The organism is Sporomusa malonica, from assembly GCF_900176355.1.
Taxonomy (GTDB): domain Bacteria; phylum Bacillota; class Negativicutes; order Sporomusales; family Sporomusaceae; genus Sporomusa; species Sporomusa malonica.
In genome coordinates this window covers 1-56,946 of record NZ_FWXI01000024.1, presented here as the reverse complement: position 1 = coordinate 56,946, position 56,946 = coordinate 1, and the positions used below count along the sequence as shown (strand labels likewise).

The following is a 56,946-nucleotide window of genomic DNA, read 5'->3' as shown; positions in this document are numbered from 1 at the left end:
AAGGTATATTTAGGGTTTGCATTCATTTGGACAGGCTCGTCCCCTAGCCCAACCTTTTCCTTAGCCGCTTTAACCCAGGATTTGTCCACATTAATTTGGATGTTACTGATAACAGGCTCCCAGATATCCTGGACGACTGGCGCAATAAGTTCATAGAGGATAATCCCTGCATTAGCTGCCATGTCCTTAATATCTTTCTGGTATACCGGCTGGGTCACAATCACCCCCATAACCTGCCCTGGTATATCTCTGACAGTTCTAAGAAAGGTAAACAGTTCACCCAAACCCACCTGTTCTTTGGCCTGAATGACTGCTTTATATGTTATATCACCATCGGTAAACTCCCAGTATAGATCGGCTTCATGGGTAGATGTCTTGCCTTCAATTATGGCATTGTACTGGGCTTTAATCGTTTTAACGGCAGCCTCGCCGGCAATGGCCTCATAAATGTCGCGCACAGCCTGCTGATAGATATTTGGGCTTGTCAATGTAACACCACCATACTTATTAATTGCGTACTATATATTTTACCGCTATTTAAGCGTAAATACAAACCTTTCTCATATACAATCACTACTTGGCCTATATACATCACGCCGCAGGGTATAGCTCCTAGTAAAACCACCAGGCTCTGCCCGGTCTTCTTCCCGGATGAACTGTTCGGTTTTCGCACTTAGGTTGTCCAAATAATGCAGCAGTTCGGCTTCCAGGATCATAGGTTCAACCGGACTTCCCCACTCTGCCTGCCCATGATGTGAATAGATGCAGTGTTTAAGTATTAAGCTTAGTTCGTGCTCTGCTGCAACTTCCCGGCAAGCCTGCTCAACCAGTTCCATGCCCAAATAGATATGCCGCAAGAGTTTCCCTTCTTTTGTAAAACCAACTGGCATGCCAAAAGCATCTACGTCAATTTCTCTCACCTTGCCTATATCGTGCACTAAAGCTGCTGCTAATAATAAATCCTTATTTATCCTGCCATTGCGCGCGCAATAATCTAAAGCGGTTTTCACAACCTCCAGCGTGTGTTGAAGCAGACCGCCGATACAGGCATGGTGATTTTTTACAGCTCCGGGGTGACGCTTGAACTTTTCAGCAAACGATTTGTTAGCAACAAAGATATATTCAAGCATTTCTCTTAATGATTTATTGTTAACGCCAGCGATGCTTGCCATTAGCTCCTGAACCATCTCATCAATATCTTGTGAAGCCATCATACCCAAGCTTTTCAGAGCTTCATCAATCTCGTTGCGGGAGGGTACGGAAACACCCTCGATAATTAGCTGTGGTGCCTCTTTAAAATAATCAAGAATAGCTTCAACACGGACTACAACGTTTTGCTGTAAAAGCATGACTAGCTCACCTGATATATCCCAATACTTTGCCGGCACATCAAGGCTATGATCGCTAACGAGAAAATCCCCATATGCCTTGCCGTTCTTAGCTGTTTTCACTTCAAACCGAGAAATTCGGTATATCCCTGATAAGCGGAATCCTTTTTGATTTTTAACTAGTTCTCCGAGCTTCATTGCGATTCTCCTTCACCGGTAGACTACCGTCTGGCCTAACGCCTGACAGAAAACATTATTAATGATTCTGCCGATCATAAGAAAAATCCTGTTAAGAGCAGTGATTAAATCTATGCAGGCAAAACCTGCTTTTAGATTGCGCATAAAAATTGACCTCCGAACGGAGGCCAATTTTATGTGCAAGTTTGTTGAATAATCATAGGCTAAACTACACATCTCTATACTTAGGAAACATAGTACTGATAATATTATAAGGAGGTTATGCAATGGGCGGGAGAACTCTCGATCAGTTTCGTAGCCGACAGCGGGCAAAAGGTAAAAGCTCGCCATCAACCCAACAAGAGTCAAAAGCGGCTGATGATTATCAACCAAAACACAACAAAACCACCCAAAGCCCTGAAGAGGATTGAAATCATAAGAAAAGACTTGGCTTGTGCCAAGTCCTTCAGGACGCCGGCAGAAGCCTTAGTCGTTCTTATGTCAACAGAATTGCGTTATAAATTCTGGTAGACCAAAGGACCTCCGAGCCACAAACGGAGGTCCTTTTCTTTATCCTGTAAGAAAGTATAACTTTCCGTCTGGATAAGGGCAACATCGACTTCCGCTGTCGCCAAAGGCTCGGCACAAGCCGTGTTTTCTTTAGAATTCTTTTACAATCTGGTCATAGGTATAACGCTTCTGCCTGGGGTAGAGAGATTTGCTCTGGTCAAAATATCCGAGGCAGATCAGCATGGTAATCAACTGGTTATCCGGCAACCCGAAAAAGGCCCGCAGCTTTGGCTCATCAAAGCCAATCATGGGATGAGAATCAACTCCATAGTACTTAGCCGCATACATAATACTCATGGCAAGCAGAGCACTGTTACTGGCGGCAAACGCCACTTTTTGCTCATTTTCAGGAAACAATACGGTATCAGCATAGCTTACTGAGCCTTCTACTGCCTCTGGTGTAGCATAACCTAGCTTAATTTTTTCATCCCAAATAGGATTGTCCCGCCTATAGCCATTTTTGTTACCAATAACGGCTAAGACTACTGGTGCCTCGACTATCTTGGGCTGCTTACAGGCAGTATTGTAGATCTCTTCACGTTTTTCTTTTGATTTTACAGCTAGAATCTGCCATGGCTGGACATTAAAACAAGACGGCGCAAGCACTGCGAGATTAATAATCTGTTTTAACGTCAGGTCATCCAGCGGCTTTTCAGGATCAAAAAAATTAACCGAGCGCCTTGCTTCAGCAAGCTCTTTAAAATCAGGCTTTTGATCTGACATAATACCCCTCCTACAACATAGATTAACGATATTATGGATAATTCTTCCTAGATAATTAGATTTCCTCTTTTTATTTTGTTTTTTATAACTCACCTTTTACGCTCATTGCCAATATAATATACCAAGAAATATAGGGGGGTATTATGTTGGCTTCTTATGATAAAATTATAAAATATGTGGTAGAAAAAATTCAGGCCGCACTGTCTCCGCTTGAGCAAATGACAAAAAATCAAGAAATCATGATTGCACAAAACAAACAGATTATTGATTTGCTCGCAAAATTAAATAATAACCGTGAACCTGATATAGTTCCAGATCCAGCTTCCAGCAGCAGCGAAACAGTTTCAGATGCCGGTTTGTCCTCAGAAGTTCAGAGTTAATCTTTAGCCCTACGTAATGTATTTGAGAGCAATGCCAAAGTAGCCACTCTCGGTAGAGAGTGGCTACTTTGGTTTAATTCTTATTTAAAAAATGCAGAAATCGAATTACACAGCGTATAAATTGTTAGCAATGCAGTAAAAATCACAATGGGATGATTGCGAAATCGAAGCAAACCTAGAGATCACCTCACTTTTTCCAAGCTATTCTATACTATTCCCAAATTTGCAATATGCTATCCCACTTCTTCTTGTCATATATTTACCTTACTATGGTTATAAATTCATAAAAATAGTCCGTACCACCGCTAGGTGATACGGACTGTTTTTATGGGTATTACAAACCCTCGAGATCTTAAAGACATAGTTTTTAACACGCCCACCTTTTTTATTGGCGGGTAATGATGCGAACAAGGCGGTCATAGAATACATACTCCCATACCCATTTCATAAATACGACAAAACGGTTCCGGAAATCAATCAGCCGCAAGATGTGTACCAGAGACCAGATTAACCAAGCAAAAAATCCTTTTAATTTAATACGTCCCATGTGGACTACGGCTGCATTTCTTCCAATTGTCGCCATGCTCCCGACATCTTTATACGCAAATTTTTCTAGTGGTTTTTCCTTGATAAGATTTTTAATGTTTTTTGCTGTAACATCTGCCTGTTGAATCGCTACAGGTGCAATCATCGGTAAAGGCCGCTCATTATACTCAAAATGGGCGGAATCACCGATTACAAAAACATCCTGGTGATCTGGTAATTGTAAATATTCATTGACAATAGCACGTCGAGCCTGATCTTGTTTAATATTCAATTTGTCTAGTATGGGAGCCGCCTTTATTCCAGCTGCCCAGATGACTGTACGTGTGGGAATTATTTCGCCACCTTTGAGGATCAAACGCTCACCATCATAATCAGTAACTTGTACACAAAGCCGTACTTCAACATGCTTGCTGATTAATGTTTCGACAGTAACTTCTCGTAATTCTTCAGGCATAGACGCCAAAACTTTGTCCGAAGCCTCAACTAATACAATTCTTACCTCTTTAAAATTTAGATTATGATACTCCTCCTCCATAACTAAATAAATTAACTCAGATAAGGCACCAGCAGACTCGACGCCAGTCGGCCCGCCACCAACAACAATAAAAGTCAGCAGGGCACGACGTTTATCCATATCTGTTTCGTAGGAAGCTAATTCAAATTGATGGAGGATGTGGTTGCGAATGGTTACCGACTCATCCAGCGTTTTCATCCCAAAACCATTCTTTTCAACGGTTTCAATCCCAAAGTAATTTGTAACCCCACCTGTAGCCAACACAAGATAGTCATAGTCTATCTCCGCGGTGTCAAGCATAACTGACTTACGCTCAAAATCAATGTTGGTTACCTCTCCCATCCGGAAAAGAACATTTTTTTGACCTTTTATCATCGCCCTCACAGGGTATGCAATATCATCAATGCCTAAAGTGGCCGTTGAAACTTGATACAATAATGGCTGAAACAGATGATAGTTATGCTTGTCAATTAGAGTAATCTGTACATCCGCTTCGCTTAATGCGCGAACTACCCGTATTCCGCCAAAACCGGCACCAACGATTACGATGTGTTTCGAATTTTGTTGCTCTTTCATAAGTGGATCTACCTCTCTAAGTCATTATATTTATACTATAAGCTGGATAAACCTAAATACATAATACTTATTATGTATTGTATGATAGTTTTAAACAATCGTTGGTCAGAGCGTAGCAACCCTGGAGCTATCGCTACCTATGAGAAGACCCTAGAAATAGTGTTTCTAGGGTCTTCTCATAGTATGGCCTGTAATTAACACACCTAACGATGCTATCTCTGTTTGAAGCAAGTGTAGATCGACGAAGTGACTGTGTAAACCCCAGTATTAAATACAAAAAAAGTCTAACACTATCTTGTAGACAGCTATGTTTCATTTTTAAAAAAGCGGGAGGAACACGATGAAAAAATTTGTTTGCGCAGTTTGCGGCTATGTTCATGAAGGGGAAGAAGCGCCTGATAAATGTCCTGTTTGTAAGGCCAGTAAGGATAAATTTAAAGAAATGACAGGAGACTTGGCGTGGGCAGATGAACATCGAATTGGAATCGCTAAAGGCATTCCAGAAGAAATGTTAGCTGCTCTACGGGCTAATTTTACCGGAGAATGTACTGAGGTCGGAATGTATCTAGCCATGTCTCGTCAAGCTGATCGGCAAGGTTACCCGGAAGTGGCTGAAGCATACAAGAGAATTGCCTTTGAGGAAGCCGAACATGCTGCCAAATTCGCTGAGATCCTCGGTGAAGTGGTGGTGGCAGATACGAAAGCTAATCTAAGCGCGAGAGTAGAAGCTGAGTATGGTGCCTGTGATGGGAAAAAGCAGCTTGCGACATTAGCTAAACAACATAACTTTGATGCCATCCACGATACCGTTCATGAAATGTGCAAGGATGAAGCCAGGCATGGCTGTGCCTTTAAAGGCTTATTGGATAGGTATTTTAAATAAAAAGGGGGGCCTAAAAGTGGCTAAAATTAACTGTGAAGTGAGTAGTTGTTCGCACAATAAATCTTTTGTATGCTATGCAAATTGCGTTGACATCGTTGGCAGTTCTGCTAAAGAAGAACGATCTACTTGTTGTGGTTCTTTTTTGAACAACCTTCTGTACTCTGAGCTTACAAATAATGTACTGAGCACAGGTTCATGTGACTGTCTAAAGTGCACGGTTGAGACTTGTACTTATCATAGTAACAACTTATGTACGTTAGACAACATCCAGGTAAATGGAGGAAATGCAGAATATTACACACACACAGCATGTGCCAGTTTTAAACTGAAAAGCTAACCTGCGGAGCCAAATTACTCTGTACGCCCGTGAGCAGAGTAACTCGTTCTTGTACCAATAGCAAATAACAAAATTCCCATAACAACAATGATTCCTCCAATTACAAACATTGAGTCGTACCCCAGGTATCCACCGACCAAACCTAACACTACCGAGCCAGCGGTGATCCCCAAATCCATAAATGCTGTAAAGAAAGCCAATGCGCTTCCCCGGTCCTTAGGTGCTGTCTCATCAACCACATAAGCACTCAAAGCCGGCATGAAAGCTCCAATTCCCAGTCCAAAGCAGCCACCGATGAACATCAACAGATAACTATCGTATAGCAGCGGGAAGAAGAATACGGCAATAGCTACAAGGCACATAAATGGAATAATCACCGCTCGTCTGCCAAACCGGTCAGACAGTTTTCCTGCCACCACCCGGCTAATTAGCGTAAAACCGGCGTAAGTAGAAAAGAATACACCAAAATTACTGATTCCGCGTTCAGGCGCATATACCGGGAGAAAAGTTATAATTGCTCCATAGGTGGTCGCTGCAGCAAACAATGTGAGTGATGCAACCCATACAGCCCGCTGCCTTGCTACAACAAAGATGCTCTCTGCTTTTGCTTTTTTCACTTGTGGCTTGACTTCCTTGACAAACGCGACCGCCAAAAAAGCGGCTGCCGCGATAGCGAACGAAAGGGTAAATAACGCCGCAAAATTACCGGTACTCTTGATAATGGCAATGCCCCAGGCAGGAAAAAGAGCCATAGCAACTACATTGGACACACCAAAAACCCCGAGGACTTCGCCCCGGCGCTCAACCGGGGCCAGCTCGGCAACATAGGCAAAGCAAGCAGCTATAAATGCACCATGGGCAACCCCGTGGAGAATCCTTAATATATATAGGGGAATTACTTCCTGTACCTGACTGTAAACCACAAAAAGTAGCGCAAAAAATCCCACGCCGAAGAGCATCACTCTTTTCCGCCCATGTTCATCTGCATATTTTCCGAGATATGGCCTCAACACCACTGATGCCAAGGTAAAATATCCTGTGACCAGTCCAATCTGACTGGGAGTCCCCCCGAGTTCAACTACGTATTGGGGAAGAATAGGCAAGATTAAATAAAAACTTCCAAAATAAAAAAAGTTAGCAATACACAAAAAAATAAAGTCTTTTGACCATAGGCTAAACTTGTTCATTTTTAAATTCTCACTCCTTCTAAGTACCGTATACCCTGCTTGCTAAAACCGGATAGCGTTAAACCTAAGAAAAATACAGAACCATAAGCCGTATAACGACTTATGGTTCTGTACTTTTCCTCTATTTCCCTCTTATTGGCCTACTTTGTTTTACTATTTACAGGCGGAGGGTTACCTGCCATTGATTTTAACTAAAATGTAACCTACAAACAGGATTTACCTGCGCATTGTAGAACTGTCATATAATATAAATCTACAAAAAAGGTGGTTATTTTTGTGGTACTCTGGAAAGATGTTTATGAACTCGGTATCCCTCTAATTGATCAGCAACACAAAAAGTTATTTGAGATTGCAAATGAAATCGATACATTACTAAATAACGAATTAATTACCGACAAATATGATCCAATTGTAGCTATTATTGAAGAACTACGAGATTATACAAAAGAACATTTTGCAGCAGAAGAAGCTCATATGTTAGCCACAAAGTATCCGAAATTTTTATCACATAAGGTTTTACATAATGACTTCATCGACAAAATGAACTCAATTGACTATGCGCAAATCGATAATGAACAAAATGCTTACTTGAAAGAAATTTTGAAGTTTGTCATCAGCTGGCTTGTTGATCATATTCTAAAAGAGGATAAATTAATATCTCCAACCTAACAGTAACCACGACCGTTCCCGCAGAGGGCGTTCAAGACGCTATATGATAAAAAGACAGGGCGATTCAATGTGAACCTTCCCTGTCTTTTTTCTATTTATAACGGGCTACATAGTCCTCTAATATCTTGGCATTGACATTAATTCGCTCAAGGACTGCTGTTATCTCTTGTGTAGTAGCTGCCTGCTCCTGGCTAATCGCCCCAGTCGATTCTATAGACTTGGCAAGCCCTGCTACTGCAAGATTCATTTCTTGCAGAGTACTCTGAATCCTTTTTGTAGCGTCTTGCGATTGCTCAGCTAGTTTTCTTACCTCTTCAGCAACAACAGCAAAACCTCTGCCCTGTTCACCCGCCCTAGCAGCTTCAATTGCTGCATTTAAACCTAGCAAATTTGTCTGTGCTGCAATATTTTTTATGAATTCTAAAACCTGAGAAGTGTGCTTATTCTTCTCAGCTAAATCTTGGGATAATTGAAATACATGTTGACCTGAAGTTGCAAGTTCGCTTGCATTTTGTGCAATTTGCCGAACATTTTCGGTAACCTGACTAGTTGCACTAGCCAACTCTTCCACATTATTCACCAAATCAAGACTATGTTTTAGATCAATACCTGAACTCAACGTTCCGATTATTTCTTTATTTACACCGTAGATTGGTGTGAATATCGTTTTAATCGTTCGGCCGTAAACCTCAGGTGGGATATCGGCATACGTGTCTTTGCCTGTACGGATACATTCCTCAATAGTACTGATTCCCCTTATTGGTTTACCGGCTGGAAGATCTAACTCGTATTCTTTGGCGCGGTGATAATCAATATACTCTTTTAAATCGGTAAGCCCAACCGCCATATCTTCTCGAACTATCCGGTTAAGGTAAGGAAGCACTAATTTAAATGCCGCCAGTATTTCTTCATTTGTCTGCGGCTTGTTTTCAACGTACACATAGACTCCCCCTTAAAATGTTTGTGCTTTTATTCGGCATCTAGCTACAATGTTCCTGCTGTTTTGACTTACCGTCACCTACCGAAATAACATTGGTCCTACCACCTGAGCCGTTGACTGGACGAAGCTGCGATCATTACCGTTCATCCAGCAGCTGGCTGATTTCTACCAGCCGGATGAACTCACCTCGATAGCCTTCGTTATCTCTTCCTTTGGCTCCCGAAGCCATCTCTAGCACCTGCGGGTAAGACGACTGCCCTTTGAATTCCGAATTACGCAGCAGCAGGGCATATTCGGCGACAGCCGCAGCAAACCGGAATCGTGCTGATGATCCCTCTACTGTTTCGTCAGTGCCAACATGTTTGGCGATTAGAATACTGGCACTCTCGGCAGGTTTCTTGTAGCGTACTTTAACTTGCAGCAGATCTTCGCTCGGCACTGGTTCAGAACGCTGATAAAGCAGCGGCTCGACCGTTCCAACCACTTCCTGCGAGTTGGCAGGAATCACCTCATAGAGTACTGTGACCGAATGTCCGGCCCCCATGTCACCGGCATCCTTTTTATCGTCACGGAAATCACGTTTATCCTGAATCCGGTTCTCATAACCAATCAACCGGTAATACTTCACTTGTAGCGGATTAAATTCCACCTGCACTTTGACATCTTTTGCAATGGTATACAGCGTGCTGGCCAACTGGCCAACCATCACCTTTGCCGCCTCCTGGGCGTTGTCAAGATAAGCGTACATACCGTTGCCCTTGTCGGCCAGTGCCTCCATCTTATTGTCTTTGATGTTGCCAGTCCCAACACCGATCACGCTAAGAAAAATCCCGTCATTGCGTCGCTCTTCGATCAACTGCGTCAACTCTCCCTCACTGGATACGCCGACGTTAAAGTCGCCATCTGTAGCAAGAATAACCCTGTTGTTGCCATCCCGGCGAAAATTTTCCCGGGCAATTTGGTAGGCCAGTTGAATTCCCTCCCCACCTGCTGTTGAACCGCCGGCTTTCAGGCTATCGATGGCCTTGTCGATTTTTGTTCTTTCCCTTCCAGAAGTAGGTTCCAGCACTACTCCAGCCTGGCCGGCATAAACTACAATGGATACCGTATCTTCTTCCCGTAACTGCTTAACCAGCATCTTGAACGACGTCTGTAAAAGCGGCAGTTTGTTGGGTTCGGCCATTGATCCTGAGACATCAATCAGAAACACCAGATTGCTGGGCGGTAATTCTTCTGCCCCGAAGTTTTTCCCCTGAAGACCGATAAGCACCAGTTGATGACCTGGTTGCCACGGACAAGCACTCACCTCTGTTGTCACCGAAATAGGATGCTCACCATCTGGCTGCGGATAGTCATGGGCGAAATAATTAAGCATTTCTTCTGTTCTAACTGCGTCTGGCGGTGGCAGTTTACCGGAATTGAGGAATCGGCGTACATTGCTATAAGCAGCAGTATCCACATCTGTCGCAAGAACAGAAACTGGTGAACTAGCAACCTCCTGATATTGGTTGTCATAGCTTCTTTTATACTCTTCCGTATCGAATGACCCGCCATGCTGATATGGCCCTACCACCCCTGGAGCCATACTTACCCGAAGTTGCCACTCATCAAACAAGTTAGCCCTGCTCATAACGCTAGAGGACGGTAGCTTGTATGATTCATCATGGTATGGCGCTGGAAATACAATGATGGCATTCCTCTTTTCGTTGAGGCGGTAAGTTAGCTGGTAGTTCTTGCTCAGTGCACTCAATACCTGTTCAAGCGTCTCTCTTGCCGTCACCTTCAGATCAATCTTCCTTCCGGCTACTTCTGGAACAGCCAGGATGCGAATGCCGCTCTGCTCACTCAATAGAGCCAGCAGATCCTCTACCGGCATACCATTCGCGTTAATTTCCATTGCTATTGCAGCCTGTTTAACTTTGTCTACAAAGCTTAGTGGAGCTGCCCAAGTGGTGGTAATAAAACAAACTAGGAATAGGATGATAAATAATCGTTTCATCCTTTCAGCCTCCTTTTTCATGGTGCTAAATGGCAGGATTTCTTTATCTGCCATATTTTTCTAATACTATAAACGCAGGGCAGGGCGAAAAGTAACGAACTATCAGGTTAATTTTTCTGAGTACCCATGTCCCTTAATGCAGGGGGATACGAAGAACAAAGGGAACCGGTATGTTGTCCCTGAGACAACGTACCGATTCCCTTTCGTGTTCACTTTGATTGCCAGGTTGCTTTCAATTATGCTTATTACTCAACCTCTTAAGCTACTTACTCACACCCACACTTATGCCCATTCCACATATGCTTAGCCTTGCACATCCACTCCTGCACATCATTCAAGGTCTCGCCAAACCGCTGAAAGTGAACAACCTCCCTTTCCCAGAGGAAACGAAGAGTATCTTTCACACAAGGGTCTTCTGTACAAGCAATCAGATGCTCATAAGTAGTACGGGCTTTTTGCTCTGCTGCCATATCTTCCGTAAGGTCGGTTATTGGATCGCCAAGACAGGCGATATATTTAGCACTCCAGGGGATGCCGTTAGCATCTGTCCAGAAAAGCCCATGATTATGCTGAACATACTGACCTTCCCAGCCAGCTTCTTTAAAGTCTTCGCAGGAAGCACCATCAACAAGTTTATATACCAGTGCAGCAATCATTTCCATATGGGCGAGTTCCTCTGTTCCAATATCCGTAAGTAGAGCTTTAGCTTTATCTGTCGGCATGCTATAGCGTTGGTTAAAATACCGGAGCGAAGCCGACAGCTCGCCGTCAGGGCCTCCATATTGGGTTATTACCATTTTTGCAAATTTTACGTCCGGGCAGGTGACGCGTACAGGATGTTCAAGTTTCTTTTCATATATCCACATATCCACTGCTCCCCTATCACAAAATTATAATTCCCACGGCCAAGGCCCTTGGACCCACTGCCACGGCTCCCGGGACGCGCCGCCAAAACCAAAGTTCAGGAGCGGCCCATATTCAGCTTCATACTTTTCTTTATACTTTTGCAGCACTTCTACTGCACAGTTAAAATCATTAATCGCATCCCGGTCACAGGGATGGGTGTCAAGATAAAGGTTAAGCTCTATAGCAACAAACTCCATCTCCTGAATTTTTCTAAGCATCATTATTTGTTTTTCATACTTCACTTACTCTACACCTCCATGCTTAATCTATTTCGGTATTGGGTAGACGCCCCAAAGTTCTGGAAACAGCGTGCCCTTCATGAGCGCCTCTGGTGGAGTAAAAGCTTTTTCATAAGTCTGCCACGGAACATAGGCGTGTGCCAGCAGAATGCACTCAGGCATCTTGTCACACATGTTTTTATCCATGCCTTTCATTCCGCCCATATGTTTGCCATAGCACTGTTTATTAGCAGGCATATCGTCCATTTCGTCTTCCATCTCACACATATCGTCCATATCGTCCATGTCATCCATCTCCATCTCACACATATCATCCATGTCATGAAGGTCATCTTTCATTTCCATGACTTTGTTTTTTCCGGGCTTAACATACATTGGACTTCTGGTCTTTTTTCTCACAAAGAAAAGCCTCCTCTCACTAACCTAGTGTATTTTATGTGAATCGACAAGCAAATGTCACCGCATCGGCATAAAAAAAATTCGGCAGGCCTGAAAGCCTACCGAATCTACTATTCTCCTGTAAGAAAGTATAACTTTCCGTCTGGATAAGGGCAACATCGACTTCCGCCGTCGCCAAAGGCTTGGCGCAAGCCGTGTTTTCTTTATACACTATGCAACAGGCATGATGAGGAATGCCAAAATGTACAAAGCAATCCCTGCCCCATGGTATAGCACCGACAATGCCCAGGCCAAGCGGATTAGCGTAACATCCAGACCAGTATATGCACTAAAACCGGCACATACACCAAACACCATCCCATGGGGCTGATCAAGTGCCAGGTGGTGGGACATGGTTACTGCCTCTGGTGTCCCAACTCCCTGAATAAACTGCCATACTGTTAAGCCGCTAAAAAGGTATGCTCCTGCTCGAATTAACCAGACCATAAGAGAAGGCCCCCTTTAAGGAAATTGCCTTCTAACGCCCATCTGCATGACGCCTAGCATCTGGACGTTATAAGTCAATTTCAATCACTAATGATGAATATAAATATCATTTCATTAGTAATTATTACCGTAAAAGGGAACCTTTAAACACTAGGGTTTAAGCCCGAGTCGGACGTCCTTCCTTCTTCACCAGTTTTAGCTTTGAGCGGTTAGACGGCGGATTGGCTTGACCTGGCTGAAAGCCTTTGGCGCAGGTCCTGCGACCAACACTAATTAAGAGACCGATGGCTGCAAAATTGACAATAAGTGACGTACCACCAAAGCTAATGAACGGCAGCGGTACACCAGTCACCGGAACGACCCCTGATACCATAGCTATATTACCGACAGCCTGTCCCACCACCAGGGTTGTCACACCTACTGCCAGCATAAAGCCGTAGCCATCAGGGGCGCGGCGGGCAATTTGCAGCCCATACCAAGCCATTGCTCCCAGGAGCATAAGTATCAGCCCAGCTCCCACAAACCCCATTTCCTGGCATAATACAGCAAAAGCAAAGTCGGTATGGGCTTCAGGTAAATAGTGAAACTTACTGGCCCCCATACCTAGGCCGGATCCAAATAGGCCGCCTGAACCAATCGCCAAAAGTGACTGCACTGTCTGATAGCCTGATGTCTGTTGATAAGCCCATGGATCAAGCCAGGCCCAGATCCGCTCAGCCCGGTAGGCAGCAGCATATACCAGATAGATGGTCATACCTACCGCAGTTATACCTAAAAGGGTAAGTTCTTGTTTAGGAATACCTGCTAAAATATACATCACCAGGCTCAAGCCAACAATAACGGCGGCGGTCCCCATATCAGGCTGCTTAAGCACCAGTACACCCATAACCAGCGTTACTCCCAGCGGCCATGAGTTAAGGGATATAGGGTGCCCCCGATCAAGCTGCACGCCTAAATAGGCGGCCGTAACCATAATGGTAATAAGTTTAGCAATTTCGGACGGCTGAAACTGAAAGCTTCCAATCTTAAGCCAGCGCCTGGCGCCATTCGCATATTCCCCGCCAAAATGGACAGCAATCAGCAGCCCGATAGCAGCAATTAGGGCAAGCACCAGCCAGCCTCGGCTAATTTTGCGGTAATCAATGACCGCCACCACCAGCAAGGCCACAAACCCAATACCAAAAGACACCAGATGACGGGTTACGAAAAAGTAGCCATCCTGGAACAGTTGTCCGCCAAGAACAAAGCTAGCACTAAAAATATTTACTGTACCAAGTAAAAACAGGATTCCGGCAATAAAAAACACGGCTTCGGCCGGACTGACCCATAGCTTGGGGAATTTTTGGATCTTTTTATTGCTCACGCTGACGCTCCTTTCAAAAACACGTTAACCAAACAGCCGTCAGGCCATATTATATATGGAATGATGCCTATCATATAACAAAACTACGGGTAAAAAGAGGTGATCGCATGGGGTGAAGCCATATAAACTGTTGGCTGTTGACGCTGCCACCCATGCCATAATTATTGCAGACGGCCTTAGCGGGGAAATCGTGACCGAGTTGGCTTACTCCCCTGAGCTAAGTCCCACTGAGCTTGTCGTGACCCCTGATTATACAAAAGCTTACCTGCCCTGCGCCGCTACCAATGGCAAGAACGGGATATTAGCAGTAAATTTGACTAGTTTATCGCTCTATCGGCTACCGATAAGCATACCCTATCCAGCCCAGTTTGTCTTGCCGGAGACGAGCGCAACGACAGCCTATCTTGCCGAGCCTTGCGGCGCATTATATCGCCTGGATCTGACTACTATGTCCAGCCAGGCACTGGGAGCGCCTGCAACTAAATCCAGTTGCGTAGGTCTGGCGGCTGATGCAGAGAAAATCTATGCAGCCTGGGAACACCATGCTGGGGGCACAGTCATGGAATTAGCTCCTGATGGCACTATCTCCTGGCAATATGATATTGCCGGTATTCCCACAAATATCATTTTAGCTGCTAACCGGCTGATTGTGCCATTTACGAATACTGCGTTTACCGGTGAAGGTGTTGCCCTGTTTAATTTAAGCAAAAAACGTACCTCACCAGCTGTAGTTACCATTCAATGTCCCAGCTGCCCTAGCAGCCTTGCGGCTTACCCCTGCCATGCCGCCGTAGCACCAGATAATCAGACCGCATACATTGTCAACGAAGACGGTGCGTCTATTTTCGTCATTAACCTCAACACTGCTCAAATTGTTGATAGGCTAGCCATTGGGCGTTCACTGTCCCGTCTGTACTTAATCCCAGGTACTGAGCTGGCCATCGGTACCAGTAATCTATTTGCTGATCTAAGCCTGATTGATTTAGCCAGCGGCCCTCTCTTGGCTGTCACAAACACCAAGCGGCAGCTGCTATCCACCATTGCCATTCTCCCCTAATCATTCGCTATAGATAGGTCAAACCCCTCCCGCGTAAGCGAGAGGGGTTCTTTTTCAGTAGATATTATGCTTTTACTTTGCCTAACTGCCGTGGCCAGTTGTCGCCCCATTTGTATTTACTCTTTTTCTCGGTTTTTGGAGCAACCGTTGGTTGAGGTGGGACTTCAACTGCTACCTCGGGAATTACTTCAGCCTTTATCTGATACTTGGCCTTAATCTCACCCGGATCTTCTTTCGAAATATCGTTCCCATCCAAAGAATCGATATTAGGCAGTACTTTTTCCCGCCCGTTGTCAGGGGTGTAATCTAACTCAATATCATCAATGACTTCTTCTTCAGCTACATAGTCACGTTCATCAACTTCTTCAGCCACTACAAAATCAGCAGTTTCTACAGAATCAACAACCTCTTCGTCAACAATCATGCCATACTTGGTATTATGCTTATATTTCATATCCACACAGTCTTTTTCCACCTTAATTATGCCTTTTTCAATCATGGCTAACACTAAGAGGAAATGCTCAGCTTCGCGACGGACATGATCGGCCAGAGCGGCTGGAATTGTACTTAACATCCTGTTCGCGATAACCATGTCGTAGGCTGCCTGTTTAAAGTCCCTGAGCCGCATCGTAGCTGCCCGGCTGTCTTGCAGGAAACGATTGAAAGCAGGCAAATCCATTGGCTTATGCTCAAAAAAGCTTACATAGTCCCTACTCTGCATCGACAAGTCATCAAACTCGACTTCATACCCCTCGACGACACCACGCAGACTGCGCTCAGACGGGTCCAGCCTGCTGCCAATGAACTTAGTATGGTCGGCCATAATTCTTAGCCAAAAATCAGCTTCCTGGGCTTTGACCACAGCTAATTTCTTACCAGCGCGAATTTTCTCCAAGATAGCCATAAAATATTCGGCTTCGCGGATGATATGGTCAAAAAAGAGCGGCGGCAGGGCACTGCCCAGCTTATTGGTCATCGACATGCCTAACAAGAGACTCTTATACCTGATAAACTCTTTAAGAGACGCCATGGTATCAGCAATTAATTCAGCAAATTTTTTCTCATTGTGAAGCTTTTCGGCCCGTACACGTAAAGCCTTAAACTCCCGTTCAAAGGCGCTGGCTTCTTCAATCAAATCAGTCTGATCAAAAGGTAAACCTGTCTTAATGAAAAGAGCATGTTCTTCCATGATATGCAACCAAAACTTGACTTCTTCGATATCAAGCGGCGGCACCGGCAGAACATTGCCTGTACCAGACGAATGACGCGGCATAGCAACACACTCCCCCTACAAAAAGGATTTAGTGTATTGTATGCTGGGTATGGCTTAATTGATCATCAAAAGATAATGTAATAACCGCTCAGCCCAAAACTATGGCTTATAAAGTACTTAGCTGTTTTGGAAGGTAACTTCACAGCGGTGTATAGGCTGCCCCAGAGCACTAAACCGCGACTCATATTCGGTCATAACATTTCCGGCAAAACCATTGTTATGAAGATCATAGGTAATATTGTCAATTGCCAGACCAAACTGGCTAAACTGCTCTAAGGAGAATTCAAACAATGGTCTGTTATCTGTTTTGAAGCATAGCTGGCCGCCTGCCTTTAAAACCGTCTGATATTTTTCTAGGAATCTGGCATGAGTCAGCCGCCGCTTGGCGTGACGGTTCTTTGGCCAGGGGTCGCAAAAATTAATATACAACCGGTCAATCTCTCCCGGCGCAAAGATCGTCAGCAGCTCGTTAACATTAAACACCAGCAAACGAACATTAGTCAGCTCGTTTTCCCTAGCTCTTACAGCTGCGTCGTAGAGAACATCCTTCTGGGCCTCAATACCGATAAAGTTTGCTTTATCCTGATATTGTTCGCCCATACCAGCAATAAACTTACCTCTGCCTGTCCCTAGCTCAACATATAGCGGGAGCTGATTGCCAAACAAGTCAGCCCACTTACCTTTCAGTTCTTCACCAGGGTTTTGTACTATATTCGTAAAGCCGGTTAGCGCTTCAGCAATCCACGGCTTTTTTCTCAGTCGCAAAAGGTCTCCTCCTTAATCCTTATCCAAACCATATTTTTTTAAGTAACGATACAGTGTAACCCGGCTGACATCAAGCATATTAGCCAACCGGCTGATATTGCCCCCAGCTGCCTTCCAGGCTTCAACAAAGGCATCTTTATCTTCTTTCCAGGCTTTGCTGAGCCCCTGCTCACCAGGCATAATAATATCGTTCGGTGTAATAGCCTCACCAGTAGTACGGAAAAAAGCCTGTTCAATAACTCCCTGAAGCTGCTTGATGTTACCAGGCCAGTCATAACCCATGATGACTTCGGCTGCCTCAGGCGACAGTAGTTTCGGCGGCAGGTTATGCAGTGATGCCAATTCGCCAATAATATGTGCAGCCAGATCAGGAACATCTTCGCGTCTTACCCTAAGCGGCGGTACCCGGACAACAGACCTGGAGATAATCTCGTATAAACTGGCCGAAAACACATTCTTTTCTACCATCCGCTTAAGATCAGTATCAGAAGCGGCAATGATCCGGGCATCGATTGGCCGGTGTACAGTTTCTCCTGAACGAGACAGCTGGCTGGATTCAAGTGCTTCAGCCAGCTTGTCCTGCAATACGGCTGAAAGCTTCTCAATTTCATCTAGGAACAATGTGCCGCCACTCGCCAGTTCTAGCTTACCCGGACGCCCCTCTGCCTCACCGCCGCCACGTCCAAACAATTCGACTTCAAGAATTTCAGGCGGTAAATCGCCGCATTTAACAGCAATCAATGGGCCTGCTGCCCGCGAACTGGCCTGATGGATACCATGCGCCAACCGCTGTTTGCCTGTGCCTGGCTCGCCTTGCAACAAGAAGTGATAGTCATGCCTGGCTGTACGGCTGGCTTTGTCTTGCATAGTGGTAAATACCTGGCTGCTCCCAACCATGCTTGACAGGCTGTAACGAGCCGTATAGCCTGCCGTATGGGCTACCAGAGTGCGCAAATCTTCGATTGGCAGCGATACAGCCACAATGCTGTCCACATCACCATCATCACCTGAAAGCGGTACAACAGTGGTAATATCCTCATAGGTTTTACGGGGGGTTATCCAGGTAACTTCTTTATTATAAGACGGCACACCAAGAAAGCCTTTGAAAATCGGCGTATGGCGATAGTTTAAGAGCACGTCACTTAAGTTTGGCCCCTCACCTTTTGTCTCACTTCCCGGCGGAACAATCCCTGACAAGCGGCTATTGCCAAGCTTATTCGCGTAAGCTACTTCGCCGCCGGGGAGAATATGGTACACCGCCAGTGGCACAGCGTCCAGAATGGTATGCTTGGCCTTCAAGCTGGCTACCATTGACAAATGCTGCTCCATAGCATATTTAATACTAAGCACCATGGCTACCATAGCGCTATATGGCAATTCTTCCTGCTGAATAGACACTACTGTTATAACAAATTTCACCTGATTATCCACAATAATCGGCGCCGAACAAGCATCACCATTCTGACAGTCTGCAATCCACATCTCAGGCCCAAACATCAGAAACGGGACTTTATGCCTGTAGGCAATGCCAATACTTGAAGTGCCAATATCCTCTTCCAGTATCCTGGCTCCCTCAAGTTCACCGGCTGTCTTTTGATAAAAAGGCATGGCATAATTTTTCAGCACATACAAGTCCTGATCCATAAACAGCATGCTCAGGTTATAGGTAGTAAAGTGTTCTTTGATCTCATCATAGAGTCCATCAAGGAAGCTGATCGCCGGATTGTAGCGATCCCGGCGTTTGCTAAGCTCTTCTCGCGACAGCTTGACATCAAGGCGAAACGTATCGCGCCCTACCCCCAAATCCTTGCTGCGCTGCCAGGATTCGCCGATCCAAGGATGGACGTTAGGGTCGATCACGCCTTCCTGGATAAATTTATCGTAATATTGTTCGAGTTTGGCTTTGTTGCGTCGTTCACGAATCATTATGTACCTCCACACAATTCTATAAGAATAATATCACAAAAATGTCAGTATTTCATTCCAGTAAGCGTTAATACGCAGAATGAAGGCGGGGTTTTATCCCCGCCTGGTGCAATGTACACATCTTAGGTACGGTAGGTGTTGATATCTTCACTGAAGTGCTGGATAACAATCTTAAACTCAGTGATTTTTTCCATCATATCGTGCAGCTTCTCGTTGTACACATGCACCGAAGCACTCACTTCCTCACTTGCGGCCGAATTTTCTTCAGAAATGGCAGCAAGTGACTCAATCTTGCCATATACCTTGTTAAGACCAGTCATTTCCTGTTCAAGCTTGTTGATCATATCAACAATGTTTTCAGCGACTACATCAATATACCCAACATTGTCGGCACTGCCTTTCACAACAGCATTCAACTGACGGCTTTCGGAGGACAGAATGTCGAATTCCTCTTCGATCATCAGAACAACACTGCCGATGATCTCCATTAATACTTTTAGGTCGCTGGAAATGCTTTCAGAGTGGTGGTGGGACTGCTCTGCCAGCTTCCGGACTTCCTCGGCTACTACAGCAAAGCCACGGCCCTGCTCACCGGCCCGGGCGGCCTCGATCGCGGCGTTAAGTGCCAAGAGGTTGGTCTGCCCGGCAATGGCGGCTACCATCCCGGTAATCTCATTAATTTTCGTAGCCTGGGCCTGCAGGTGTTCAGCTGAACGCTTGACTTCGGAAAACTTATCAAGGCTGTGTTCCAGCTTGGCGGTGGAAGCCTGGACTTCAGCAAAGCCTTTATTAATTTCTTGTACTGCGGCCTCTAGCTGCTCCTTATTATGGCTTTGCTCAGTCACTACTGTACGCAGTGTTTCCAGATTGCCATTTAAGATGCCAACAGCACCTTCTGTTTCCATGGCCTGATTGGTAGCTGCCATAGCGACATCATGTACTACCCCTGATATTTCGTCTGAGGTGTCTTTCATGCGCCCGGCCAAGACATTAAAATCGTCGCCGTATTTATTCATCTCGTCTGTAATGCCTTTAAACCCAATAAACTCGCTCTTAACCCGGGTTTTATACTGGGACAGCATCTGCATAATCTCTTCAAACTCATCATTTGACTCTAGCTTGGCCTCAGTAAAGTATTTACGTTCCTGAATACCAGCTATTTCCTCGCGGATAGCCGCAAACGGCCTAAGGAGTACTGCGGCCCCACCGGCTGCCACTGCTCCGCTTAACAGCGCCGTCCAGAGCGGCACAGACACACCTACTGCCGCCAGCAGCCCGTCGACCAGAAGTGAAACAGCAGCAACAGCCATACCGATTTTAGCCGGAATACTTTTAACAATGCCAAAAGAAAGCAGTTTGTTAAGCCGGTACACAGTGGTATGGGTGATAGGCTTAGGGAAGGTAATTGCCATCTTAATATGCTCTGCAGAAGACTCAATGATCTCGGTCTTGATGTCTTCTTTGAAATAATCAGCAGCACCAGCCAAAAGCCCCTTCATATAGCCAAACATACCGCGTTTAGAACGATAACTCAAGATAGCGCCATATTCAGATACCGGCTCAATTAAGAGCTCTGGCGGCTTGGCCCCTGGTATCCGTTTTACCATCACAACATGCACGTCATACATGGATCTTAGGAAAGAATACAGACTTTCCTGACGGAAGAAAGCAGGGTATATCTGCGCGAAGGTCAACACATTGTCTTTGCCGATATTAAGCCAAATTTCGTCCTGGCTTTTACCTGTACGCTGAGCTAAAAAAGCCACAAACGCCTTAGGCTTGGTATCTTCTACTTCCTCGGTTGGCAAAAACATTTTATCGCTCTGCCAGCCAACATGCTGCATTGCGTCAATGGTCAAGGCTTCCCCCCACACCTTGTGGGACGTATTGACCCAAGTGCCGACAACAGTTCCTTTCATGGTATCCACTCCGCATCTTCAAAAATTACTATCTATTAACGAGAAGCATTCTTCAATATTAATACTCTGTATTCTCGACTTGGGTCAAAATTCCTCTATTGTTTACAAAGTTTGCGCTTTTTTACTCTTGATTTTTAAACCAAACTGCTGTTTTTTAAAATCATCAATCAGCGAATACACAACAGGGACAACAACCAGCGTCAATATGGTCGAGGTAACCAGACCGCCAATGATGGCATGAGCCATCGGGGCGCGGGCTTCGGCCCCTGGTCCAATGCCTACAGCCAGCGGCAGCATACCGAAAATCATAGCGGCGGTAGTCATCATGATTGGCCTCATCCTGATAACAGCGGCGTCTACCAGCGCGGTATCGCGGTCAGCCCCTTCACCCTGTCGCTGTTTAGCAAAGTCAATCAGGAGAATGGCATTTTTGGTAACAAGCCCCATAAGCATAACAATCCCAATCATTGACATAATGCTTAGGTCGCTTCTCATAACCAATAATCCTAAGATAGCGCCGATAATAGCCAGCGGCAGTGATAGCATGATGGCAAACGGATCCATGTAGCTCTCAAACTGGGCCGCCAGCACAAAGAAGATAAAGGCAACCGCCAAAAAGAGTGCCATTACCATGCTGGTAAACGTCTCACCCATACGTTCCGATTCGCCAACAGCCCCGGCAGTATAGCCTGGTGGCAGTTCTATTTTCTTGATTTCAGCAAAAAAAGCTTTATTGAATTCTCCCAGTGAAGTTCCTTCAAGGTTGGCCGTCAAGCGGATTTCCCGTTGGCGGTCATACCGGTTAATTTGGCTGGGACTTGTAGCATAGACAGTCTCTGTCACCTGGGATAACGGCACCATGACTGTTTTGTCATTCTTATCTTTATATTTACTTGACAGGAAAATGCCTGACAGGTCATCCAGGGTGGCGCGATTGTCCTCTTTTAGCCTAACTTGAACATCATAGCGGTCATCACCGTCTTTATACTGGCTGACAGTCAAGCCATTAAACATGGTTCTAAGCGTATCGGCAATATTCCCGGTAGAAACGCCAAGGTCGGCCGCCCGGTCGCGTTTGACATCAATCTGCAGGTCAGGTTTGCCTGGCTTATAGGTTGAAACAACGTCCACAGCACCTTTGGTGTTTTCCATAATCTTTTGGGCCTCTTCGGCAATACCATCAAGAACATCAAGCGACTCCCCGCGAATAACCAGCGCAACTGGTTTTTCCTCCTTGAGGCCGGCTTTCTGCAAAATACTTACTTTGACCCCTGGGATGGCGTTTAGTTTAGCGCGAACATCTGTGAGAATGGCACTCATGCCCCGCTTGCGATCGCGTTTGTCTGTCAGTTTAACAAACATATCAATTGTATCAACATCTGCTGAGCTATACACCAAGACCACTTCCGGCAGCGTCTTCAGCTCAGCGGCCATGCGGTCAGCCAGTGTTCCGCTGCCAGCTACACTGGTACCGGGCTCAACATCGGCCTTAATCATAAATTCACCATTATCGGTACGCCCGACAAAGCTTGATCCTAAGAGCGGTGTAATCGCCAAGCTGCCGATAAACAGGGCCACAGCAGCCGCCACTACCTTCCAGCGATGCCCTAAAGCCATTTTGAGAAAACCACCATAGGAGCCAGTCACACGGTCAAAACGCGTATTCCACCACATGAGTGCCCGCCCCAGCAGGTTTTGCTGCTGACCATGAGCTACCTCAAGGTAATTGGCAGCCAGCATAGGCGTTAATGTAAAGGCAATAAACAGTGACACCAGGACAGCAAATGCCACCGTGATGCCAAATTGCTTAAAGAACTGACCGACAATGCCTGTCATCATGCCTACTGGTACAAATACGGCGACAAGCGTGAGCGTGGTGGCTGTAACCGCCAGGCCAATCTCCGACGTCCCCTCAAGCGCTGCCTGGTATTTGCTTTTTCCCATTTCCATGTGGCGCACAATATTTTCAATAACAACAATAGCATCATCTATCAAGAGCCCTACGGCCAGTGACAGTGCCAATAACGACATTGTATTAATACTAAAGCCTAACAGCTTCATGGTAAAAAAAGTCGCGATAATTGAAGCAGGTATGGCAATGGCGGAAATAACGGTACTGCGCCAGTTGCCCAGGAACACAAATACGATGACAACAGCTAAGGCACCACCAAGCACCAGGTTAAATAGTACATCACCGACAGATTCTTTAACCGTAACTGAGGTGTCTCTCACAATGGTTAGTTCAACCCCAGGCGGCATATCTTTCCTTAGTGCCCCAACCGCCTTGGTAATATCATTGGCTACTTTAACGGTATTGGTTCCCGACTGTTTCATGACATCAAGGCCAACAGCCGGTTTGCCGTTAACCTTGGTAATCTCGACAGGTTCTTCAGTAACATCCTTCACTGTAGCGACATGGCCGACATACAGCTGGATGCCTTCCCGACGGGCCAGCGGGGCGTTAAGAAATTCGGCAGGAGTGGGCAGGTTGCCCATTGTCCGCATACTGATTTCCCGTTCGCCTTTAGTTAGCTTGCCGCCTGGAACCTCTAGATTTTCGGCCTTCAGGCTCTCAACAATTTCAGGAATAGTGAGGCCATAAGCTGCCAGCTTATCTTTCTCCAGATCAATATGTATCTGGCGCTCTAATTTGCCTGTGACTTCAATAGAGCCTACGCCATTAATGGTTTCCAGCCGACGTTTGATGACATCGTCAACAAGGTTAGTCATTTCCCTAATGCTCATATTGCCGGTGACTGCGACAGAAACAATGGGTGACTCGGCTGGATCAAAACGCATGATGACCGGCTCATCAGCATCCTGGGGCAGGTCGCCTCTGATACGGCCAAGTTTGTCACGCACATCCTGAGCCGCCGTGGCTGCTAATGTCTCCAGCGTAAATTCAATAGTAGTGATCGAGACACCTTCACGGGCTGACGACGTGATATGTTTAACCCCAGACACCGAGCTGATGGCTTCTTCCACCTTTTGCGTTATCTTACTATCCACTTGCTCAGGACTGGCACCCTTGTACTCTACCTTTACCGTAACAAATGGGAACTCCAAATCCGGCCATTCGTCAATATTTAAAGACAGGTAGCTGACTAGCCCCAGCGTTATTAAGGCCAGAATGGTTACCGTGGCAAAGACCGGCCGTTTCAAACTGACGCTTGTAAGAATCATGGCTTACCTACCTGGACAGCATCGCCGTCTTTAAGCTTATTTACATTACTAGTAATAACCTCGGCCTTTGCCTCTAAGTCTGTTTTGATTTCAACAAAATCGCCAAGCACGGCGCCAACCTCAACCTGACGGCGGATGGCTTTGCCGTTTTCCAGGACATAGACCTGATAGATACCCTGCTTCTGGAAGATAGCGGCCTGCGGCACAGCCAGCACAAGCGCCGGCTTACCAGTAACAATGCTTACCTTAACAAACATGCCTGGTTTCAAAAGAGCCTGGCTATTGTCAATCTTTATCTTTGTCTTGTACATACGGTTGGCTACGACGGCCGCCGGGTTAATAATCTGAATTTTTCCGGCAAACACTTTGTCTGGATAGGCGTCAACCGTTATTTCCGCCGCCATGCCTTGCCCAATAGCACCCAAGTCTTTTTGCTCAACATTAACTACAGCATATACCTGACCAATGTTTTCAACCGACATAAGCGGCGCACCAGCTCCTACCACTTGGCCAATTACCGCCGTCTTATTGGCGACAACCCCACTCACAGGAGCCGTAACTAGTGCATAGGCATACTGCTGCCCGGCTGTACTAAGCGCGGCCTCAGCACTCGACAAATCTGCCTGAGCTACTTTAAGCTTTGTTTCTATACCGTCAAGCACCTGCTTGGAGATGGCATTTTGCGCATAGAGCGTTTGGTAACGCTTATAGTCTGTTTCCACATTTTCATAGTTGGCAGACGCACGGCGGACAGCATCACTGCCAGTACGAACGTTGTTACTGAGTTCAACACTTTCGAGCCTGATAAGCGGTTGACCGGCAGTTACCGGCTGACCGTCCTCTACCAAAATTTGTTCAATGCGTCCGGCAATCTTGGCACTAATGACTGCCGAGGTTTCTCCCTCTACCGAACCGGTTAAGCTTAGTTTAGGAATTTTACTTACCATTTGCGCGCTCTCTGCGGTTACGCTCGTGGCCTGCGCAGCCAGTACCTGCTTCTGGGGATTCCCCCACGTCAAGAGACCGGTCTTAGCCGCGGCCGTCACAGTGACAGCCAATAAAATGGGTATAGCCCAATACTTAATGTTAAACCCTTTCACACCTATTCCCTCCCTGCGAGCAGCTTTAAACGCCCGCCTGTGTTATATTTTCGTTTTCTTGGCAGGCTGCCGGTCCGGTCAGCACCCCGAATTGAAAAATATCATTAAGCGCCTTAAGCGCATCGCCAAAGGTTAAATTATTCTCATCTAAAAACCGGTAATCTAATAACTCAGCACATGTACTTAACAACATTTTCGCAGCCACTTTTGTATTGATGGAGCGGATATGACCTGAAGCGATTCCTGCCTCCAACATGCGGCCAATATCAGTTACCCGCGCCTGGCGAAAACGGTTAATACGCTCCCACTCCTGCGGCCGGTATCGTTTAATATCGTCCAAAACCCAGTAGTTAATTTTCCCAAACAACTTAGGCTCTACCGTGATGATTGCCGTAAGTTTGCTGACAAAGTCGCATTGGCGTTCCATTGCCTGGAGCTTTTGCGCATCAATATCAGCAAGCGCCGCATCAATAATACTTGTTATAATCGCATCTTTGGACGGATAATATTGATACACTGTTTTTTTGCTGATGCCGAGACGGGCTGCTACACTGTCGATGGTGAATTTTACGCCCCGTTCGTTCATTTCCTGGGCTGCTGCAAATAAAATTTGTTTCTTCAAAAGCACCGTCTCGCTTTCATCTTATGTAAATCCCACGGAAACTAAACTAGTTTCCATAGTTTCCATCTCTATGGTACCAGAATTATCTGGGATGATCAACCACTATTTGTGAGACAAAGGACCAACCTGGCGAACGACTGGGGCAAACAATCCACCGCCTGGGGTTCGAGGATTTTGCCGCAGGTATTGGGGCAGACTAACACCACCACGCAAGCGGGAGGTGATAGTTTGTCAAGCAAAGAAGATTGCCCTGTCTATAGCTTTTGGAATGGCAAAAACCTAAAAGGCGGCAACCAATATTTTGACTACCGTGGCAGCGGCGAAGGCTGCAGCCAATGCGAATTCAAATGTGTAGAGGGTACAGAAACCGTCTGTGCTGATGAGCTTTAAGCAATTAAAAATCCGCGCAAGCTATGCGCGGATTTTTATTTTGAGGCTATGACCGGCCCCCAAGCAGCGAGGTGGTAATAATCACGGGCTCAAGCGGCTGAAAACGGGTGTTTTCTAGTGACTGCAAGTCCTTGGTTAACTTGACAAGTTCCTCCTTGAGTACTGTCTTTGTATAACCAAATTCATCAAGCCTGTGTACAGCAGCATCAAGTTCATTAATTTTATCTACATATTCCTGGTGCATTCGTACAATCTCCAGGCCTGTTTTACTACTCTTCATATATATCACCATTTACATTATATTAATTCATTTTATTTATTATGTCCCAATTATCGGCTGCTAATCATACAGAAGGAAAAAAAGAGCCTTTCGGCTCTATACTCTGGCGGCAGAGGCTTTGGCAGTAACCGCTAGCTCTTTAGCAAATACTTCTTTAAAAGATTTACCGTACTGTGACTTCTTTCTGTCGCCATCCGTGGCACCATGACGGTCACGGTTAGTAAGGTCTACCCTTTGAATAGGCTCTATTCTTGTCACCATCTTAACCGCCCTCCTTGGCATGATGATAATTACATTTCATCTATTTTATCGTATTATTCCGCCTATTTATTAAGTGTTGTGAGCTTTTTATTGGTTTTTCATCCATTTCTTACTTCGAGTTGCTTTTTTTCACCTTGGTTACACTATCGAATGAGGAGGTGGTAAATATGTTCTATAAAAAGAAACGCAACACGATGTTAGGCATGGATATGGACATGAATATGGATATGACCTCGATGCTTAAAGCATTAGCGGTCGGTGCCGTTATTTACCAGGCTGCCAAGTTCATGATTCACGAAATGACTGACTAGTTAACGCCTCCCTAATCTCAGGACAAGGAGGTGACATTATGGCTAAAAAACAAGAACGCTGCGATAAGGGCTGCAAAAGCGGTAAAGCGAGTGTAGAGTTTGGTAAAGAAATATGCCCCAATGCAAAAAATGAAAAAAAAGACGAAAAATCATGCAAGTAATGATACAGGGTGGAAAATTCCACCCTTTTTATTTGTTTAATATTTTTTTAAAATATTTCCATCTTTAGTGGTATACTTATCCAAAAATGGGAATACTAGAATTGGAGGTGAGTGGAATTGGGATTTAAAGATCTACCAGGCGGATCAAGCGCCAAAAAAAGCCAGTCCGCCGCTGACAACACCACATCGAAGAAGTCTGCAACTTCTAACGATGTTTTCCAAAAACAGGAAGCCCTTACTAACACCAAACCATCCCATTAGTCCCCCCTTATAATAACAGTGCGGCGCAGGCCGTGCTGTTATTTTTTTCCTAAAAAACCAGGACTTATGGCCCCTATTTACTACTGTGCTCCTAATGTACAATAAGAGCATACCCTTCGGAGAGGAGCTTCCCTAATGATTAAACAAACCGTTCTCTCAGCAGCTATGCTACTGGTACTTGGTATGCCTGCTATTCACCCCAGTCTGGCGCAGGCATCTGTGTCAGCAACCAGCGTCTCGGCTTCCATATCTGATGATGGTTTCAGCCTGTCAGCCCATACCATTAGATTTGCTGAAACGCTGTCAACCAGCTACAATATTTCTGTTACTGCTCAAGATGTTCTCCGGCTTAAGGTTGACTACAATCTAGGCTACCGAGAAATCGGCATGATTTACACAACAGCTACAGTGACAAGCAAGCCGGCTGATAAAATCATCCAGCTCCGCGAGCAAAAAATGGGCTGGGGCGAAATCGCCAAGCTATATGGGGTTAAAGTCGCCGACCTCAAACAACGCAATTACACGGTTATTGAAAAATCCAGGATCGTCGTCAGCGAGGAACCAGAAGACTATGATTACATAAAAGTGTCCGATCAAGGTAAAGAGAATAAACACCCAGGCCAAGGTAAAGGGCATGATAAAGGGCACGGCCACAAATAACCCAAAATTAGCAAAAAATCCCTGCAGCAAATAACTGCAGGGATTTTTTCATTGAAAGCAAACGTTTTGGAGAAACTATAGCTAACCTTTAAAATGAGGAGGGATTGAATGAAAAAACTTATTCCAGGAATGTTTTCCAGCGTGACAGATGCCGAGTTGATTCTCGCTACCAGCGGTTATGATGATGAGGCACCCGAAAACGTAACAGATAAGTTTAGCGACAATGGCGGTGACAATAGCTTGCCCCGTGCCGAGATCAACTCCTCTATTGTCTCCAAAGCCACTGCCAATGAGGCCTCTTATCGTGCTGCCATGGAGGAAGGACTCGACGATTCCTTAAGATAGCAAAGCAAAAAATCCCTGCAGGCCTTCTTAGACCTGCGGGGATTTTTGTGTTAGGAGCAGGTTTTTCCGAGAAGTAAGCTCATGGTAGATGGCAATGATGTCAGGACTAAGTTTGTCCAGTTCACCGGCTTCAAGATGCGATAGCTTATACCGTTCTTCCATCATTTTGAGTAATTCACTCAGCCGCTTTATGTCATCATCGGCCATTTCCAGCTGCTCGCGATACCAATTCATGCCGCACATATTCTGGCCTCCCTTCGCTTAGTACTTCGCGGATAAGCCAGCATAATCCTCTACGCCGGAATCCCTTCAGTAGCAGCGGCCGCCTCACGTTCGGCAATACAGCGATGAAAAATCCGGTCACGGCAACGCAAGCAACCCTCTGTGTCAGTATGCTTGAGAGCATAGGAAATGGCATGTTCGGTATGAGGAAAAAAGTGATTACGGCCAATGGTCTCATACAGGCCTGTCATGTGCAGGGTTTTTTCCGGTTGTTCATTAAGACCAGAAATCAGCACCATCACCCCGCGTTTTTGCAAACTGTTCACAATGGTACGCAGATGGTCCTCGCCGGTTAAGTCCATAAAAGGCACCTTGCTTAGACGCAGGATAACGACTTTGGGGTTATATTGAATGGTATCAATAATGCTCTGGGAAAACATCTGCGCCGCGCCGAAAAAGAGCGGACCTTCAATACTAAAAATGCTTATCTGGGAGCAATCATGGCTATCCAACCGATCCTGCGCCCCAACCCTGGCCAGATGGTTCTCCGGGTCTGGCAGTACCTTGGTTACCACCAGGATATCACTCATCCGTTTAACAAAAATCACCATGGCCAATAGCAGTCCAACCTCGACAGCCACTGTCAGGTTGGCCAGCACGGTAAGCAGAAAGGTAACAACAAGCACACCGGCGCTGTTTGACCGGGTTTTCAAAATAGCAATAAAGGCGTGATGTTCACTCATATTATAAGCAACAATCATTAGTACCGGCGCCATGCTGGCAAGTGGAATGGCGCCTGCATAGGGAGCTAATACGATGAGTGTCGCCAGCACAAATAGGGCTGATAGTACGACCGAATAGCGAGTAACCGCCCCGCTCTTAATATTGGTAGCAGTCCGGGCAATAGCACCGGTGGCTGGAATACCGCCAAACAGTGGTGTTACGATATTGGCAATCCCCTGCCCGATAAGCTCCCGGTTGCTATTATGGCGTGTTCCGGTCATGCCATCGGCTACTACAGCCGAAAGCAGCGACTCAATGGCACCAAGCATCGCGATGGTAAAGGCCGGACGAGCTAACTGCTGCAGTTTTTCCAGGGTAATCACAGGCAGTGAAAACTGCGGCAAACTGTCAGGTATGCCACCAAAAGCGGTAGAAATCGTAGTCACCTGGCCTGGATAAGCGAGCGCGGCAAGCGCCGTTGAGGCAAGCAAACCAACAAGCGAACCAGGCACCCTTGGAAAAAAGCGGGGCGTTACAAGAATAATCGCCAGACAAAGGGCAGCTGTCAAGATACTATACAAATTAACTGTATCAAGATGAAGGAGTATCTCCCGCATGCTATCAATAAAGCCTTCATGCCGTGCTAAACCAACTAAACCAAGAAAGTTAGCGATTTGCCCGGTGAAAATATTTACGGCAATACCTGCTGTAAACCCGATTGTGACTGGGCGCGGAATGAACTTGATCAATGTTCCCATTTTCAAGAGACCCATAACGACCAGGATTATACCTGCCATCAGGCCGGCAATAAGCAGGTTCTCGTACCCATAGGTCAACACAATGGAAAGCAAAATGGGGATAAAGGCACCAGTTGGCCCTGTAACCTGATACCGGCTCCCACCAAATAGTGAGGCCAAGACGGAAGCAATAATTGTCGTGTAAATTCCATATTCAGGCTTAACCCCCGAAGCAATGGCAAAAGCCATGGCTAGCGGCAGCGAGATGACCCCGACAGTAAGCCCTGACATTAGATCTTTTTGAAAGCGACTGGAATAACAATAGCGTTTAAGTGGTACTTTTAGAGGACGTAACATAGAACATTCCTTTCTGCAAAAATAAACATGAAATTAATTATAAACCTTTATCTTGGTTATGTACATTTCGCTGACCGGCATATAGCCGCATTGAAGGGGAATAACCAACGTTTCAGGTTGTTAGCCTTTATTAGGCCACTCAATCTCCCTAATAAGCAAAAAAGCTCAACTCCTTCCTAAACCGGAGTTAAGCCTTGCGCCCATATACCTTAATGAGCTGACAAAATGGTAACCAAATCAGGTTTAACCAGCAGAATTCCTCCATTTACAGGTATTTGCAACTCGCCTTCCTCATGCCGTATCCTTACCGGCCTGGCATCAAGCAGGGCAACCAGGGGAGCGTGCCCTGGCAGAATACCCATTTCACCGGTTGTAGCCCTGACAATGACCATAGAGACCTGTCCCTCATAGACTCTATGATCAGGGTTCATTACCTCCAAGCGCAGCGTCTTACTCACTGCCCTTCCCCCTCATTGCTTCAGCCTTTTCTACAACCTCGTTAATGGTTCCGGCCATATAAAAAGCGCTCTCAGGCAAATCATCATACTTACCGCTTAAGATTTCTTTAAACCCGCGAACGGTTTCAGTTAGCGGCACATATTTACCAGCTGTTCCGGTAAACGCCTCGGCCACAAAAAACGGCTGACTCAAGAAACGCTGTACCTTTCTGGCACGGGCGACAACAATCTTATCTTCTTCAGATAACTCTTCCATACCAAGAATGGCAATTATATCCTGGAGTTCCTTATAGCGCTGCAGAATTTCCTGTACAGACCGAGCGACATTGTAGTGCTCATCGCCAATAATAAATGGGTCAAGTATCCGGGAGGTAGAGTCAAGCGGATCTACAGCCGGATAAATCCCTAGCTCGGCAATCTGCCTGGACAATACAGTCGTCGCATCAAGGTGGGCAAACGTAGCAGCCGGTGCCGGGTCGGTCAAGTCATCAGCCGGCACATATACTGCCTGCACCGAGGTTACAGAGCCTTTTTTCGTAGAGGTAATCCGCTCTTGGAGTGCACCTACATCAGTGCCCAAGGTGGGCTGGTATCCTACCGCAGACGGCATACGCCCAAGCAGCGCCGAAACTTCGGAACCAGCCTGGATGAAACGGAATATATTATCGATAAATAACAGCACATCCTGCCCTGCCACGTCGCGGAAATACTCGGCCATCGTCAGGCCAGTCAAACCTACCCGCATTCTTGCACCAGGCGGTTCATTCATTTGACCATAAACTAACGCTGTTTTATTGATAACTCCTGACTCCATCATTTCACGCCAAAGCTCATTTCCCTCACGGGTACGCTCACCTACGCCTGCGAAGACGGAAAAGCCCCCGTGCTCTGTAGCGATGTTGCGAATTAATTCCATAATTAAAACAGTCTTCCCGACCCCAGCACCACCGAATAGTCCAATCTTTCCGCCGCGTGCGTAGGGGGCTATCAGGTCAACCACTTTAATACCTGTTTCCAGTATTTCTGTGGCAGTTTCCTGTTCGACAAACTCGGGAGCCGGACGGTGGATTGGCCAGTATTCGCTTGCCTCTACCACCGCTGGGTTATTATCTACAGTTTCCCCCAACACATTAAAGATTCGTCCCAAAGTACCTGTTCCTACCGGCACACGGATTGGTGCTCCCGTGTCTTCAGCAATCATACCACGCACCAATCCATCAGTAGATGACATCGCTACAGAGCGAACAACATTATCACCCAAGTGCTGCATGACCTCTACTGTCAGATTGATGTCATTACCAGCGGCTTTTCCAGTAATTTTTACCGCATTATTGACAGACGGCAACTGATCCTGCGGAAACTCGATGTCCACAACAGGCCCAATTACTTGCTTAACCTGCCCGTTAGCCATAGTCTCCCCCCTTTCACCGCAACGCTTCCGCGCCACCGACAATCTCGGATATTTCCCGTGTGATGTTGGCCTGGCGGACTTTGTTATACTCAAGTACCAGTTGACTGATAAGGTCCTGGGCGTTGTCTGTGGCCAAGCTCATGGCGTTCAAGCGTGACGCAACTTCACTTGCCGCTGAATTAACAAGCCCCCTGTAGACTGATGCCTCAATCCACTTTTGCACGACTTCATCAAGCACACTGGTTAAAGATGGCTCATATATTTGAGCTGCTACCCTGCTGAGCGCAGATGCTGGATCCCCTAGATCTACAGGCAGGATTGGATCGACCACCACCTGCTGGATTGCCGGAGAGCAAAACTTGGTATAAACCAAGTACACCTTGTCATATATCCCCGAAACGTACATCTCAATTATTGTTTTTGCGATATCAACTGCATATTGATAGGACGGTTTTTCTGAAATACCGATATATGCTTTGTCAACTGCTACTTTGCGGCGCAGGAAGTAATCTCTTACCTTCCTGCCAACAACAACCAAACCTACGCTATTGCTCCCGGCAATATGCCTTTGCACCGCTTTGACCAGATTGCTGTTATAGGACCCAGCCAGTCCCTTATCTGCACCAATGACAATATACCCCGATCGGCTGGTCTCCCGCTCTACAAATAAGGTACTTGTGATATCTTCGCCACTTCTCAAGATATCGCGCATAGCCGACACTAAAGCGCTATGATAAGGTACACTGTCTTTGACCCGTTCCTGCGCCTTGCGCAGTCGGACAGCGGCAACCATTTTCATTGCCTGTGTAATTTTTTGGATGTTCTTTACACCCTTAATGCGGCGTCGTAAATCCAGTGCGTTAGGCATGGCGTCACCTCGCCATAAATGAATCTTTAAACTGTCTGATGGTCTTTTTCAGTAGCTCATCCACTGTGGCCTCGATACATTTTTTTTCTTTGATACCGCCGCTAATCGCCGGATATGCACGTATGTATTGCAGAAATTCTTGCTCAAACTTGCTAATAAGGTGAATAGGTACGTCATCCAAGTGCCCGTTAACACCTAAATAAACGGCAAGTACCTGTTCTTCGATAGGCACAGGCTTATACTGTGGTTGTTTGAGTAGCTCAGTCATTCGTTTGCCTCTTTCCAAAAGGTCTCTGGTCCCTTTATCCAGATCAGATCCAAACTGGGCAAAAGCGGCTAACTCTCGATACTGAGCCAAATCCAGACGCAGCCGGCCTGCTACTTGCTTGGTAGCCTTTACCTGGGCCGAACCGCCGACCCGTGATACTGACAGGCCTACATTAATTGCCGGGCGAGTGCCTGAGTAAAACAACTCACTTTCCAGGATAATCTGACCATCGGTAATCGATATAACATTTGTCGGGATATAGGCAGCTACGTCACCGGCCAAGGTTTCAATGACTGGCAGTGCGGTAAGTGACCCGCCGCCTAACTCAGACGATAATTTGGCAGCCCGCTCAAGCAGGCGGGAATGCAGATAAAAAACGTCGCCAGGATAAGCCTCACGTCCAGGTGGACGCCTGAGCAGCAGGGACATAGCCCGATAAGCTGCCGCATGTTTGGATAGATCATCATAAACGCATAAAACATGACGCCCCTGATACATAAAATGCTCACCCATAGCTACGCCAGTATATGGCGCCATGTACTGCAGCGGAGCGCTATCTGAGGCTGTGGCCACAACGACGATCGTATGCTCCATGGCCCCGTGGTCTTCCAGCGTCTTTACCACCCGGGCAACAGTCGAGGCCTTTTGACCAATAGCGACATAAATACAGATTACATCTTCACCCTTTTGGTTTAGGATGGTGTCAATCGCAATGGCCGTTTTGCCTGTACCTCTATCCCCGATAATCAGCTCCCGCTGCCCCCTGCCGATTGGCACCATACAATCAATGGCTTTAATCCCTGTCTGTAATGGCTCTTTGACCGGCTGACGGTCAGCAATGCCAGGAGCTCTCCACTCTATTGGCCTTGATCCGGCAGCATTTATCGGCCCCTTCCCATCAATGGGACGCCCTAATGCATCAACAACTCTCCCGATGAGAGCCTCCCCCACCGGTACCTCCATAATCCTGTCAGTCCGGCGCACTGTGCAGCCTTCATGAACCTTAACCTCATCCCCCAGTAGTACTGCACCAACATTATCCTCTTCCAGATTTAATGCCATTCCAAAAACTCCGTCACCGAAGTCCAGGAGTTCCCCAGCCATAGCCTTGTCCAAGCCATGCAACCGTGCAATACCGTCACCAACCTCAATAACGATACCGATTTCATCCACATTACTTTGAACTTGGTATTGCTGTATCTGCTCTTGAATAATTGCACTTATCTCTTCAGGCCGTATTTTCACAGTGAGTTAGTCACCTCACTTTCCACCAACTATTTGTTGTAACATGTGGTCTTTCATGGTTCCCAGTCTGGCTGCCACACTGTTGTCAATACGCTTGTCGCCAATTTGAATAATTAAGCCTCCGATAATCCGGTGATCTACACGCTCGTGCAGCTCAATGGCTTTCCCTGTCATGTTAGCAAGCTGTGCTGCCAGTTCATTCTTATCCTGAGCTTCGAGTAGAGTGGCAGTTACCACCTCGACATCCAATATATTGCTTGCCTGCCTCACCAGAATTCTATAGGCCTTAATAATCTCAGACAATACATCGGTACGCCTCTTATCAGCCAGGTGACACAAGAAGTTTTGCACAAAACCTGATACATCTGTTCCAAACACGCGCACTATCGTCTCTTTCTTAACAGCAGTTGACACCCCAGGATTACTCAAAAAAGCCTGTGTTTCGGTTTTGGCAAATACTTGCTCTACCAACGCTAACTCTGCCTCGGTCTCCTGGAGACTTTGGAGTGCATCAGCAAGCCGGAATAACGCCTGGGCATATCTTCTTGCTAAGCGTACCTTCATGCTAGCTCACCATACTTTTCCTTGGTAAAATCCTTGATAAACTTTCGCACCAGGCGAGTGTTGGCTTCGACATCCAGATTTTTTTCTATAATTTTTTCTGCCGCCGCTACAGCCAGAACAGCTACTTCGGCACGTAGTCTATTCATAGCTTGTTGGTAGTCGCGTTCTATTTGGTCCTGTGCCTGTTTCACTAAACGCGCATTTTCTTCCCTGGCGTTCTGCAGGATGGCTTCTTTGGATTTTTCGCCAAGTATAATTGCCTCATCGACAATTGACCTGGCTTGAATACGGGCCTCTAAGATCTGTTGCTCGCTTTCTTGTTTCATTGTGCCGGCCAATACCCGATCCCGCTCAGCCTCTTCCAGACTTTTTTCTATATAAGCCCGCCGTTCGGATAGCGCAGTCAGGATTGGTCGATAAGCAATCTTAGTTAAAAGAGCAAGTAATATAAGAAAGTTAATAATCTGTGCCACTAACGTAGCATTAATGTCGATCAAGTACAGCCCTCCTTTCGGTATGTGGAGCAGGCGTCTGGTAGAGATTAACTGCCAGGCGCCTCTTCATCTTTATTTTAAAAAAGGATTGCTAAATACCAGCACAATGGCTATAACTGCTGCAATGATCGGAATAGACTCAATCAGACCAACTGAAATGAGCATGGTAACCATAATTGAGTTCTTTGCCTCCGGTTGGCGGGCAATACTCTCAATCGCCTTAGCTGTGACTTGCCCATCACCTGTCGCTGCGCCAAAAGCGGCCAAACCAACAACCACGGCGGCGGCAATAACCGAAGCAGCTATGATAATCGCCTGTTCCACTGTCACCCCTCCTTTTCCTCATGATGATGTACTTCCAGGGAATTGCTCAAATAGGACATTGAAAGCATTGTAAATATCAGTGCTTGAATGAGACCGACAAATACGCTGAATGCAAGCCATAATGTCGGTGCGACATAAGGCACCAAGATACCGAGAATAACAATGAGAATCTCTCCTGCCAGAATGTTGCCAAATAGTCGAAACGATAGCGTAACTGGTTTTGCTAATTCCTCAATAATATTAATTGGCAAGAACAACACATTAGGTTCAATAAAGTGTTTAAAATGAGCTAATAATCCTTTTGTCTTAACACCATAGCCATGAACAATGATGACAATCATTAAGGCCAGTCCTAGCGTTGTATTGATATCATTAGTTGGCGAAGTAAAACCAGGTATCAAACCTAACCAATTGGCTATCAGCAAGAAAAGAAACAGTGTAATAATAAGCGGAGCAACCTTTCGCCCGTTAGGCCCTATAGTCGAATCAATCTGGGCTAATAATCCTTCAATGATAATCTCGACAAAATTCTGCCATCCACCAGGAACAAGAGCCCAGCTTTTCCGGAGCAAGAGCGCACTTACGACCAGAAATGCCATTGTCAGCCAAGTCATGTATAGCGTATCAAGATTAAACGTCACCCCTGCCAGCACCGCTAACTTATGTCCACCTATCTCGGCTCCGCCGTGGCCCATGGATTTTCACACCTCCTTGCATCAAATCTTTTTTGCATCTTCAACTTGCTTGGCAACCAATAGCATCCCGTTTATAAACAGGAACACCGGCATAGTAAAGAATCCCACGACAAACGCCAAAACGTTTACCTTAAAAACATGACTGATAACTACCAGTACCAGGACCATAGCACCTAGTCGAATAATCGAGCCCCCGCGAATGTGCTCAACTGCTTGCTGCTTTGATAACACTTTGACATTTTCAATCTGGCGATAAAGATAGAGAAAGTAAATCGATCCGGTTACTAACCCAATAAGCAATCCGGTCGTGACCTGTACTGTGTAGTAAAAGTAGGCAATTGGGCAGAATACAACTCCAAACATGGCAATTTGCGCCAACATGTTCCTAACCTTAAATTCATAGTTTTTCATACATGCGGCCTTAGCCATCCCACCTTTTGTTTCTTTCGTAGATGAATGACCCAGAAATCAGCGCGCCACTTTCTTAATTCATATATATGCCTAGTTGTCATATGTATGACTGCTTTTTTTTTAAGCCAGGCCTACCAGCTGACAATATGTTAATAAAATGCATCCAGAGAATTTTCAACAAGGTATTAAGAGCAAGCTTGCAGGATTTTGTATACATATACAGAACTTGTGAAATAGGTGTATTCCCCGATCGAAACTCAAAATCGAACAGCACCATCGGTGGTCACTACAGGGTTATTGCTTTAATAACAGGAGGGGTTATTATGTTCGCACTTAACTTTATATCGCCGCATAATGAGAAATTGCTGATTGCTCGTCAAAAAAGCGCTACCATTCGTTTAGGGGATATCCAGGATACGTATCCTGAAAATTCAATTGTCTGGATTACCTTTGGCAGTAAATACGGCCCGAAAAGAAAACTGTATAAAGCAATTGTCGACAAGACAATGACAAAAAGATTCTGTGACTTAACTACCAAGGAATTGGTTCATCAAAATCCGGATATTACAACTGTAGACGACCTCATTCGTTTATTTGAATCAATATACGAGAAACAAATCCATATAGATGATACCGTTACAGTGATTCATTTTTCCGAACTGATAGAAGAGTAGCCGAAATCTCAGTAACAAATTTTGAATTAATCGAATAGTGATAGGGAAACACTTTACATGTGGAGGTGATTATATGGGGAAAATTTCTGATAAAAGCAGTTATAAAAATATGAAAACCGCAACCAAGAGCTCACAGTTCTTCATAGCCAAACAAGCGGCAAAAGCTGCACGAGCGAAACAACAACAGGGTGCTACCCAAAGTACCAAGCAGGTAACAACCGATCCAGTCGGTGAATAATTGAAAATACGTTTAAAAGACCCCGCAAAATTCAAATTGCGGGGTCTTTCGTCCTGTAAGAAAGTATAACTTTCCAATTAGTACTTACATAATAAAAGCCGTCCATCCCGAAGGACAGACGGCCACATCTATTTGTTTTCAATCTTTAAGCTTCGCCACAGGGCGTCTAGCAGTTTTTGCTTAGTGAATGGTTTTAGAACATATCCATCAACACCAAAACCCATCGCTACTGTTACCGAATGGGTATCACGATTGGAACTGCATATAATAATTTTGGACTTGGGTGACAGTATTTTAATATCCTTCAAGGCTTCCAGACCATCTTTCCTGGGCATAACAACATCGAGCGTAATCACTTCATACCTGGTATCCGGCGGTAGTTTTTTAATCCTGCTTATTGCCTCAAATCCGTCTGCAGCTTCGTCAATCTTGTCCACACCGATCTCACGCAAATAAGACATAATCAACTCCCGGCTGATTTTGGAATCGTCAACTACTAACACGCGCACTGTTACCACCTCTTTATACAATACACTCTGTATAACATAGAATGTGCCTTCAAATGCTTCACTATATTTGCAGTAAAAAAACCGGGCTTGCAGGAAACCTACAAACCCGGCATTCTTGGAGCCGATAGCAGGATTCGAACCTGTGACCCACGCTTTACGAAAGCGTTGCTCTACCAGCTGAGCTATACCGGCAATTTTGACAATTCAATTGTACCTTCTGATAATTTAAAAGTCAAGATTTACGAAGGTTCCTTTGCGGCCAGCTCATTTCTCCAATTTGATTAGTGATCGTCTCTAGGCGGGTTACGTCGCTAAATAAGTCAGTAACAATATTGCCGTCAAGCTTACGATTATCGACCATTCCCCGCATAATCTTTTCAACCTCTTGCAGTGTAAGCGATTGACGGTAAGGCCTGTTTTCAGTTAAGGCAACGAAAACATCAGCAACACTGACTATTCTAGATCCTAAGCGTAACGATCCCCCAGGTATACGGAAGGGATAGCCGGACCCATCCAGCGTTTCATGATGATAAGCCGCCCATTCGGCTACCGGGGAAAACCCGTCAATCTGCTCAAGAATCCGGTAGGTATAATAGGGGTGCTGCTTTATTGTCGAAAACTCTCGTTCTGTAAGCTTTTCGGGCTTTTCCAGGATATCATTAGGTATAGCTAGTTTGCCTAAGTCATGAAATAAGCCAGCAATTCTCATCAACTTTACTTCTTCCATGCTGTACCCTTTGGCCTGTGCCAAAAATGCCGATACTGTGGCAACACTCCGGGAGTGCGTGCCAGTGAAACTGCTTGTCCGGTCAATGATGGTAGCAAAAACTTCGGCAATGCTAACAACATCGTCAATGTTAAACACCATACGACCATAGGAATCAATCTGTCTAAAGAAATTTTGATAGTAATGATGATTGGTCAAATCCAGCCAAAAACTGTCCTGACGGGCAAACTCATGCAATGCCTTGACCAAATCGGGATCAAAATAGCTGCCACTCAGCTCCCTTATGGCTGACAAAATATCAGGGCGCTGTTCAAAAATGTAAACTTTATCCCTAAGCAGTATTTCCAAACGGTCTGCCAAGTTGATTATCCGGCTGGTTATAGGAATATCCTTGCCAGCAAGTCCGTGCGGATTAGAGCCATCCCAATCATCATGATGATGCCGAATGGTTTCAGCCAGCATCCCAAACTGTGATGAATCTCTTAAGAGTTCGTAGCCGACTTCAGCATGGTGATAGATATCATTGCCCACTTTAAAATTATGTAGTTTCTTTTTTTCCGACCAATCGGACACAGCGCCAATGTCATGCAGCAATGCCGCATAGACCAGTATCTGGCGCTGTCCGTCATCCAACCCAACGTGCTCAGCAATCCGGTTGGCAATAAGTGCTGTCCGCCAATGATGCTGAGATAAGCCGTCTGTCGACAACTCTAACGCAATAGATAAGGCGCTCACCAAATTACTCGGGTGAATTTTAAATAACATGTTCCCGCTCCCGGTATAAAAAAAATTATCCGCGACAACAACCTGCACATCCATATTGCCGCGGATGATATACCTTAATTCATTCTATCATGTATATACTTTTTACTTTATACCGAATAGACTAAGCAGTCAATACCCCGCTAAGCAGCTCTTACAAATTCCGCCAAAATATTTTTTTCTAGATATGCGCACGTCTATCAGACAACTCCGCTTGCTTAGCTGAGTTAAACCGGTCTTCAGTACTAAGATAACCAGTTATCCGGCGCACCCGCTTGATGGGCGAACGTTCAACCGCTTTAACAACGATCTCCTCACCCTCTATTGTCAACTGTACTTCAGCAAGTTCTTTGCCCTTCCGCTTCCACAACTGGAGCTCTTCGTCAACGATAGCCCTTATTTCTTCTTCTGTAATACCTGATTCAGCAACAACTTTGACATCTCTGATAATCATATGTATTCCTCCATTTCTTGCATAATTTAATGATAGTCATTATTCAATAATAGTCAATAGGCATTTTATCCTATTATGCTATTTCCAAATTCCATCAACCAGACACTTTCCCACTTTTTCTAGCTCTGGAGGACTTGCCCAGAGATACACATAAGCGGAAACTTTTTCACCATTTATCAGGGACACGTCACGAATAACTCGATCATATAGGTTTTTCCTGCAATTCGGACCATAGTAGTCTTCCAGTCTGTCAAGTACAGCAAGCGCCAATTCAATGTCAGTCAGTTCAAAAATCTCACCAATAACCTGTCCATCACCGTCAATCGCGGCTGGATAACCGACTGGCAAATCATAGATAAGTCCTTTTAACTCTGCACTTGTAGCACTTTTTAAAAAAGGTTTTACAATATCATGATTACAGAAATTCCGTTTTAAGGTTCCATATACGAAGATTCGATTCAGCATATGTATTTGTTCCCTTTCTTAATATACTAACTGTGTGACATAGTAAAGGCAGTGAGATTGTCTCTGGTTAAAAATGAATTATACCCCGAAAATGCTACCGCCTGCAACTACTTGGCAAAACATATAAAACAAAAACCCATAACTTGCTATTGCGCAAGTTATGGGTTTTTCCTCTATGATTTGAAGCATCCTGCTAAATTCTTTACTCTCTTTAAAATTTATCGATAGCTGCTTGCAGTTCTTTTGCTATCGCTGCAAGATGGTTGCTTTCCGATGAGATTCGCTCCATCGATTCAGTTACTGCCCCCGCTGTGGCGGCTATTTCCTGACCTGCTGCTGCGTTTTGTTGGGCAATTGCCGATAGATTAGAGAAAACATCTATGATCCTCTTTTTCCCTTCATTCAATTTTATGCCCGAATTGTTCAGAATAGCGATAATCTCTTCTGTTCTTGCAATAGCCTTGGCAATTTCGTCGAATTTTTCTCCGGTAAGATTGACGCTCTCCTCCTGTTCATGGGCTATTCGTGCGCTTATGTTCATTATTTCCACGGCATTTTGCGAATTCTGTTGTAATTCCTGTACTACTCCATTAATTTCCTGAGTGGAAGCACTAGACTGTTCGGCAAGTTTTCGAATTTCCTCCGCAACCACGGCAAACCCCCGTCCGGCTTCACCGGCCCGCGCTGCTTCAATCGCAGCATTTAAGGCTAACAAATTAGTCTGTGATGCAATGGCCTGAATAACTTGACTGGCCGAATTAATTTTTCCAGCACTGGCATTGGTTTTTTCAATGCCGTCCTTTATCTTATTGGCAAAGCTTTCCCGCTCTTCGGTGCGATTGATTAATTCCCGCACGGCGGCACTACCTTCATCTCGCATTTTTTCCACGACCTGAGTCGCATCATTCAATTGCTGCAACATGTTTTGATCCTGCCCAATTATTTCACCAAGCTGATGGATCATGCCTGCTCCCTGCTCAGTGCTTGCTGCCTGCTCACCCGTGCTTTTGGCAAGTTCCTCAATGGTTATTGCTAACGCACCAGCAGCAGTAAACGACTTGTGGGCAGTATTCTTAAGACCGTCTGAGGTTTGTGAAACCTGTTCGGATGTTTGCAGTAAGCGATTTAATATCTCCTTTTGATTATTGCTGGTCGCTTTTATCGCTTGACCAAGTATACCGAACACACCGTTATAGGAAGAAATACTTTGTTCAATTTTTTCTACGGAAAGGTGAGCAAACCTATTTTTATAGAGAACAACTTCACCGTAGATCTCCTTAACATCTTTTAACTCAATATCGATCCCCACCATGCCAAGAAATCGGCTTCCGGAAAGTACCGGAACGGCAATCGTTGTCATTAGAACATTGAGACCGTTTACTTCAAAGTTGTATGGTTTAAGAATCGAATCCTTTTTTTGGCTGCGAGGTATAGTATAATAATCTTCACTTTCCAGTGCGCTGAGAGGCTCAAGGCCGATTGTTCCGTCATTTTTGTGATAATAGTAGGGAATAAAGCGGCCGCTGCCATCATGCCCTTCCGCATTTTTATAGCGCTCGTCCATACCGTCAACTGCATTCGGTTCAAATAAAACGGATATTCCGATAAACTCTGGATTGTCGAGCAATACCTTTTTGTGCATTGCCATAAATTCTTTGCGATCAACCCGCCCTGACTGTATGGCACTTTCCATCTTGCCTGCAAAAGCACGGCCAACTGTAAGCGCCTTTTCCATCACAAGATAATCACCCAGGACGCCTCGCTTTAGGTATTCGAGCGTCATTTCAGCTGTGCGGCGGAAACTGGCTGACTCATAAAGTGATAAACTCAGTAAAATCGTCGCTAAAGCTCCAGCAATAAAAGTCCCTATAAGCGAACTGCTACAAAATGCTATTATGGCAAGTAACGCAAGCCAACTAGTTATTACGAGAGCATTTTGTCTAATGAATAAAAACATTCTAACTCCTCCTTTGTTTCTTCAAATTTGCGTATTTTTGCCGACTAAGAATCACGGACGTTCCTATTGCGAGTCAATTCTACAATTTCAGTATCCAAGATATATATGTATTCCCATAAAAATACAAAAATCCTGCTGGAATTACTAGACATTGCTGAATTTTCTTATTATTTCGCATGCATTCATTCCTACTACCAAATGAATATTCTTCGCCATTACTAATAATAATTTTCTCCCTAAATAAATCCTAAACGTACAAAAACTCGCTACTTGTCCACATCAGACAAATAGCGAGTTTGATTATTGTATGAAACAAAGTCTCCGTCCCTCTGCTTCTATTAATGCAGACCCGTAGGTAATCCTGCCGCAAACAAGGCTGCGGGAAGCCCTTTTTTGATTGGCTCTATGAATAGCTTACTTGTGACCACCGCCGCCTTTTCCACCGCCGCTACCGCTTCCACCACTACCACCCTTCCCACTAGACCCACTACCGCTGCCTTTGCTCGATGAACCTTTGCTATCTGAACTTGATTTGCTGGCTGCACTAGTTTGTCCCTTTACGGCGTCAGTCTTGGATACCGTACTCTTAGCAACTTTCGCTTCATTTTTCATAGCTGATTTTTCTACATTTCTAAAATCCGAAACTTTAACACCTAGACTCTGTGCAATCTCGCCCCAGCCAAGAGTTTGTCTCATTGTCGAAATTTCCGAAACTGGCGTACCAGAAACTGCAGCAAGTCCGTACATCTTACCAATTTCTCCATATCCTAATCCGGAAACTCTAGCATCTGCTACTTCTTGCGCAGTTACACTAACACTATAGCTGTTAGATAGATTGAACGCAAACTCCGTATCCTTAGGCGTAGGAGTTACAGTCGCCGGTGTTGTTGTTTCACCTGTAGTGGTTTCAACTGTGGCCCCTGGAGTGGCCCCTGGAGTGGTCTCGGTAGTGGTATTATTTGTAGAATTAGTAGTAGTTTCTGTATCAGTCACTGTTGTGGAGTCTTGAATTGTAGTCTCTTCCGCTAACGCGAAAGTTGAACTAAGTATCAGGGCGGAAGACAGAACAGCTATTCCCAGCACTTTCTTCATAATATTAGCCTCCTTAATTCTCTTAATATTAGAATAAGAAAATATAACATTAGTTACAATGAGTCCACCGTCCCAATTTTGTGCACCTTGTAGTTCTTATGTCCTATTATGTAAACGGCCCAGTAATGAATAGTAGTAAACTCACACTTTTTTATAATTTTACAATCAAATAAAAGCCGCCCCACCCTAAGGATGAAGCGGCAAAAAAAATACCCTGGCCACATCAGTCGCCAGGTACAAAAAGGGTTAATAATAGGGGAGACTATATATAAATAGAGAGGCATTGCCTTTCTATGAATTTTTGTAGTCTATATTTAGAATTATAACCTGCAATTTTTAGAATTTCCTTAGATAACTTTGGAAATAAAAAAAGCACGGCTTGCGCCGAGCGTTTGGCGACAACGGAAGTCGATGCTGCCCTTTGTCCAGACGGAAAGTTCTACTTTCGAACAGGATAAAAAATCGCCACCCCGAAGGATGGCGATTTTACATACCCATTAGACTGCTTTTTGACTCATGACCGAAAGACATTCTTTACAAACATTTTTTCCCTTGAAGCTAGTTACCTCATCAGCACTTCCACAGAACACACAAGCAGGCTCATGTTTCCGCAAAATGATTCGATCATTATCGGTATATATTTCAAGGCCATCTTTTTCTTCGATGCCAAAGGTACGGCGCAATTCGATAGGTATTACCACTCTGCCGAGCTCGTCCACCCTTCTAACAATACCAGTTGATTTCATTTTTGTATTTCTCCTTTTATTACCATGTTCGACAAAATATTACAAGATAAATATACCAAATTATATAATACCTGTCAATTATTTTTTATCTGTATGAAGCACAAAGTTAATGGCAAATTCATCCACTTCACTTACGTACTTGTGCATGATAATGAGTATGCAGCAAGTGATGCGATTTCTCGCCTAGCGGTGTTTTTAACCAGGTATCATATAGCTCTCTAACTGCCGGATTTTCGTGCGCTTTACGAATAACCGCGCATTTATCACATTCATAGATAGCCGCCATACGCTGTTCACGAATATCTGGGGAAGTAGATATTGGTTGACCGCCACCACCAATACAACCACCAGGGCAAGCCATGATTTCGATAAAATGATAATCGGCTTCTCCATTTCGGATCTTGTCCAAGATGATTCGCGCATTGGCTAATGTATGAGCAACTGCAACCTTAACAGTTTTATCACCAATATGAACTTCGGCCTCCTTCATGCCGCTAAGCCCACGTACATTATGGAAATCGACACACTCCAGGGGTTTGCCTGTTAATACCTCTGAAACTGTCCTAAGAGCAGCCTCCATTACCCCGCCGGTAGCACCAAAGATAACCCCCGCCCCACTGGAAATCCCTAACGGAGCATCAAATTCTTCTGATTTCAAATTGCTAAAGTCAATCCCGGCCTCTTTGATCATCCGGACTAGTTCTCTGGTTGTAAGAACATAATCAACATCCTGATACCCACTTGCTTTCATTTCCTCCCGTCCGGCTTCAACCTTTTTCGCCGTACAGGGCATTATCGATACAGATATAATATCTTGGGGATCAAGCTTGACTCTCTCAGCGTAATAAGTTTTTACCAACACACCGAATATTTGTTGTGGAGACTTAGTCGTAGAAAGATGAGCGAGCAGGTCAGGGTACATAAGTTCGACATAGTTTACCCAGCCGGGGCTGCACGAGGTAATCATCGGCAGAGGCCCGTTCTTAGTCAACCGTTCAATAAACTCTGAACCTTCTTCCATAATGGTAACGTCGGCCGAAAACACGGTATCAAAAACCCGATCAAAGCCAAGACGTCTTAAAGCAGCTACCATTTGGCCTGTCACAATACTGCCACTCGCGATTCCAAGGCCTTCGCCTAATGCCACCCGAACCGCCGGTGCGGTTTGCACAACTACGTGTTTCTTAGGATCGTGTAAGGCTTCCCATACTTCTTTAGTATCATCTTTCTCGACAATGGCTGCTGTCGGACATACGTTAGCACATTGTCCACAAAAAGTGCAAGCTGCTTCATGCAGTCCCGCATTAAACGCAGGAACCACAGTAGTATTAAACCCACGATTGGCAAATGAATAAACATGAACGCCCTGCCGCTCACTACAGGCCCTGATACAACGGCCACACAAGACACATTTATTTTGGTCACGTACGAGCGCTGGGTTAGCGGCATCTGCCGGATAATTCTTCTTTTCCCCATCAAATCTGACTTTGCGTATCCCGCAATCGGCCGCGATTTTTTGCAACTCGCAATTTAAGTTTCGTTGACAAGAAAGGCACTCTTCCGGGTGGTTGGCAAGCAATAGCTCAACCACAGCCTTGCGAGCTTCACGAACTTCAGGAGTATTAGTCCTAACTACCATTCCCTCATTAACTGGATAAACACAAGAAGCTACCAGACTGCGTGCGCCAGCTACTTCCACCAAGCATATTCGACACGAGCCTTCGGGTCTAAATTCAGGATGATAACACAAAGTTGGAATTTTTATTCCAATACCGCGTACAGCTTCTAACACCGTAGACTCTTTAGGTACCTTTACCTGTTCCCCGTCAATCGTTATATTCACCAAATCCACAATATCACGCCCCTACTGTACAATTTGCTAGTTTCAGTCCAACCCGCCCGTCACACAACGCATTTCGTTTAATACTATTACTAGTATTTTGTAAGCAAGTTCATTGATACAAGGAATAATTTGCATGCATCTCAATCTAAGCTAAAAAAGCCAGCAGTCAAATATCATATCAATTCCGGGTAGTAAGCGGCAGTCTATTAGATATGTCACCTTTGCCAAGTAAATTGTATATAATACAACAGACAATATCTTACGTTAATAGGAGCGTTGCTGTATGGAAGAATTACTGTTAGCCATCTCTCTGTTCGGTCTGGTCGGCATCAGTATTTCCGTTTACCTTCGTTCGTCCCGTAGAAAATAGAACTTAAGGAGTCAACATGAAAAACGGAGATAGACGATTCGCGGGTTGGTAGTTTCCAGGGAGGCTTCTACAGTGGGCTCCACCGTGATTCCAGTGATCCATTTGCCTGGCGGTGTAAAGAGGGTATAAATTAAATAAGCGGCCGCTCCAGGGTGGAGCGGCCGCTTATTCAATTTATTCTTCTATATCATTGAATTCATCTAATCCTAAGGCTTTAAGAGTCTTTACTAACCGCTTGTGTTCTTCAATTAACAAATTAATCCTAACCTGGTGTACGCAAAGCTTTTTTTCTAATTCATCTAACTTACCCAGCAAGTATTGATATTCCGGAATTCCTATATCCCCCATATTTCCCCCTCCCTCACAACCTCCTGCTTTATTTTATGTAACTTAATAATAAGCGGGAACTTGTAAGAAGGTGCGGAAAATCATTAAGACATTGGCTGATCACTTCTAACTACGAAATAGAACTATGTGATTAGAGAAACATTGCCTTTTACATTAGACAAATAATAATAGACAGAATATAATGAAAATAGAAGTAATAAAAAAGGAGGATGACAATAATGCTTAAAGATTATCCTGCTACTCAATTATTTCTTCTATCGCTCGTGGTTTTAATGGTTCTGATCTTTATTACCCCGTTAGTGAAGGAATGGCACATTTTCGCCGAAGTGATAGACAGCCTGCAGTTTATAGTAAAAATTATTTGCGGATTCTTCTTATTTTGTATAGTAGTAATAGATGGTGTATTTTCTCGAAAACACAAACATGTCGCTAAATAATAAGTTCCCGTGTTTCGCTTTACCGCGCCCAAACAGACGGCTATTTCTCAATAAGCCGTCTATCCTCATCGTGAAAAAATTAAACCTGCTTGTCAGCAACTTTTCAAGTTTAGCTCAGGCCCTGGCAAATCATCAGCCTGCCTTCTGCTGATATGTGACAACCGTTTCCAGCCAAGCTTCTAATTCATCATACAAAGCCTCAATCATTTTTTCATCTAAAGTATCATCGTTCTGCAGTTTACTGCAAATAAATTCTATTCTGTCATATATTTTCGTATCAATCACTAGTTTCGCCTCCGAAAACTATAATACTCGGATAGCGATAAAATATTTGTCAAAAATTGGATGATCGTTAAAAAAATTTCTCCAGCACCGTGTCAGGGTAAAAAGAAAAATCCGCCTACCAGGAGAAGAAAGGTAAGCGAAAAAGAAGAATCTATATGATAATCATTGGCAACAGTATTGTCGGATATACAAAGCATACCACAGCACAACGGCAATGTATAGCAAATTATAAGAATTATTTAAATACAGAAAATTATGTCTTCACACGATTACCATTAAATAAACGAACAAACCATAAAAGTATAGAAGCACCTATTATACTTGTGATTATTTGACCAATGGTACCATAATGACTAAAACCGAATAAAGATAATGCTAATCCTCCGATGTATGCCCCTATTACACCTACAATAATATTCACCCATAGTCCAAAGCCATGACCGCGCATTATTTTTCCGGCTGCCCATCCGGATATCGCTCCAATAATTAAAGACCAAATCATAAGAAACACCTCCTTTTGTAGTGTTTCCTGATTTAAGTAGTGATATTCGAATTGTTAAGCCCGCCCCGATATTATGGACCTTTGCTATCCCTTCATGTTGTCAGGGGTTTATACTGATCCTACCCGAAGTTTTAAGTGGACTTCGGGTTATTTTTATGCAAGAGGAAATGATTTACAAATACTTAAAGTGATCACCATTTAAATATTCGCAGAATACCCTACTAGTAAAAAGTAAACTTTTTATTTAATCTTAAGCGAGGTAGTGAACATGGTTAGGGTTGGATTAGTAGGTTGTGGCGCCTGGGGATTTAATTATATAAGAACTTTGTGTTCCATACCGGAAGCGAAAATTGAGTATATATGTGATATAAAAGAAGAATCTCTTCAAAAGGCTAAAAAAACTCACTCCGGTATAAAATACACCACCGACTACCGTGAACTTTTACTTGATGATCAGTTAGACGGTATTATCATTGCTACATCGCCACATAGCCACTTTACCATAGCAGCAGATTTTTTATCGCGAAATAAGGCGGTGTTGGTGGAAAAACCGTGCACTGTTTCCTATCATGAAGCAGATACCTTAATTAGGCTGGCTGAAAAAAATAATACCATTTTAATGGCAGGTCATTTAATGGAATATCACCCAGCAGTATTAAAAATGCAAGAGTATATTAGTCAGGGTTTGCTAGGGCGGTTGCGTTATATTTTATTGGAGCGTACCAGCCTTGGAAAAAATCAAAATGATGTGGGTGTGCACTGGGATCTCACTGTGCATGATCTTTCAATGGTCAGATGCCTGGTTAACAGAAATCCGAAATGGGTGTCTGCACATGGAGTAAGTTATCGGCAACAAAATATTTATGACCTAGTTATCGTTACTATGGAATTTCCTGATGACCTACTTGTCCAATTTCATGCAAACTGGATTACCCCAATTAAAAAACGACAGGCGGTAATTTCAGGAGATCAAATGACAATGGTCTTTGACGATGTCAAAGATACCGATAAATTGCAGCTAATATCTAATAGCGGCGAAATTACTATGCCCGGGTTTGAAAAGAGTTTGTCCCTAACCAACCAGTGTATTCATTTTGTTGACTGTATAAAAACCAAGTCACCTCCCAAGACCGGGTCAGCAGATATTATCTGGGTAATAAAGGCGATGGAGCTAGCAGAACAATCACTCTTACACAACGGAGCAAAACTCTGTTGGGGCTGGAATGGTGGTTTAGATGTTAAAGATTGAGATATATAACCAATCGCATCAAAAAGACTGGGATAATTTCATCGGAACCTCACGGAACGGTACATTTATGCAGCAGCGAACTTTTCTGAACTATCACCCTCCGGGCCGGTTTGTTGATTGTTCCTTGATGGTTTATAACTCCCACGGTAATTTAATTGCTGTAATACCGGCGGCTCAAAAAATGGAAGGTCAAAAGAAGGTTTTCTCTTCTTATCCTGGTGCTTCACACGGCGGAATCATCGTTGACCAAAAGTTTGGCACCTACGAAGCAATGGCCTTGGTACCCTTATTAACTGAATACTGTAAGTCTAATGACTTTAACGCTATCCAAATAAAAATGGTCCCTCGAATTTATCATTTTTGGCCCAGTGACGAAATAGACTTTGCCTTACGGTATTACGGTTTTTCCATAAGCACTAACGAGTTAGCCACGGCATTGCCGATAAAAGAGCTTGCCAATGCTTCAGATCACCTGATCGAGAGTACACAAAGGAATATTCGAAAAGCGCAAAGGCTCGGGGTTACTATAGAAGAAAGCAATGATTTGGCAACTTATTGGGGTATTCTTACAGATAATCTTAAACAAAAGCATCATGCTCAACCTACCCATACTTTAGCGGAAATCACTGATTTAACCAATAGATACCCACAGTCAATAAAGTTATCTGCCTCTTTTCTGCAAGGAGAAATGGTTAGCGGAGTAGTCATCTTTCTACTCAACAGCCGTGTTATCAACTGTTTCTACATTGCCAGTAACAATAAATACCAGACCCTACGCTCGCTCGAACTACTGTTTTACAAATTGATTAGCTGGGGTATGGAAAAGGGCTATGATTATTTGGATTGGGGTATTTCCACTGAAAACAAGGGTCTAATGATAAATCAAGGTCTCTTCGAATTTAAAGAAAAATTCGGCGGACGGGGCATATTACGGGAATCGTATTATCTTGATTTATCCGATGACTAAGTTCGACTAAACTTCAGGTGGGGTTAAAACCCCACCTGCAAGCTAAGTCTCACTTTATAAATGGAGGTGATTTTGTGAAAATACTTTTTATTGACGTGGATCCCCAGTATTTACTGGGTTTACCTCCCGGTTTTGAAAAAATCGGGTGTGAAGTAAAGATATTAACCGACATCGTAGAAGAAGAACTGGAACAATTGTTAGCGGAATATCATCCAGATCTTGTGCTAACTGCCGGATGGACTAAAATACACACAGATTCAAGACTTAGAATATTAGGGGAGATGGTGGAGAAATATCACTTAACGCATGCTTACTGGGCGACAGAGGATCCCCGCTGGACGGAGGAATGGTCATTACCCTATATAAAAGCAACAAAGCCGGAATATATTTTTACAATAGACCGGGAATCAGTATCTTTTTACCAACAGCTTGGCTTTAAAGCTTACTATTTGCCCTGGGCCTGTAATCCGGAGTTTCACCGGCCTGCCGAACCTATGGAAAAGTACAAATGCGATATCGCACTTGTAGCCACCGCCGGGATAACCTGGAGTTCCTATCGCCGTAACAGCGCCCAGATATTATTAAAACCATTGGTAGAAAGAGGCTATGATGTAGCCATTTGGGGTAAACGATGGGAGAATCTAGACCCGGATATTGTTGGATTTAACGTGGATTCCCGGCACCTGCGGGGTAAATTATCATATTTGGAAACAAACCATGTTTACAATTCGGCTAAAATAATTCTCGGGTTTCAAAACGTGACCACAGAGCTAACCTCACGAACCTATGAGGTTATGGGTGCCCGGGGATTTCTTCTGGCCCCGGCTACTTCCGCCGTTTTAGAAAAGTTTAAACCAGAAAAACATTTAGTCGTTGCCCGCTCGGAAGATGAAACCCTACGCCTGGTAGATTATTACCTGGACCAGGACGAAAAGAGAAAGAAAATTGCTTTAGCAGGTCAGCGTGAAGTATATTCTTCCCACAATACGTACAATGACAGGGCTGCGCAAATCCTTAAGCTTACTAACTTAAGGCGGGGAAAACGATGCAGAAAACGATAAAACAAACAGCTTGCTGTACCGGCATTAGTATTACCGGCCAAACCTATACTACAGTAACGTTTCAGCCGGCCCCGCCTGATACCGGAATCATTTTTATCAGAGAAGATTTGCCGGGAAAGCCGGAAGTTCCATGCCGGCCGGAATATGCACGGGTAGACGCCCGCTGGACTTCACTAGTTAACAATGATATACGTATTGAACACACTGAACACCTGCTGGCTGCCATTGCTGGACTGGGCCTGGATAATTTAAAGGTTAGCCTGAACTGCCCGTTTATTCCGGTGGTAAGCAGCTTCAGCAGCAAGGATTTTGTTCAAACTTTTTTAAAGGCAGAACCTATTTTACAGGATGTGCCCAAAAGATACTTTAGCGTACAAGAACCGGTTTGTATCGCAAACTCATTTTTTCATCAAGAAAAGCGTTATGACCGGTTCCTACTGGCATTACCTGCACCTGAGCTTACGCTCACATATCTGCTTGACTACCCTGCCAAAGAAATTCCTACTCAGTTGGCTCAGTTTACATTCGATAGTTCTTTCGATTTTGCTTCCGAGCTGGCAACAGCAAGGTCATACATTACGGAAAGTGAATATGATACAGTTGTCAAATTGATTGGAAAGAGTATTGAGGACTGTCTGGTTATTGCGAAAGGTCCGATAAATTTGCAATGGGCTAACGAGCCGGCAAGGCATAAGGTGCTAGACCTGCTGGGAGACATTTATACGCTGGGTCGCCCCATAAACGGTCACTTTATTGGCATCAGAACAGGACACAAAGACAATAATCAACTATGCCATCAATTAAAGACGCAAATTAAGGAGGATTTGTTCCATGATTCCCCACGCCAAACCCCTGTTAGGTAAAGAAGAGGAAGACCGCGTAATAGAAGTTTTGCGCAGCGGCATGTTGGCTGCAGGCAGCTATGTTCAGGAGTTTGAAGATGAGTTTAAATGGCATCACGATTCCCAGTATGCCATCGCTACCTCCTCTGGTACGACCGCACTACACGTAATCCTGCAGGCCCTGGGTATCGGTGCCGGAGATAAGGTCATAACTACTCCCTACTCGTTTATAGCTACGGCTAATGCAATTCTATACACCGGGGCTACCCCGATTTTTGCTGATATCGACCCGGTAACGTATAATCTTTCGCCCTCCGCATTAAATACTGCTGTGAAAGACCACCCAGAAGCCAAAGCTGTGCTCATAGTTCATCTTTTTGGGTTACCGGCAGATATGGATGCAATTCAAGAAATTGCGAAAAAAAACAATCTCATCATCCTGGAAGATTGTGCCCAGGCACACGGAGCTACTTACCGGGATCAAAAGGTCGGTACCTTCGGCACTGCTTCGGCCTTTAGTTTTTACCCCACCAAAAATATAACCGCCGGAGAAGGCGGCATGGTATTAACCGATGATCCAATGATCGAAGAAAAAGTAAGAATACTGGTCAACCAGGGGCAGCGCCAGCGCTACTACCATGAAATGGTGGGATATAACTATCGGATGACTAACATTCATGCAGCTATTGGTTTAGAGCAGCTAAAAAAATTAGATCTATTTAACCAGAAAAGAATAGAGAACGCAAAATTCTACAATGACCACATTGTAAATCCTTGTATCCAAAAACCGGTGTCACCCCCAGGTCGAAGCCATGTTTATCATCAATATACCTTAAAAGTAAAAAACAGAGACGCTTTCACGGCCTACCTGGATGCCAACGGTATCGGCTATGGCATTCACTACCCGTTAATAATACCGGCTCAGCCCGCATATGAAAATATGGCGACCTGCTCCAGTACCTGGCCGATAGCAGAAGATTTGTCTGCTAGCTGTGTTTCAATACCGGTTCACCCGGCCCTTTCCCGGAACGACTTAACAACCATTGTAGAAGTAATTAATAATTACCGCTGAGGGGGATTGTACGTGATTATTAGCGGCCATCAACCGAATTACCTGCCATGGTTGGGATACTTTCACAAAATGATGTCCTGTGATTTGTTTATCATTATGGATGACGTCCTTCTCTCGAGAAGGGAAGTTACTAAAAAAAATAAAATTAAGGGTCCGGAGGGAGAGCGATTACTAAGCGTACAGATAAGTAGAAAAAAGAATTTGATTAAGGATGCGCCCCTTCAAAATGATTTCCCGTGGCATGTAAACCACTGGGGTTCATTACAAACTTGCTATGCACGCTCTCCCTTTTGGCAGCAATACAAAAACTTATTTTCCCCCATTTATGAAAATCCGGGGGAACTTCTGGCCGACCTGAACCTGCGGTTGATCCATGTTATTCGCGACATTTTAGAAATAAAGACGCCAATGATACGCGCTTCCGAAATTTCAGGAATTGAAGGAAACAAAGGGGAACGTATCATTAGCCTATGCAAACAATGCAAAGCCGATATCTACCTCTCCGGAAACGGAGCCCGAGCCTATAATGACGAGGCGGCATTTGCAAGAAACAACATTCGGCTGGTTTACCAGGAGTTTGAACATCCTGTTTACTCACAGGTGTGGGGAGACTTCATGCCTAATTTGTCGGCAGTGGATTTGATTTTTAATTGTGGTCCCAATAGCAAGGACTATCTTACCAAGCAGGTGATCATGTGAAAAAAGTAAATGTATTGATATCGGGTTCTGGGTCTCTCTACGGAGTAGCCATCATTCAATCTTTACTGAAATCAGATCTACTCCTAAAACTGGTGGCCTGTGATGTGAGCGCCCGTACATTAGGCCTATACCTCGCGCACCAGGCCTATATCGTGCCACCCGCTCATCAGGAGGAACTCTATTTAGCTAGCTTGTTAAATATTATTGCAAAGGAAAGTATACACGCCATTTTTGTTGCTTCCTCCCATGAGCTTGCTTTTTATAGCCGTAATAAGCTTGATATTGAAAAAAAGACCGGAGCTAAAGTGTTTACTAATTTCCCTGAGACACTAAATTTATGTAATGATAAATGGCTTACGGTAAACTTTTTAAAAGAAAATAACTTTTACTTTCCTCTTACCATTCGCTATCCGGAAGACCAGGAGCAAGTCGATGAATTTGTTAAAGACGTGCAATTTCCCATCGTAATTAAACCAAGAAGTGGTGCGGGATCACAGGGCTTGTACATTGTTAACCAATATGAAGATCTTCACCCGCTGCTCGAAAACAAAAAAGACATCATTCTTCAGCAATATTTACCAGATAACTGCGGTGAATTTACGACTGGTATTTGTACCGGGGCAAACGGCAAAATTCTGTCAGGGATAACTTTAAAGAGATACTTGAAAGAAGGCATGACTATGTCGGCGGACTCAGGTGATTTCACAGAGATCACAGATTATTGTAAGAGAGTGGCCCAGGTTCTAAAACCTTACGGCCCGAGCAACTTTCAATTGCGCCTCTTAAACGGTAAACCTTACATTTTCGAAATAAACCCTCGCTTCAGCAGTTCCACGGGAATGCGCTCTTTACTAGGCGTTAATGAGGCTGAGATTCTAATAAGAGCGGAAATACTAGGCGAAACAATTAGTCAAAATAATTTTTTAAAATGCAGCGTAATCAGACAGTATACAGATTACCTCGTTCCAACCGAGAAAATTGTTATGCTGCAGGAGAAATTTAATATGGAGCACGAAAAATAACGAAGATGTCCCTTCGATTCCCCCATTCTTCGGCAAGAGGGAATAAATCCCTACAATTACTACTCGTATAAAATCGGTTTTCCATTTGCACTCTAACCAAAAGGAGTGATTATATTTGAGTAATACAGATAATGAGATGAAACTGGCAGTATGTACTCTCTGTGATCAGCTAAAGCCATGCTATGTTACAGGTGACAAAGAATATGCAGTTTGTCTGGAATGTTTAAGTAAAGATAGTAAAGAAACGTAATACAATAGCCGCCAGCGGCTTGAACACTGGCGGCTATTGTATTTATAACAAAAGAAAAAGAGCCTTTTGGCTCTCACTGAGTTGTTAAGTCATTATATTCTTGCATTTTATTCCTGAACGCTTGAATTGCCCGAACAGCATCAGGAGATTTAGCACCTTTTTTCTGAACGACATCATGTAATATTTCTTGCAATTGTTCTACTTCTTTCCACAGCTCTTTTGGATCATACATAGCTTACACCAGCTTTCTAAAGTGCTATGTATATTATAGCACAGAACGTTTGTTTGTACAGCATGAAACTCAAGTACAGCTCGGAATCTTGCCGGTTCCACGGCACAGGTCATCAGCCGCACTGGCAATTTTCAGGAATGAAAAAAGAGCCCGTAGGCTCTTAAGACTATTTACTATAAACTCTCGCTTGAGTAATTATTCCGTCATATATTTGTGCCATTTTTTGTGACAATCCGGCAGATAAAAAAGTAGTGGCTATAGTTGCTTTCTTAAAATTAGCGATATCATCCAAATTTTCCGGTGACTCTTCTGCAATCTTTTTCCACCCCACAACCGCAGTGTAAATTGAATAATAGGCTTCCATGCTCGTGCTTCTAAAAAAAGTACGCATAAAGCAATCATTATCACTACAATCAATTGTTTTATCAAATTTACCTACTGCCTGCTCAGACAAAATCATAATTCTAAATTGCTCTACTATTTCTATTGCCTTATCGCAATATAGTGATACTAATTCTGCGGATGAGAACTGACTAGCATTATCAATGGATTGCTGATTTACTTGGTCTGGCCACGTTAATTTCATGTCTTTTATAGAAATACTGTTAGCCGTTTTAATCTTATTAATCA

General features: G+C 44.5%; 68 protein-coding genes and 1 tRNA gene (1 of these 69 only partly in view). 22 read left to right on the top strand and 47 right to left on the bottom strand.

Going from position 1 to position 56,946, the window contains the following annotated elements; genetic code table 11:
- The 3 genes from B9A22_RS20905 to B9A22_RS26435 form a co-directional block, all read right to left on the bottom strand.
- Positions 1-488: the 5' portion of a hypothetical protein gene (locus B9A22_RS20905; protein ID WP_084577887.1), read on the bottom strand. Its footprint begins 271 nt before the window's first position; 488 of the gene's 759 nt are visible here — the first part of the coding sequence; it begins with the start codon at positions 486-488; its stop codon lies beyond the left edge, outside the window.
- A gap of 72 nt (positions 489-560) precedes the next feature.
- Positions 561-1,526 carry a 3'-5' exoribonuclease YhaM family protein gene (locus B9A22_RS20900; RefSeq protein ID WP_084577886.1) on the bottom strand — a complete coding sequence of 322 codons (966 nt, stop codon included), beginning with the start codon at positions 1,524-1,526 and terminating at the stop codon, positions 561-563.
- 12 nt (positions 1,527-1,538) lie between these two features.
- Positions 1,539-1,670, bottom strand: a complete 132-nt coding sequence (locus B9A22_RS26435) for a hypothetical protein (protein WP_281252424.1) — start codon at positions 1,668-1,670, stop codon at positions 1,539-1,541.
- 117 nt (positions 1,671-1,787) lie between these two features.
- On the opposite strand from B9A22_RS26435, the gene B9A22_RS20895 reads away from it, so the two are divergent.
- Positions 1,788-2,036 (top strand): hypothetical protein, encoded by a 249-nt coding sequence (locus tag B9A22_RS20895; RefSeq protein WP_084577885.1) that lies wholly within the window; start codon positions 1,788-1,790, stop codon positions 2,034-2,036.
- A 129-nt stretch (positions 2,037-2,165) separates the two neighbouring features.
- On the opposite strand, the gene B9A22_RS20890 is transcribed toward B9A22_RS20895, so the two are convergent.
- On the bottom strand, positions 2,166-2,798 hold the full coding sequence (locus B9A22_RS20890; RefSeq protein WP_084577884.1) for a nitroreductase family protein: 633 nt from the start codon (positions 2,796-2,798) through the stop codon (positions 2,166-2,168).
- A gap of 143 nt (positions 2,799-2,941) precedes the next feature.
- Between B9A22_RS20890 and B9A22_RS20885 the strand changes: the two genes are divergently transcribed.
- Positions 2,942-3,178 carry a hypothetical protein gene (locus B9A22_RS20885; RefSeq protein WP_084577883.1) on the top strand — a complete coding sequence of 79 codons (237 nt, stop codon included), beginning with the start codon at positions 2,942-2,944 and terminating at the stop codon, positions 3,176-3,178.
- A gap of 385 nt (positions 3,179-3,563) precedes the next feature.
- Here B9A22_RS20885 and B9A22_RS20880 read toward each other — a convergent pair whose 3' ends face one another.
- Positions 3,564-4,814: an NAD(P)/FAD-dependent oxidoreductase gene (locus tag B9A22_RS20880; RefSeq protein ID WP_084577882.1), complete on the bottom strand. Its 1,251-nt coding sequence runs from the start codon at positions 4,812-4,814 to the stop codon at positions 3,564-3,566.
- Positions 4,815-5,154: 340 nt separating this feature from the next.
- On the opposite strand from B9A22_RS20880, the gene B9A22_RS20875 reads away from it, so the two are divergent.
- Entirely contained in the window at positions 5,155-5,697 is a 543-nt protein-coding gene (locus B9A22_RS20875) for an NADH peroxidase (RefSeq protein ID WP_084577881.1), read from the top strand.
- Positions 5,606-6,034, top strand: coding sequence for a DUF1540 domain-containing protein (locus B9A22_RS20870; RefSeq protein WP_342747865.1), 429 nt, complete (start codon positions 5,606-5,608; stop codon positions 6,032-6,034). The genes B9A22_RS20875 and B9A22_RS20870 overlap by 92 nt, the downstream gene beginning before the upstream one ends.
- Before the next feature lie 14 nt (positions 6,035-6,048).
- On the opposite strand, the gene B9A22_RS20865 is transcribed toward B9A22_RS20870, so the two are convergent.
- Entirely contained in the window at positions 6,049-7,221 is a 1,173-nt protein-coding gene (locus B9A22_RS20865; protein WP_084577879.1) for an MFS transporter, read from the bottom strand.
- Between the two features lie 276 nt (positions 7,222-7,497).
- On the opposite strand from B9A22_RS20865, the gene B9A22_RS20860 reads away from it, so the two are divergent.
- On the top strand, positions 7,498-7,890 hold the full coding sequence (locus tag B9A22_RS20860) for a bacteriohemerythrin (RefSeq protein ID WP_084577878.1): 393 nt from the start codon (positions 7,498-7,500) through the stop codon (positions 7,888-7,890).
- A gap of 91 nt (positions 7,891-7,981) precedes the next feature.
- Here the strand turns inward: B9A22_RS20860 and B9A22_RS26430 are convergent, their stop codons facing one another.
- The 7 genes from B9A22_RS26430 to B9A22_RS20825 form a co-directional block, all read right to left on the bottom strand.
- Complete coding sequence (locus B9A22_RS26430; RefSeq protein ID WP_084577909.1) at positions 7,982-8,737, bottom strand: methyl-accepting chemotaxis protein; 756 nt, start codon at positions 8,735-8,737, stop codon at positions 7,982-7,984.
- Positions 8,738-8,966: 229 nt separating this feature from the next.
- Positions 8,967-10,829: a YfbK domain-containing protein gene (locus tag B9A22_RS20850; RefSeq protein ID WP_217806008.1), complete on the bottom strand. Its 1,863-nt coding sequence runs from the start codon at positions 10,827-10,829 to the stop codon at positions 8,967-8,969.
- A gap of 266 nt (positions 10,830-11,095) precedes the next feature.
- The gene (locus B9A22_RS20845) at positions 11,096-11,695 is read right to left on the bottom strand and encodes a manganese catalase family protein (protein ID WP_084577876.1); all 600 of its coding nucleotides are present in this window, start codon (positions 11,693-11,695) and stop codon (positions 11,096-11,098) included.
- Positions 11,696-11,719: 24 nt separating this feature from the next.
- Positions 11,720-11,977, bottom strand: coding sequence for a spore coat protein CotJB (locus tag B9A22_RS20840; protein ID WP_139796334.1), 258 nt, complete (start codon positions 11,975-11,977; stop codon positions 11,720-11,722).
- A gap of 24 nt (positions 11,978-12,001) precedes the next feature.
- The gene (locus B9A22_RS20835; protein ID WP_084577875.1) at positions 12,002-12,373 is read right to left on the bottom strand and encodes a spore coat associated protein CotJA; all 372 of its coding nucleotides are present in this window, start codon (positions 12,371-12,373) and stop codon (positions 12,002-12,004) included.
- Positions 12,374-12,583: 210 nt separating this feature from the next.
- Positions 12,584-12,859 (bottom strand): PspC domain-containing protein, encoded by a 276-nt coding sequence (locus tag B9A22_RS20830; protein ID WP_084577874.1) that lies wholly within the window; start codon positions 12,857-12,859, stop codon positions 12,584-12,586.
- A 157-nt stretch (positions 12,860-13,016) separates the two neighbouring features.
- Complete coding sequence (locus tag B9A22_RS20825; RefSeq protein ID WP_245824084.1) at positions 13,017-14,222, bottom strand: FtsW/RodA/SpoVE family cell cycle protein; 1,206 nt, start codon at positions 14,220-14,222, stop codon at positions 13,017-13,019.
- Positions 14,223-14,334: 112 nt separating this feature from the next.
- Between B9A22_RS20825 and B9A22_RS20820 the strand changes: the two genes are divergently transcribed.
- Entirely contained in the window at positions 14,335-15,279 is a 945-nt protein-coding gene (locus B9A22_RS20820) for a YncE family protein (RefSeq protein ID WP_084577873.1), read from the top strand.
- A gap of 64 nt (positions 15,280-15,343) precedes the next feature.
- Here the strand turns inward: B9A22_RS20820 and B9A22_RS20815 are convergent, their stop codons facing one another.
- From B9A22_RS20815 to B9A22_RS20785, 7 genes are all read right to left on the bottom strand, one after another.
- Positions 15,344-16,552, bottom strand: a complete 1,209-nt coding sequence (locus B9A22_RS20815) for a DUF2935 domain-containing protein (RefSeq protein ID WP_084577872.1) — start codon at positions 16,550-16,552, stop codon at positions 15,344-15,346.
- A 117-nt stretch (positions 16,553-16,669) separates the two neighbouring features.
- On the bottom strand, positions 16,670-17,317 hold the full coding sequence (trmB, locus tag B9A22_RS20810) for a tRNA (guanosine(46)-N7)-methyltransferase TrmB (protein WP_084577871.1): 648 nt from the start codon (positions 17,315-17,317) through the stop codon (positions 16,670-16,672).
- 12 nt (positions 17,318-17,329) lie between these two features.
- Entirely contained in the window at positions 17,330-19,243 is a 1,914-nt protein-coding gene (locus B9A22_RS20805) for a sigma-54-dependent Fis family transcriptional regulator (RefSeq protein ID WP_084577870.1), read from the bottom strand.
- A gap of 122 nt (positions 19,244-19,365) precedes the next feature.
- On the bottom strand, positions 19,366-21,162 hold the full coding sequence (locus tag B9A22_RS20800) for a heme NO-binding domain-containing protein (protein WP_084577869.1): 1,797 nt from the start codon (positions 21,160-21,162) through the stop codon (positions 19,366-19,368).
- A gap of 102 nt (positions 21,163-21,264) precedes the next feature.
- Positions 21,265-24,345, bottom strand: a complete 3,081-nt coding sequence (locus tag B9A22_RS20795; RefSeq protein WP_084577868.1) for an efflux RND transporter permease subunit — start codon at positions 24,343-24,345, stop codon at positions 21,265-21,267.
- Complete coding sequence (locus B9A22_RS20790; protein ID WP_084577867.1) at positions 24,342-25,445, bottom strand: efflux RND transporter periplasmic adaptor subunit; 1,104 nt, start codon at positions 25,443-25,445, stop codon at positions 24,342-24,344. The genes B9A22_RS20795 and B9A22_RS20790 overlap by 4 nt, the downstream gene beginning before the upstream one ends.
- Before the next feature lie 25 nt (positions 25,446-25,470).
- Entirely contained in the window at positions 25,471-26,067 is a 597-nt protein-coding gene (locus B9A22_RS20785; protein WP_084577866.1) for a TetR/AcrR family transcriptional regulator, read from the bottom strand.
- Between the two features lie 108 nt (positions 26,068-26,175).
- Here B9A22_RS20785 and B9A22_RS25060 point away from each other — a divergent pair, with 108 nt between their 5' ends.
- Complete coding sequence (locus B9A22_RS25060; protein ID WP_139796333.1) at positions 26,176-26,457, top strand: hypothetical protein; 282 nt, start codon at positions 26,176-26,178, stop codon at positions 26,455-26,457.
- A 46-nt stretch (positions 26,458-26,503) separates the two neighbouring features.
- Here the strand turns inward: B9A22_RS25060 and B9A22_RS20780 are convergent, their stop codons facing one another.
- Both B9A22_RS20780 and B9A22_RS25655 read right to left on the bottom strand, forming a co-directional pair.
- On the bottom strand, positions 26,504-26,737 hold the full coding sequence (locus B9A22_RS20780; RefSeq protein WP_139796332.1) for a hypothetical protein: 234 nt from the start codon (positions 26,735-26,737) through the stop codon (positions 26,504-26,506).
- A gap of 96 nt (positions 26,738-26,833) precedes the next feature.
- Positions 26,834-26,998: a hypothetical protein gene (locus B9A22_RS25655; protein ID WP_176215633.1), complete on the bottom strand. Its 165-nt coding sequence runs from the start codon at positions 26,996-26,998 to the stop codon at positions 26,834-26,836.
- Between the two features lie 167 nt (positions 26,999-27,165).
- Here B9A22_RS25655 and B9A22_RS25650 point away from each other — a divergent pair, with 167 nt between their 5' ends.
- From B9A22_RS25650 to B9A22_RS20770, 4 genes are all read left to right on the top strand, one after another.
- A complete protein-coding gene (locus B9A22_RS25650) occupies positions 27,166-27,309 on the top strand; it encodes a hypothetical protein (protein ID WP_176215632.1) in 144 nt (47 codons plus the stop codon).
- A gap of 38 nt (positions 27,310-27,347) precedes the next feature.
- Positions 27,348-27,470, top strand: coding sequence for a hypothetical protein (locus B9A22_RS26425; RefSeq protein WP_281252422.1), 123 nt, complete (start codon positions 27,348-27,350; stop codon positions 27,468-27,470).
- Between the two features lie 396 nt (positions 27,471-27,866).
- Entirely contained in the window at positions 27,867-28,391 is a 525-nt protein-coding gene (locus B9A22_RS20775; protein ID WP_084577864.1) for a hypothetical protein, read from the top strand.
- A gap of 108 nt (positions 28,392-28,499) precedes the next feature.
- Positions 28,500-28,736 (top strand): hypothetical protein, encoded by a 237-nt coding sequence (locus tag B9A22_RS20770; protein WP_084577863.1) that lies wholly within the window; start codon positions 28,500-28,502, stop codon positions 28,734-28,736.
- A 27-nt stretch (positions 28,737-28,763) separates the two neighbouring features.
- On the opposite strand, the gene B9A22_RS20765 is transcribed toward B9A22_RS20770, so the two are convergent.
- The 11 genes from B9A22_RS20765 to B9A22_RS20715 all read right to left on the bottom strand — a co-directional run bounded on the left by B9A22_RS20765 (position 28,764) and on the right by B9A22_RS20715 (position 37,513).
- Positions 28,764-28,979 carry a hypothetical protein gene (locus B9A22_RS20765; RefSeq protein ID WP_084577862.1) on the bottom strand — a complete coding sequence of 72 codons (216 nt, stop codon included), beginning with the start codon at positions 28,977-28,979 and terminating at the stop codon, positions 28,764-28,766.
- Positions 28,980-29,029: 50 nt separating this feature from the next.
- Complete coding sequence (locus B9A22_RS20760) at positions 29,030-30,775, bottom strand: SulP family inorganic anion transporter (protein WP_084577861.1); 1,746 nt, start codon at positions 30,773-30,775, stop codon at positions 29,030-29,032.
- 209 nt (positions 30,776-30,984) lie between these two features.
- Entirely contained in the window at positions 30,985-31,233 is a 249-nt protein-coding gene (atpC, locus tag B9A22_RS20755; RefSeq protein WP_084577860.1) for an ATP synthase F1 subunit epsilon, read from the bottom strand.
- On the bottom strand, positions 31,226-32,644 hold the full coding sequence (atpD, locus tag B9A22_RS20750; RefSeq protein WP_084577859.1) for a F0F1 ATP synthase subunit beta: 1,419 nt from the start codon (positions 32,642-32,644) through the stop codon (positions 31,226-31,228). The genes atpC and atpD overlap by 8 nt, the downstream gene beginning before the upstream one ends.
- A 13-nt stretch (positions 32,645-32,657) precedes the next feature.
- A complete protein-coding gene (atpG, locus tag B9A22_RS20745; protein WP_084577858.1) occupies positions 32,658-33,512 on the bottom strand; it encodes an ATP synthase F1 subunit gamma in 855 nt (284 codons plus the stop codon).
- Positions 33,513-33,516: 4 nt separating this feature from the next.
- Positions 33,517-35,025, bottom strand: coding sequence for a F0F1 ATP synthase subunit alpha (gene atpA, locus B9A22_RS20740; RefSeq protein WP_084577857.1), 1,509 nt, complete (start codon positions 35,023-35,025; stop codon positions 33,517-33,519).
- 15 nt (positions 35,026-35,040) lie between these two features.
- Positions 35,041-35,589, bottom strand: a complete 549-nt coding sequence (gene atpH, locus B9A22_RS20735) for an ATP synthase F1 subunit delta (protein ID WP_084577856.1) — start codon at positions 35,587-35,589, stop codon at positions 35,041-35,043.
- Positions 35,586-36,086 carry a F0F1 ATP synthase subunit B gene (gene atpF / locus B9A22_RS20730; RefSeq protein WP_139796331.1) on the bottom strand — a complete coding sequence of 167 codons (501 nt, stop codon included), beginning with the start codon at positions 36,084-36,086 and terminating at the stop codon, positions 35,586-35,588. Before atpF ends, atpH begins: the two co-directional genes overlap by 4 nt.
- 69 nt (positions 36,087-36,155) lie before the next feature.
- Positions 36,156-36,407, bottom strand: a complete 252-nt coding sequence (gene atpE, locus B9A22_RS20725; RefSeq protein ID WP_084577854.1) for a F0F1 ATP synthase subunit C — start codon at positions 36,405-36,407, stop codon at positions 36,156-36,158.
- Positions 36,408-36,409: 2 nt separating this feature from the next.
- Positions 36,410-37,102 (bottom strand): F0F1 ATP synthase subunit A, encoded by a 693-nt coding sequence (atpB, locus tag B9A22_RS20720; RefSeq protein ID WP_084577853.1) that lies wholly within the window; start codon positions 37,100-37,102, stop codon positions 36,410-36,412.
- A 21-nt stretch (positions 37,103-37,123) separates the two neighbouring features.
- Positions 37,124-37,513: an ATP synthase subunit I gene (locus tag B9A22_RS20715; RefSeq protein ID WP_176215631.1), complete on the bottom strand. Its 390-nt coding sequence runs from the start codon at positions 37,511-37,513 to the stop codon at positions 37,124-37,126.
- A gap of 323 nt (positions 37,514-37,836) precedes the next feature.
- Here B9A22_RS20715 and B9A22_RS20710 point away from each other — a divergent pair, with 323 nt between their 5' ends.
- Positions 37,837-38,187 carry an ASCH domain-containing protein gene (locus B9A22_RS20710; protein WP_084577851.1) on the top strand — a complete coding sequence of 117 codons (351 nt, stop codon included), beginning with the start codon at positions 37,837-37,839 and terminating at the stop codon, positions 38,185-38,187.
- A gap of 73 nt (positions 38,188-38,260) precedes the next feature.
- Entirely contained in the window at positions 38,261-38,425 is a 165-nt protein-coding gene (locus B9A22_RS25645; protein ID WP_176215627.1) for a hypothetical protein, read from the top strand.
- 128 nt (positions 38,426-38,553) lie between these two features.
- Here B9A22_RS25645 and B9A22_RS20705 read toward each other — a convergent pair whose 3' ends face one another.
- From B9A22_RS20705 to B9A22_RS25640, 10 genes are all read right to left on the bottom strand, one after another.
- A complete protein-coding gene (locus B9A22_RS20705; RefSeq protein ID WP_084577850.1) occupies positions 38,554-38,934 on the bottom strand; it encodes a response regulator in 381 nt (126 codons plus the stop codon).
- Between the two features lie 116 nt (positions 38,935-39,050).
- Positions 39,051-39,126 (bottom strand) — tRNA-Thr (locus tag B9A22_RS20700).
- A 40-nt stretch (positions 39,127-39,166) separates the two neighbouring features.
- Positions 39,167-40,426 (bottom strand): HD domain-containing phosphohydrolase, encoded by a 1,260-nt coding sequence (locus tag B9A22_RS20695; protein ID WP_084577849.1) that lies wholly within the window; start codon positions 40,424-40,426, stop codon positions 39,167-39,169.
- 178 nt (positions 40,427-40,604) lie between these two features.
- On the bottom strand, positions 40,605-40,877 hold the full coding sequence (gene nrdD, locus B9A22_RS20690; protein ID WP_084577848.1) for an anaerobic ribonucleoside-triphosphate reductase: 273 nt from the start codon (positions 40,875-40,877) through the stop codon (positions 40,605-40,607).
- Positions 40,878-40,955: 78 nt separating this feature from the next.
- Positions 40,956-41,342, bottom strand: a complete 387-nt coding sequence (locus tag B9A22_RS20685) for a gamma-glutamylcyclotransferase family protein (protein WP_217806007.1) — start codon at positions 41,340-41,342, stop codon at positions 40,956-40,958.
- 211 nt (positions 41,343-41,553) lie between these two features.
- On the bottom strand, positions 41,554-43,299 hold the full coding sequence (locus tag B9A22_RS20680; protein ID WP_084577847.1) for a methyl-accepting chemotaxis protein: 1,746 nt from the start codon (positions 43,297-43,299) through the stop codon (positions 41,554-41,556).
- 414 nt (positions 43,300-43,713) lie between these two features.
- Entirely contained in the window at positions 43,714-44,391 is a 678-nt protein-coding gene (locus B9A22_RS20675) for a hypothetical protein (protein WP_084577846.1), read from the bottom strand.
- A 497-nt stretch (positions 44,392-44,888) separates the two neighbouring features.
- Positions 44,889-45,137, bottom strand: a complete 249-nt coding sequence (locus B9A22_RS20670; protein WP_084577845.1) for an AbrB/MazE/SpoVT family DNA-binding domain-containing protein — start codon at positions 45,135-45,137, stop codon at positions 44,889-44,891.
- Positions 45,138-45,264: 127 nt separating this feature from the next.
- A complete protein-coding gene (locus B9A22_RS20665; protein WP_084577844.1) occupies positions 45,265-46,989 on the bottom strand; it encodes an NADH-dependent [FeFe] hydrogenase, group A6 in 1,725 nt (574 codons plus the stop codon).
- 535 nt (positions 46,990-47,524) lie between these two features.
- The gene (locus B9A22_RS25640; protein ID WP_176215630.1) at positions 47,525-47,698 is read right to left on the bottom strand and encodes a hypothetical protein; all 174 of its coding nucleotides are present in this window, start codon (positions 47,696-47,698) and stop codon (positions 47,525-47,527) included.
- Between the two features lie 218 nt (positions 47,699-47,916).
- Here B9A22_RS25640 and B9A22_RS20660 point away from each other — a divergent pair, with 218 nt between their 5' ends.
- On the top strand, positions 47,917-48,135 hold the full coding sequence (locus tag B9A22_RS20660) for a hypothetical protein (RefSeq protein WP_084577843.1): 219 nt from the start codon (positions 47,917-47,919) through the stop codon (positions 48,133-48,135).
- Between the two features lie 132 nt (positions 48,136-48,267).
- Here the strand turns inward: B9A22_RS20660 and B9A22_RS25635 are convergent, their stop codons facing one another.
- A complete protein-coding gene (locus B9A22_RS25635; RefSeq protein WP_176215629.1) occupies positions 48,268-48,420 on the bottom strand; it encodes a hypothetical protein in 153 nt (50 codons plus the stop codon).
- Positions 48,421-48,673: 253 nt separating this feature from the next.
- The gene (locus B9A22_RS20655; protein WP_084577842.1) at positions 48,674-48,922 is read right to left on the bottom strand and encodes a GlsB/YeaQ/YmgE family stress response membrane protein; all 249 of its coding nucleotides are present in this window, start codon (positions 48,920-48,922) and stop codon (positions 48,674-48,676) included.
- Positions 48,923-49,190: 268 nt separating this feature from the next.
- On the opposite strand from B9A22_RS20655, the gene B9A22_RS20650 reads away from it, so the two are divergent.
- The 8 genes from B9A22_RS20650 (at position 49,191) to B9A22_RS26420 (ending at position 56,084) form a co-directional block, all read left to right on the top strand.
- Positions 49,191-50,171, top strand: coding sequence for a Gfo/Idh/MocA family protein (locus tag B9A22_RS20650; RefSeq protein ID WP_084577841.1), 981 nt, complete (start codon positions 49,191-49,193; stop codon positions 50,169-50,171).
- Positions 50,158-51,138 carry a GNAT family N-acetyltransferase gene (locus B9A22_RS20645; RefSeq protein ID WP_084577840.1) on the top strand — a complete coding sequence of 327 codons (981 nt, stop codon included), beginning with the start codon at positions 50,158-50,160 and terminating at the stop codon, positions 51,136-51,138. Before B9A22_RS20650 ends, B9A22_RS20645 begins: the two co-directional genes overlap by 14 nt.
- A gap of 74 nt (positions 51,139-51,212) precedes the next feature.
- Positions 51,213-52,199 carry a CgeB family protein gene (locus tag B9A22_RS20640; protein WP_084577839.1) on the top strand — a complete coding sequence of 329 codons (987 nt, stop codon included), beginning with the start codon at positions 51,213-51,215 and terminating at the stop codon, positions 52,197-52,199.
- Positions 52,184-53,062 carry a UDP-3-O-acyl-N-acetylglucosamine deacetylase gene (locus B9A22_RS20635; protein ID WP_084577838.1) on the top strand — a complete coding sequence of 293 codons (879 nt, stop codon included), beginning with the start codon at positions 52,184-52,186 and terminating at the stop codon, positions 53,060-53,062. The genes B9A22_RS20640 and B9A22_RS20635 overlap by 16 nt, the downstream gene beginning before the upstream one ends.
- Positions 53,031-54,113, top strand: a complete 1,083-nt coding sequence (locus B9A22_RS20630; RefSeq protein ID WP_084577837.1) for a DegT/DnrJ/EryC1/StrS family aminotransferase — start codon at positions 53,031-53,033, stop codon at positions 54,111-54,113. The genes B9A22_RS20635 and B9A22_RS20630 overlap by 32 nt, the downstream gene beginning before the upstream one ends.
- Positions 54,114-54,125: 12 nt before the next feature.
- The gene (locus B9A22_RS20625; RefSeq protein WP_084577836.1) at positions 54,126-54,812 is read left to right on the top strand and encodes a WbqC family protein; all 687 of its coding nucleotides are present in this window, start codon (positions 54,126-54,128) and stop codon (positions 54,810-54,812) included.
- Complete coding sequence (locus B9A22_RS20620; protein WP_084577835.1) at positions 54,809-55,834, top strand: ATP-grasp domain-containing protein; 1,026 nt, start codon at positions 54,809-54,811, stop codon at positions 55,832-55,834. Before B9A22_RS20625 ends, B9A22_RS20620 begins: the two co-directional genes overlap by 4 nt.
- Positions 55,835-55,949: 115 nt before the next feature.
- On the top strand, positions 55,950-56,084 hold the full coding sequence (locus B9A22_RS26420) for a hypothetical protein (RefSeq protein WP_281252420.1): 135 nt from the start codon (positions 55,950-55,952) through the stop codon (positions 56,082-56,084).
- Positions 56,085-56,157: 73 nt separating this feature from the next.
- Here the strand turns inward: B9A22_RS26420 and B9A22_RS25630 are convergent, their stop codons facing one another.
- Positions 56,158-56,316 carry a hypothetical protein gene (locus B9A22_RS25630; RefSeq protein ID WP_176215628.1) on the bottom strand — a complete coding sequence of 53 codons (159 nt, stop codon included), beginning with the start codon at positions 56,314-56,316 and terminating at the stop codon, positions 56,158-56,160.
- A 166-nt stretch (positions 56,317-56,482) separates the two neighbouring features.
- Positions 56,483-56,946, bottom strand: a 464-nt coding sequence (locus B9A22_RS20615; protein ID WP_217806006.1) for a hypothetical protein, incomplete at its 5' end; no start/stop codon positions are given.

Coding starts and splice junctions, on each gene's coding strand:
- B9A22_RS20900 (WP_084577886.1), bottom strand. CDS start 1,526: ATGAAGCTCGGAGAACTAGTTAAAAATCAAAAAGGATTCCGCTTATCA.
- B9A22_RS26435 (WP_281252424.1), bottom strand. CDS start 1,670: ATGCGCAATCTAAAAGCAGGTTTTGCCTGCATAGATTTAATCACTGCT.
- B9A22_RS20895 (WP_084577885.1), top strand. CDS start 1,788: ATGCAATGGGCGGGAGAACTCTCGATCAGTTTCGTAGCCGACAGCGGG.
- B9A22_RS20890 (WP_084577884.1), bottom strand. CDS start 2,798: ATGTCAGATCAAAAGCCTGATTTTAAAGAGCTTGCTGAAGCAAGGCGC.
- B9A22_RS20885 (WP_084577883.1), top strand. CDS start 2,942: ATGTTGGCTTCTTATGATAAAATTATAAAATATGTGGTAGAAAAAATT.
- B9A22_RS20880 (WP_084577882.1), bottom strand. CDS start 4,814: ATGAAAGAGCAACAAAATTCGAAACACATCGTAATCGTTGGTGCCGGT.
- B9A22_RS20875 (WP_084577881.1), top strand. CDS start 5,155: ATGAAAAAATTTGTTTGCGCAGTTTGCGGCTATGTTCATGAAGGGGAA.
- B9A22_RS20870 (WP_342747865.1), top strand. CDS start 5,606: ATGCCATCCACGATACCGTTCATGAAATGTGCAAGGATGAAGCCAGGC.
- B9A22_RS20865 (WP_084577879.1), bottom strand. CDS start 7,221: ATGAACAAGTTTAGCCTATGGTCAAAAGACTTTATTTTTTTGTGTATT.
- B9A22_RS26430 (WP_084577909.1), bottom strand. CDS start 8,737: ATGGCGGTTGGGCTTACCGATTTAAAAGAGTATATTGATTATCACCGC.
- B9A22_RS20850 (WP_217806008.1), bottom strand. CDS start 10,829: ATGAAACGATTATTTATCATCCTATTCCTAGTTTGTTTTATTACCACC.
- B9A22_RS20845 (WP_084577876.1), bottom strand. CDS start 11,695: ATGTGGATATATGAAAAGAAACTTGAACATCCTGTACGCGTCACCTGC.
- B9A22_RS20830 (WP_084577874.1), bottom strand. CDS start 12,859: ATGGTCTGGTTAATTCGAGCAGGAGCATACCTTTTTAGCGGCTTAACA.
- B9A22_RS20815 (WP_084577872.1), bottom strand. CDS start 16,552: ATGCCGCGTCATTCGTCTGGTACAGGCAATGTTCTGCCGGTGCCGCCG.
- B9A22_RS20805 (WP_084577870.1), bottom strand. CDS start 19,243: ATGATTCGTGAACGACGCAACAAAGCCAAACTCGAACAATATTACGAT.
- B9A22_RS20800 (WP_084577869.1), bottom strand. CDS start 21,162: ATGAAAGGAACTGTTGTCGGCACTTGGGTCAATACGTCCCACAAGGTG.
- B9A22_RS20795 (WP_084577868.1), bottom strand. CDS start 24,345: ATGATTCTTACAAGCGTCAGTTTGAAACGGCCGGTCTTTGCCACGGTA.
- B9A22_RS20780 (WP_139796332.1), bottom strand. CDS start 26,737: ATGAAGAGTAGTAAAACAGGCCTGGAGATTGTACGAATGCACCAGGAA.
- B9A22_RS25655 (WP_176215633.1), bottom strand. CDS start 26,998: ATGGTGACAAGAATAGAGCCTATTCAAAGGGTAGACCTTACTAACCGT.
- B9A22_RS25650 (WP_176215632.1), top strand. CDS start 27,166: ATGTTCTATAAAAAGAAACGCAACACGATGTTAGGCATGGATATGGAC.
- B9A22_RS26425 (WP_281252422.1), top strand. CDS start 27,348: ATGGCTAAAAAACAAGAACGCTGCGATAAGGGCTGCAAAAGCGGTAAA.
- B9A22_RS20775 (WP_084577864.1), top strand. CDS start 27,867: ATGATTAAACAAACCGTTCTCTCAGCAGCTATGCTACTGGTACTTGGT.
- B9A22_RS20770 (WP_084577863.1), top strand. CDS start 28,500: ATGAAAAAACTTATTCCAGGAATGTTTTCCAGCGTGACAGATGCCGAG.
- B9A22_RS20765 (WP_084577862.1), bottom strand. CDS start 28,979: ATGTGCGGCATGAATTGGTATCGCGAGCAGCTGGAAATGGCCGATGAT.
- B9A22_RS20760 (WP_084577861.1), bottom strand. CDS start 30,775: ATGTTACGTCCTCTAAAAGTACCACTTAAACGCTATTGTTATTCCAGT.
- atpD (WP_084577859.1), bottom strand. CDS start 32,644: ATGGCTAACGGGCAGGTTAAGCAAGTAATTGGGCCTGTTGTGGACATC.
- atpG (WP_084577858.1), bottom strand. CDS start 33,512: ATGCCTAACGCACTGGATTTACGACGCCGCATTAAGGGTGTAAAGAAC.
- atpH (WP_084577856.1), bottom strand. CDS start 35,589: ATGAAGGTACGCTTAGCAAGAAGATATGCCCAGGCGTTATTCCGGCTT.
- atpB (WP_084577853.1), bottom strand. CDS start 37,102: ATGGGCCACGGCGGAGCCGAGATAGGTGGACATAAGTTAGCGGTGCTG.
- B9A22_RS20715 (WP_176215631.1), bottom strand. CDS start 37,513: ATGAAAAACTATGAATTTAAGGTTAGGAACATGTTGGCGCAAATTGCC.
- B9A22_RS20710 (WP_084577851.1), top strand. CDS start 37,837: ATGTTCGCACTTAACTTTATATCGCCGCATAATGAGAAATTGCTGATT.
- B9A22_RS25645 (WP_176215627.1), top strand. CDS start 38,261: ATGGGGAAAATTTCTGATAAAAGCAGTTATAAAAATATGAAAACCGCA.
- B9A22_RS20695 (WP_084577849.1), bottom strand. CDS start 40,426: ATGTTATTTAAAATTCACCCGAGTAATTTGGTGAGCGCCTTATCTATT.
- nrdD (WP_084577848.1), bottom strand. CDS start 40,877: ATGATTATCAGAGATGTCAAAGTTGTTGCTGAATCAGGTATTACAGAA.
- B9A22_RS20685 (WP_217806007.1), bottom strand. CDS start 41,342: ATGCTGAATCGAATCTTCGTATATGGAACCTTAAAACGGAATTTCTGT.
- B9A22_RS20680 (WP_084577847.1), bottom strand. CDS start 43,299: ATGTTTTTATTCATTAGACAAAATGCTCTCGTAATAACTAGTTGGCTT.
- B9A22_RS20675 (WP_084577846.1), bottom strand. CDS start 44,391: ATGAAGAAAGTGCTGGGAATAGCTGTTCTGTCTTCCGCCCTGATACTT.
- B9A22_RS20670 (WP_084577845.1), bottom strand. CDS start 45,137: ATGAAATCAACTGGTATTGTTAGAAGGGTGGACGAGCTCGGCAGAGTG.
- B9A22_RS25640 (WP_176215630.1), bottom strand. CDS start 47,698: ATGGGGGATATAGGAATTCCGGAATATCAATACTTGCTGGGTAAGTTA.
- B9A22_RS20660 (WP_084577843.1), top strand. CDS start 47,917: ATGCTTAAAGATTATCCTGCTACTCAATTATTTCTTCTATCGCTCGTG.
- B9A22_RS20655 (WP_084577842.1), bottom strand. CDS start 48,922: ATGATTTGGTCTTTAATTATTGGAGCGATATCCGGATGGGCAGCCGGA.
- B9A22_RS20650 (WP_084577841.1), top strand. CDS start 49,191: ATGGTTAGGGTTGGATTAGTAGGTTGTGGCGCCTGGGGATTTAATTAT.
- B9A22_RS20645 (WP_084577840.1), top strand. CDS start 50,158: ATGTTAAAGATTGAGATATATAACCAATCGCATCAAAAAGACTGGGAT.
- B9A22_RS20635 (WP_084577838.1), top strand. CDS start 52,184: ATGCAGAAAACGATAAAACAAACAGCTTGCTGTACCGGCATTAGTATT.
- B9A22_RS20630 (WP_084577837.1), top strand. CDS start 53,031: ATGATTCCCCACGCCAAACCCCTGTTAGGTAAAGAAGAGGAAGACCGC.
- B9A22_RS25630 (WP_176215628.1), bottom strand. CDS start 56,316: ATGTATGATCCAAAAGAGCTGTGGAAAGAAGTAGAACAATTGCAAGAA.